Source organism: Acidimicrobiales bacterium (assembly GCA_035536915.1).
In the GTDB taxonomy this organism is placed as follows: domain Bacteria; phylum Actinomycetota; class Acidimicrobiia; order Acidimicrobiales; family JAHWLA01; genus JAHWLA01.
This window is the reverse complement of record DATLNE010000044.1, coordinates 1-56,160: the sequence shown is the minus strand read 5'-3', so window position 1 is coordinate 56,160 and position 56,160 is coordinate 1. Positions and strand designations below refer to the sequence as shown.

General features: G+C 70.0%; 61 protein-coding genes, 1 tRNA gene and 1 pseudogene. 41 read left to right on the top strand and 22 right to left on the bottom strand.

What is annotated here, in order from left to right; translation table 11 throughout:
- Positions 1-135 precede the first annotated feature (135 nt).
- From VM938_12490 to VM938_12480, 3 genes and pseudogenes are all read right to left on the bottom strand, one after another.
- Positions 136-333: pseudogene (locus VM938_12490) on the bottom strand (type II toxin-antitoxin system prevent-host-death family antitoxin).
- Positions 334-354: 21 nt separating this feature from the next.
- Positions 355-1,281: a hypothetical protein gene (locus VM938_12485; GenBank protein ID HVF75859.1), complete on the bottom strand. Its 927-nt coding sequence runs from the start codon at positions 1,279-1,281 to the stop codon at positions 355-357.
- A gap of 20 nt (positions 1,282-1,301) precedes the next feature.
- The gene (locus tag VM938_12480) at positions 1,302-3,131 is read right to left on the bottom strand and encodes a hypothetical protein (GenBank protein ID HVF75858.1); all 1,830 of its coding nucleotides are present in this window, start codon (positions 3,129-3,131) and stop codon (positions 1,302-1,304) included.
- Positions 3,132-3,358: 227 nt separating this feature from the next.
- Between VM938_12480 and VM938_12475 the strand changes: the two genes are divergently transcribed.
- The 10 genes from VM938_12475 to VM938_12430 all read left to right on the top strand — a co-directional run bounded on the left by VM938_12475 (position 3,359) and on the right by VM938_12430 (position 17,039).
- Positions 3,359-4,363, top strand: a complete 1,005-nt coding sequence (locus VM938_12475) for a MoxR family ATPase (GenBank protein HVF75857.1) — start codon at positions 3,359-3,361, stop codon at positions 4,361-4,363.
- A 94-nt stretch (positions 4,364-4,457) separates the two neighbouring features.
- Positions 4,458-5,720, top strand: coding sequence for a DUF58 domain-containing protein (locus tag VM938_12470; GenBank protein HVF75856.1), 1,263 nt, complete (start codon positions 4,458-4,460; stop codon positions 5,718-5,720).
- Positions 5,720-8,035 (top strand): transglutaminaseTgpA domain-containing protein, encoded by a 2,316-nt coding sequence (locus VM938_12465; protein ID HVF75855.1) that lies wholly within the window; start codon positions 5,720-5,722, stop codon positions 8,033-8,035. Before VM938_12470 ends, VM938_12465 begins: the two co-directional genes overlap by 1 nt.
- Positions 8,036-8,054: 19 nt before the next feature.
- A complete protein-coding gene (locus VM938_12460; GenBank protein HVF75854.1) occupies positions 8,055-9,074 on the top strand; it encodes a hypothetical protein in 1,020 nt (339 codons plus the stop codon).
- Complete coding sequence (locus tag VM938_12455; GenBank protein ID HVF75853.1) at positions 9,071-11,371, top strand: ABC transporter permease; 2,301 nt, start codon at positions 9,071-9,073, stop codon at positions 11,369-11,371. Before VM938_12460 ends, VM938_12455 begins: the two co-directional genes overlap by 4 nt.
- The gene (locus tag VM938_12450; GenBank protein ID HVF75852.1) at positions 11,371-14,550 is read left to right on the top strand and encodes an MFS transporter; all 3,180 of its coding nucleotides are present in this window, start codon (positions 11,371-11,373) and stop codon (positions 14,548-14,550) included. Before VM938_12455 ends, VM938_12450 begins: the two co-directional genes overlap by 1 nt.
- Positions 14,547-15,059: a hypothetical protein gene (locus tag VM938_12445; protein ID HVF75851.1), complete on the top strand. Its 513-nt coding sequence runs from the start codon at positions 14,547-14,549 to the stop codon at positions 15,057-15,059. Before VM938_12450 ends, VM938_12445 begins: the two co-directional genes overlap by 4 nt.
- The gene (locus VM938_12440; protein ID HVF75850.1) at positions 15,056-15,562 is read left to right on the top strand and encodes a hypothetical protein; all 507 of its coding nucleotides are present in this window, start codon (positions 15,056-15,058) and stop codon (positions 15,560-15,562) included. The genes VM938_12445 and VM938_12440 overlap by 4 nt, the downstream gene beginning before the upstream one ends.
- Complete coding sequence (locus VM938_12435) at positions 15,559-16,635, top strand: hypothetical protein (GenBank protein ID HVF75849.1); 1,077 nt, start codon at positions 15,559-15,561, stop codon at positions 16,633-16,635. The genes VM938_12440 and VM938_12435 overlap by 4 nt, the downstream gene beginning before the upstream one ends.
- A complete protein-coding gene (locus VM938_12430) occupies positions 16,632-17,039 on the top strand; it encodes a hypothetical protein (GenBank protein HVF75848.1) in 408 nt (135 codons plus the stop codon). The genes VM938_12435 and VM938_12430 overlap by 4 nt, the downstream gene beginning before the upstream one ends.
- 6 nt (positions 17,040-17,045) lie before the next feature.
- On the opposite strand, the gene VM938_12425 is transcribed toward VM938_12430, so the two are convergent.
- Together VM938_12425 and VM938_12420 are read right to left on the bottom strand one after the other, a co-directional pair.
- Positions 17,046-17,744 carry an ABC transporter permease gene (locus VM938_12425; protein HVF75847.1) on the bottom strand — a complete coding sequence of 233 codons (699 nt, stop codon included), beginning with the start codon at positions 17,742-17,744 and terminating at the stop codon, positions 17,046-17,048.
- Between the two features lie 2 nt (positions 17,745-17,746).
- Positions 17,747-18,643, bottom strand: coding sequence for an ABC transporter ATP-binding protein (locus VM938_12420; GenBank protein ID HVF75846.1), 897 nt, complete (start codon positions 18,641-18,643; stop codon positions 17,747-17,749).
- Positions 18,644-18,668: 25 nt separating this feature from the next.
- On the opposite strand from VM938_12420, the gene serS reads away from it, so the two are divergent.
- The 8 genes from serS to VM938_12380 are packed head-to-tail and all read left to right on the top strand — an operon-like array spanning position 18,669 to position 23,705.
- Positions 18,669-19,955 (top strand): serine--tRNA ligase, encoded by a 1,287-nt coding sequence (gene serS, locus VM938_12415; GenBank protein HVF75845.1) that lies wholly within the window; start codon positions 18,669-18,671, stop codon positions 19,953-19,955.
- Positions 19,952-20,398, top strand: a complete 447-nt coding sequence (locus tag VM938_12410; protein ID HVF75844.1) for a transcriptional repressor — start codon at positions 19,952-19,954, stop codon at positions 20,396-20,398. The genes serS and VM938_12410 overlap by 4 nt, the downstream gene beginning before the upstream one ends.
- Before the next feature lie 33 nt (positions 20,399-20,431).
- Positions 20,432-21,232 carry a metal ABC transporter substrate-binding protein gene (locus VM938_12405; protein HVF75843.1) on the top strand — a complete coding sequence of 267 codons (801 nt, stop codon included), beginning with the start codon at positions 20,432-20,434 and terminating at the stop codon, positions 21,230-21,232.
- The gene (locus VM938_12400) at positions 21,226-21,972 is read left to right on the top strand and encodes a metal ABC transporter ATP-binding protein (GenBank protein HVF75842.1); all 747 of its coding nucleotides are present in this window, start codon (positions 21,226-21,228) and stop codon (positions 21,970-21,972) included. Before VM938_12405 ends, VM938_12400 begins: the two co-directional genes overlap by 7 nt.
- Positions 21,969-22,793: a metal ABC transporter permease gene (locus VM938_12395; GenBank protein ID HVF75841.1), complete on the top strand. Its 825-nt coding sequence runs from the start codon at positions 21,969-21,971 to the stop codon at positions 22,791-22,793. Before VM938_12400 ends, VM938_12395 begins: the two co-directional genes overlap by 4 nt.
- 11 nt (positions 22,794-22,804) lie before the next feature.
- Complete coding sequence (locus tag VM938_12390; protein HVF75840.1) at positions 22,805-22,930, top strand: hypothetical protein; 126 nt, start codon at positions 22,805-22,807, stop codon at positions 22,928-22,930.
- Positions 22,931-22,977: 47 nt separating this feature from the next.
- A complete protein-coding gene (gene sdhC / locus VM938_12385) occupies positions 22,978-23,304 on the top strand; it encodes a succinate dehydrogenase, cytochrome b556 subunit (protein HVF75839.1) in 327 nt (108 codons plus the stop codon).
- The gene (locus VM938_12380) at positions 23,304-23,705 is read left to right on the top strand and encodes a succinate dehydrogenase hydrophobic membrane anchor subunit (protein HVF75838.1); all 402 of its coding nucleotides are present in this window, start codon (positions 23,304-23,306) and stop codon (positions 23,703-23,705) included. Before sdhC ends, VM938_12380 begins: the two co-directional genes overlap by 1 nt.
- Here VM938_12380 and VM938_12375 read toward each other — a convergent pair.
- From VM938_12375 to VM938_12350, 6 genes are all read right to left on the bottom strand, one after another.
- Complete coding sequence (locus VM938_12375; protein HVF75837.1) at positions 23,687-24,103, bottom strand: Fur family transcriptional regulator; 417 nt, start codon at positions 24,101-24,103, stop codon at positions 23,687-23,689. The genes VM938_12380 and VM938_12375 overlap by 19 nt on opposite strands.
- Positions 24,096-24,938 (bottom strand): hypothetical protein, encoded by an 843-nt coding sequence (locus tag VM938_12370; protein HVF75836.1) that lies wholly within the window; start codon positions 24,936-24,938, stop codon positions 24,096-24,098. The genes VM938_12375 and VM938_12370 overlap by 8 nt, the downstream gene beginning before the upstream one ends.
- A gap of 36 nt (positions 24,939-24,974) precedes the next feature.
- Complete coding sequence (locus VM938_12365) at positions 24,975-25,748, bottom strand: DUF72 domain-containing protein (protein ID HVF75835.1); 774 nt, start codon at positions 25,746-25,748, stop codon at positions 24,975-24,977.
- A 1-nt stretch (position 25,749) separates the two neighbouring features.
- Complete coding sequence (locus VM938_12360; protein ID HVF75834.1) at positions 25,750-26,316, bottom strand: hemerythrin domain-containing protein; 567 nt, start codon at positions 26,314-26,316, stop codon at positions 25,750-25,752.
- Positions 26,317-26,339: 23 nt separating this feature from the next.
- Positions 26,340-27,206 carry a deoxyribonuclease IV gene (locus tag VM938_12355; protein ID HVF75833.1) on the bottom strand — a complete coding sequence of 289 codons (867 nt, stop codon included), beginning with the start codon at positions 27,204-27,206 and terminating at the stop codon, positions 26,340-26,342.
- A gap of 72 nt (positions 27,207-27,278) precedes the next feature.
- Positions 27,279-27,494, bottom strand: a complete 216-nt coding sequence (locus VM938_12350; protein ID HVF75832.1) for a hypothetical protein — start codon at positions 27,492-27,494, stop codon at positions 27,279-27,281.
- A gap of 41 nt (positions 27,495-27,535) precedes the next feature.
- Here VM938_12350 and VM938_12345 point away from each other — a divergent pair, with 41 nt between their 5' ends.
- Positions 27,536-28,354 carry a YihY/virulence factor BrkB family protein gene (locus tag VM938_12345; GenBank protein ID HVF75831.1) on the top strand — a complete coding sequence of 273 codons (819 nt, stop codon included), beginning with the start codon at positions 27,536-27,538 and terminating at the stop codon, positions 28,352-28,354.
- Here VM938_12345 and VM938_12340 read toward each other — a convergent pair.
- The 3 genes from VM938_12340 to VM938_12330 all read right to left on the bottom strand — a co-directional run bounded on the left by VM938_12340 (position 28,273) and on the right by VM938_12330 (position 31,981).
- Positions 28,273-28,947, bottom strand: a complete 675-nt coding sequence (locus VM938_12340; GenBank protein HVF75830.1) for an HAD family hydrolase — start codon at positions 28,945-28,947, stop codon at positions 28,273-28,275. The two genes, VM938_12345 and VM938_12340, sit on opposite strands and share 82 nt — an antisense overlap.
- Positions 28,948-29,102: 155 nt before the next feature.
- Positions 29,103-30,716 carry an AMP-binding protein gene (locus VM938_12335; protein HVF75829.1) on the bottom strand — a complete coding sequence of 538 codons (1,614 nt, stop codon included), beginning with the start codon at positions 30,714-30,716 and terminating at the stop codon, positions 29,103-29,105.
- The gene (locus VM938_12330; GenBank protein ID HVF75828.1) at positions 30,713-31,981 is read right to left on the bottom strand and encodes an alkyl sulfatase dimerization domain-containing protein; all 1,269 of its coding nucleotides are present in this window, start codon (positions 31,979-31,981) and stop codon (positions 30,713-30,715) included. Before VM938_12330 ends, VM938_12335 begins: the two co-directional genes overlap by 4 nt.
- A gap of 42 nt (positions 31,982-32,023) precedes the next feature.
- On the opposite strand from VM938_12330, the gene VM938_12325 reads away from it, so the two are divergent.
- From VM938_12325 to VM938_12315, 3 genes are read left to right on the top strand one after another with little or no spacing between them, the layout of a single operon-like run.
- Positions 32,024-32,629 carry a TetR/AcrR family transcriptional regulator gene (locus VM938_12325; GenBank protein HVF75827.1) on the top strand — a complete coding sequence of 202 codons (606 nt, stop codon included), beginning with the start codon at positions 32,024-32,026 and terminating at the stop codon, positions 32,627-32,629.
- Positions 32,626-33,498: an LLM class F420-dependent oxidoreductase gene (locus VM938_12320; GenBank protein ID HVF75826.1), complete on the top strand. Its 873-nt coding sequence runs from the start codon at positions 32,626-32,628 to the stop codon at positions 33,496-33,498. The genes VM938_12325 and VM938_12320 overlap by 4 nt, the downstream gene beginning before the upstream one ends.
- On the top strand, positions 33,498-34,385 hold the full coding sequence (locus VM938_12315) for a haloalkane dehalogenase (protein ID HVF75825.1): 888 nt from the start codon (positions 33,498-33,500) through the stop codon (positions 34,383-34,385). The genes VM938_12320 and VM938_12315 overlap by 1 nt, the downstream gene beginning before the upstream one ends.
- Positions 34,386-34,396: 11 nt before the next feature.
- Here the strand turns inward: VM938_12315 and VM938_12310 are convergent, their stop codons facing one another.
- The 4 genes from VM938_12310 to VM938_12295 form a co-directional block, all read right to left on the bottom strand.
- The gene (locus VM938_12310; protein ID HVF75824.1) at positions 34,397-35,149 is read right to left on the bottom strand and encodes an SDR family oxidoreductase; all 753 of its coding nucleotides are present in this window, start codon (positions 35,147-35,149) and stop codon (positions 34,397-34,399) included.
- A 281-nt stretch (positions 35,150-35,430) separates the two neighbouring features.
- Positions 35,431-35,613 carry a hypothetical protein gene (locus VM938_12305; protein ID HVF75823.1) on the bottom strand — a complete coding sequence of 61 codons (183 nt, stop codon included), beginning with the start codon at positions 35,611-35,613 and terminating at the stop codon, positions 35,431-35,433.
- A gap of 287 nt (positions 35,614-35,900) precedes the next feature.
- Complete coding sequence (locus tag VM938_12300) at positions 35,901-37,823, bottom strand: sigma-70 family RNA polymerase sigma factor (GenBank protein HVF75822.1); 1,923 nt, start codon at positions 37,821-37,823, stop codon at positions 35,901-35,903.
- A 207-nt stretch (positions 37,824-38,030) separates the two neighbouring features.
- Positions 38,031-38,103 (bottom strand) — tRNA-Lys (locus tag VM938_12295).
- Between the two features lie 104 nt (positions 38,104-38,207).
- Here VM938_12295 and VM938_12290 point away from each other — a divergent pair.
- From VM938_12290 to VM938_12280, 3 genes are read left to right on the top strand one after another with little or no spacing between them, the layout of a single operon-like run.
- Positions 38,208-38,594 carry a TraR/DksA C4-type zinc finger protein gene (locus VM938_12290; GenBank protein HVF75821.1) on the top strand — a complete coding sequence of 129 codons (387 nt, stop codon included), beginning with the start codon at positions 38,208-38,210 and terminating at the stop codon, positions 38,592-38,594.
- Positions 38,595-40,040 (top strand): AarF/UbiB family protein, encoded by a 1,446-nt coding sequence (locus VM938_12285; protein HVF75820.1) that lies wholly within the window; start codon positions 38,595-38,597, stop codon positions 40,038-40,040.
- Positions 40,013-40,843 (top strand): alpha/beta hydrolase, encoded by an 831-nt coding sequence (locus VM938_12280; protein ID HVF75819.1) that lies wholly within the window; start codon positions 40,013-40,015, stop codon positions 40,841-40,843. Before VM938_12285 ends, VM938_12280 begins: the two co-directional genes overlap by 28 nt.
- Here the strand turns inward: VM938_12280 and VM938_12275 are convergent.
- Positions 40,767-41,282, bottom strand: coding sequence for a M48 family metallopeptidase (locus VM938_12275; GenBank protein HVF75818.1), 516 nt, complete (start codon positions 41,280-41,282; stop codon positions 40,767-40,769). The genes VM938_12280 and VM938_12275 overlap by 77 nt on opposite strands.
- Before the next feature lie 11 nt (positions 41,283-41,293).
- Positions 41,294-41,881, bottom strand: coding sequence for a histidine phosphatase family protein (locus tag VM938_12270; GenBank protein ID HVF75817.1), 588 nt, complete (start codon positions 41,879-41,881; stop codon positions 41,294-41,296).
- Between the two features lie 87 nt (positions 41,882-41,968).
- Here VM938_12270 and VM938_12265 point away from each other — a divergent pair, with 87 nt between their 5' ends.
- Together VM938_12265 and VM938_12260 are read left to right on the top strand one after the other, a co-directional pair.
- Positions 41,969-42,808, top strand: coding sequence for a MaoC/PaaZ C-terminal domain-containing protein (locus VM938_12265; protein ID HVF75816.1), 840 nt, complete (start codon positions 41,969-41,971; stop codon positions 42,806-42,808).
- 3 nt (positions 42,809-42,811) lie between these two features.
- A complete protein-coding gene (locus tag VM938_12260) occupies positions 42,812-43,834 on the top strand; it encodes a MoaD/ThiS family protein (protein ID HVF75815.1) in 1,023 nt (340 codons plus the stop codon).
- On the opposite strand, the gene VM938_12255 is transcribed toward VM938_12260, so the two are convergent.
- Both VM938_12255 and sodN read right to left on the bottom strand, forming a co-directional pair.
- Positions 43,831-44,550, bottom strand: a complete 720-nt coding sequence (locus VM938_12255) for a urate hydroxylase PuuD (GenBank protein ID HVF75814.1) — start codon at positions 44,548-44,550, stop codon at positions 43,831-43,833. The two genes, VM938_12260 and VM938_12255, sit on opposite strands and share 4 nt — an antisense overlap.
- A gap of 40 nt (positions 44,551-44,590) precedes the next feature.
- Positions 44,591-45,010 (bottom strand): superoxide dismutase, Ni, encoded by a 420-nt coding sequence (gene sodN, locus VM938_12250; protein ID HVF75813.1) that lies wholly within the window; start codon positions 45,008-45,010, stop codon positions 44,591-44,593.
- Here sodN and VM938_12245 point away from each other — a divergent pair.
- From VM938_12245 to VM938_12180, 14 genes are all read left to right on the top strand, one after another.
- Complete coding sequence (locus tag VM938_12245) at positions 44,942-45,298, top strand: S26 family signal peptidase (protein ID HVF75812.1); 357 nt, start codon at positions 44,942-44,944, stop codon at positions 45,296-45,298. The genes sodN and VM938_12245 overlap by 69 nt on opposite strands.
- Positions 45,299-45,313: 15 nt before the next feature.
- Complete coding sequence (locus tag VM938_12240; GenBank protein HVF75811.1) at positions 45,314-46,462, top strand: acyl-CoA dehydrogenase family protein; 1,149 nt, start codon at positions 45,314-45,316, stop codon at positions 46,460-46,462.
- 60 nt (positions 46,463-46,522) lie between these two features.
- Positions 46,523-47,062, top strand: coding sequence for a hypothetical protein (locus VM938_12235; protein ID HVF75810.1), 540 nt, complete (start codon positions 46,523-46,525; stop codon positions 47,060-47,062).
- 130 nt (positions 47,063-47,192) lie between these two features.
- Positions 47,193-47,549 (top strand): response regulator, encoded by a 357-nt coding sequence (locus VM938_12230; protein ID HVF75809.1) that lies wholly within the window; start codon positions 47,193-47,195, stop codon positions 47,547-47,549.
- Positions 47,549-48,247 carry an HD domain-containing phosphohydrolase gene (locus tag VM938_12225; GenBank protein ID HVF75808.1) on the top strand — a complete coding sequence of 233 codons (699 nt, stop codon included), beginning with the start codon at positions 47,549-47,551 and terminating at the stop codon, positions 48,245-48,247. Before VM938_12230 ends, VM938_12225 begins: the two co-directional genes overlap by 1 nt.
- A gap of 5 nt (positions 48,248-48,252) precedes the next feature.
- Complete coding sequence (locus VM938_12220) at positions 48,253-48,669, top strand: helix-turn-helix transcriptional regulator (protein ID HVF75807.1); 417 nt, start codon at positions 48,253-48,255, stop codon at positions 48,667-48,669.
- 17 nt (positions 48,670-48,686) lie between these two features.
- A complete protein-coding gene (locus VM938_12215) occupies positions 48,687-49,898 on the top strand; it encodes a glycosyltransferase (protein HVF75806.1) in 1,212 nt (403 codons plus the stop codon).
- Entirely contained in the window at positions 49,889-50,350 is a 462-nt protein-coding gene (locus tag VM938_12210; protein HVF75805.1) for a YbjN domain-containing protein, read from the top strand. Before VM938_12215 ends, VM938_12210 begins: the two co-directional genes overlap by 10 nt.
- 82 nt (positions 50,351-50,432) lie before the next feature.
- A complete protein-coding gene (locus tag VM938_12205) occupies positions 50,433-51,635 on the top strand; it encodes an MFS transporter (protein HVF75804.1) in 1,203 nt (400 codons plus the stop codon).
- A 108-nt stretch (positions 51,636-51,743) separates the two neighbouring features.
- Positions 51,744-52,832: a peptidoglycan DD-metalloendopeptidase family protein gene (locus VM938_12200; GenBank protein HVF75803.1), complete on the top strand. Its 1,089-nt coding sequence runs from the start codon at positions 51,744-51,746 to the stop codon at positions 52,830-52,832.
- An 11-nt stretch (positions 52,833-52,843) separates the two neighbouring features.
- Positions 52,844-54,073 (top strand): YibE/F family protein, encoded by a 1,230-nt coding sequence (locus VM938_12195; GenBank protein HVF75802.1) that lies wholly within the window; start codon positions 52,844-52,846, stop codon positions 54,071-54,073.
- Positions 54,074-54,083: 10 nt separating this feature from the next.
- On the top strand, positions 54,084-54,836 hold the full coding sequence (gene proC / locus VM938_12190) for a pyrroline-5-carboxylate reductase (GenBank protein HVF75801.1): 753 nt from the start codon (positions 54,084-54,086) through the stop codon (positions 54,834-54,836).
- Positions 54,837-54,946: 110 nt separating this feature from the next.
- Entirely contained in the window at positions 54,947-55,105 is a 159-nt protein-coding gene (locus tag VM938_12185; protein HVF75800.1) for a helix-turn-helix domain-containing protein, read from the top strand.
- A complete protein-coding gene (locus VM938_12180) occupies positions 55,102-55,914 on the top strand; it encodes an SAM-dependent chlorinase/fluorinase (protein HVF75799.1) in 813 nt (270 codons plus the stop codon). The genes VM938_12185 and VM938_12180 overlap by 4 nt, the downstream gene beginning before the upstream one ends.
- Positions 55,915-56,160 lie beyond the last annotated feature (246 nt).

The following is a 56,160-nucleotide window of genomic DNA, read 5'->3' as shown; positions in this document are numbered from 1 at the left end:
TCGGAACGGAGCGAATTTCCTGGCTATGGAACATGGTCTCAACTGCGGTACACGTCGGCACGACGGTCGATCCGGAGAACCGTCACGATCTTGGTGTTGTCGCGCCGGCGACGACCAACTCGCAGCGCTCCCGGTTCACGCCTGACGGCGAAGCGCCCGTAGCGCTTCGACGCCGCGGACGACGTCAGCGGCACTCACCGCTGCTTCCGCTTCCGCCAGTTCGCGAACCGCGTCCGCGAGGACCGAGAGCGTTTCCTCTAGCGCTTCGAGGTCTTCGGGACTGACGAGTACGGCGGCGGGCCGACCGTTCCTGGTGACGACCACACGCTCGCCCTTATACGCGGCGCCGACGTGTCAGGCGTCGAGGCGCAGCGCGGTACTGCGGCGGCGCATGAAGAAGGCGCCCGCCAGCCCCACCAACAGCAGTGGGAAGACCACCAGCCAGAAGATCGCCGTGGCCGCCGACACCGGCTTGGCCGCAGCGATTGCCCGTGCCTCGTCGGCCCGCCGGAGGATGTCGCCCGCCTGCGCCACGCTGGAGATGGGCCGCCCCAACCCGAACGGGTCGTCGAAGTTCGTCAACGGGTTGAGGTCGACCGGCGGCTGGATGAAGGGGGACGAGCCAATCCCCGGCAACGACGGTGCCGCCGGAGCGGGCACCGGGTCGCCGCTCGTGTCGATGACCGGCCGAACGCCGTCGTCGAGCGACTCGAAGGGTGTGAAGTCGGTCTCCATCACGTACGTGAACCCCAGTCGGTACCCCTCCTCGTTCGCCCCGTAGAAGTTCACGATGACCACGTCGTAGTCGTCTGCCCTGTCGAGATAGGCGTGTTCCGGCTGAGCGCCCGTGGCTCCCGTGGCGGCGTACTCGTCGTCCTCCCCCGTGGGCGGGGGCACGAAGGGCACGTCGTACACGTACATGTCCATGTCGTTGTTGGTCACTTCCCCGAGCAGCGGCGCCGGTGTCTGCGCACGCGTCAGCCACGACATCCTGATGCGCACGAAGTAGCTGGCAGTGGGGTCAGAGGTGGGCGGCTTGATTGTGAGCCGGACGACGTCGCAGTAGACCGACGCTGTACACGCATCGGGACGGTGCCCCAGGCCCGCCGGGTTGTTGCCGACGATCCTCGGATAGGAGACCTCGAAGCTCTCCCCTTCCCCGATCGTCACTGCCGTGTGCGACATCGCCTCCGACGGCGTAGGGGCGAGCACCACGCCCGGCACCAGGCCGGTGACGACGGCGAGCACGCCGCCGAGGGCCACGCTTCGCAGCTTCGGCATCTGCGTCCTCCTGCCGGTCGTCATGCGCCGGGGCTCGGGGGGTTGGGGTTGGTCAGGCCACCACCGTTGAAGCCGTTGCAGGGGTCGCTGCCAGACCGCTGGCTTGTGACGTTGCCGTCGGGCCACGTGCCGCTCAGGTAGCGCTTGCCGTTCTCGGTCATGCGCCAGCAGCCCGCTTGATCGTTGTTGGGGGAGTCCCCGGTCGGGTCCCACCATTGGGCTACGGCGTCCTTGGTGCACGTGTAGTCGCCCGGCTCGTAGAAGCAGGCGGGCACCTCACGGTTGCCGCTCGGCCCCTTAGGGATGGCCCGGTAGCCCTTGTCGACGGAGGTCGGCCCGAGGCGGGGGCCCGCCACCTGGATGCCGGTGAAGAGCTGGCGCAGGTCGTTGTAGAGCCCGAGGTCACAGCTGTAGCGCACGTCGTCTCTCGGCGCGGTGGGCTGCGCCTCGGCGAGCGCCTTGGCGCACAGGGTCTGCTCGAACAGCGGGGTGAAGGTGGTGTTCGACACGATCCAGGCGTTCCGCCAGAAGTCTTGCTGCTGGTAATGGCCTTCGCTGTTGCCGTCGAGGAAGAGGTCGCCGGCGGCCACGATCTCGGGCCGCCATTCGCCCGCGGACTTGCTGAGGTTGGTCTCCAACCCGCCCGGCCAGATCAGGGTGGTGACCCCGGCGTCTCGGAACTGGGTAGCGGCGTCGGCGGCGTACTGGGGTGTCGTGCTGTTGTCCTGCACGTATTGCGAGGTGGGGAAGAACAGGTGCGCCTTGAATGTCACGCCGCACGCCTCGAGCTGCTGCTTGACCAGGTCGGCGAAGAGCTGGAGGTCCGGCCGGTCCTTGTCTTTGCTGGACCACATGCCGTAGATCCGACCGTCGTCGTTGTTCTCCGGGTTGCCGCTGAAGCTCACCGGGCGGTCGACCGCCTTCTTGCAGACGTAGGTCGTGAACATGCGGGCCTGCTGCTCAAGCGACGGGTAGAAGCCCCAGACCAGCTTCGGGTACTTGGCGAAGAAGGCGGCCGGACGGCCCACAAAGGCGCCGAAGTTCAACACGCCCTTGCGAGCCATCGACTCCAGGTAGGCGTCGTTGTTCTCCACCCCATAGCTGAGGACGGCAAACGGCTTGACCTTCGAATAGTTGTCGGCGGCGTCGGCCTTGCGCGACGCAGCGGTCGGGTGCAGCCCCCCGGTGGCGAAGAAGGCGAAGAAGTGCACGTCGCGCTTGTAGGTCTGGTAGCGGGTGTTGAAATACTTCTGCCAGCCGCGCAGTACCCGCACCATGCAGTGCTCGCCCCCGGGGTCGGGCTCCTCCCACAGGTCGAAGAGCTTGCCGTCCGGGGTGCTCTCGGCTCCTTTGCTGCACTGGGTGTACGATGTAAAGCCCTCGAAGTAGACGAGGATGCGGATCTCTTCGCCGGTGACGCCCTGGTAGGTGGCGCCGAAGTTGTCGCCCTCGAAGTTCGACACACAGGGCGGCGCCAACGGGTCCTCGGTCTGCTTGGGCGGGTCGCCGACGCAGTTCTTGATACCGGTCGCCGTGCTGCGGTTCTTACGGCCGGGGGTGATCAGGTTATCCAGCATGGTCGTGGTGGTGGCGGCCAGCGATTCGAGGCTGGAACTGCCGGCGAGGCCGAGCGACGACAGGTTCCCCGACATGGCGGGCGGCGGAGTGTCGTCGTCAGGCGGGACCGGTGCGAACTCCAACGTCTGGCTGGGGTTGGCCTGCGGGAGGTTGAGCGACGAGGGGAGCACCCCGAGGACGATGAGTGCCGCGGCGATGACTGCCAGCAGCGGCGGATACTTGCGGGCCCACTCGGTGGGCCGTCCTCGGGTCGTTTCAGCTACCGCCGCCATGCAGCCTCCGTGGCACGAAATCTCGGACTCCCGTCCGATTCGTGCCCTATCGCTTGTATTCTCGACCGTCAGCCACGATCCCTGTCCGTGCGTCACCCAAAGGTGACAAGACCGTGTCACCCGTAGGGAGGACAAACGGAGCGCGGCGGCGAAGTCACTCAACGATATCGGCGGCGACAGGCAATTCGCGCCGTTTGAGCCCCCTTCTACAACGGGAGAAGCGCTCCATGGCTGTTGCCACCACCCGTCCGGTCCGGTCCTCAAGGAACCAACTGACGACCGAGCGCTTCAAGAAGCAGTTCGACCTGATCGCCGAGAACGTCGAGACGGTCATCAAGGGCAAGAGCGACGTCGTGCGCCTCGCCCTGGTGGCCATCCTCTGCGAGGGCCACATCCTGTTCGAGGACGTGCCCGGCACCGGCAAGTCGATGTTGGCCCGAGCGCTGGGGCAGTCGATGGAGGCGCTCACCACCCGCGTGCAGTGCACCCCCGACATGCTCCCCGGCGACATCACCGGCTCGTCGATCCTCGACCAGAAGCGGGGCCAGTTCGAGTTCCGGCCCGGCCCCATCTTCACCAACGTGCTGCTGGCCGACGAGATCAACCGGGCCACCCCCAAGACGCAGTCGGCCCTCCTCGAGGCCATGGCCGAACGCCGCGTGTCCGCCGACGGGACCACCTACGACCTGCCCCGGCCGTTCCTCGTGCTCGCCACCCAGAACCCCGTCGAGCAGGCCGGTACCTTCCCGCTTCCTGAGGCCCAGCTCGACCGGTTCCTGTTCAAGTTGTCGATGGGCTACATGGCCCGCGAGCACGAGTTCGAGGTCATGTTCGACAACTCGGTGCAGCTGTCGATCGAGGACCTCGGCTCCGTCGTCAGCACCGTCGACGTGCAGGCGATGATCAACTACGCCGCCACGCTGTCGGTGGCGCCCGAGGTGGGCTACTACATCGTCGACCTCGTGCAGGCGTCGCGCACCGACCCGGCCGTCGCCATGGGCGGCAGCCCCCGAGCCTCGATCTCCCTTCTACGGGCGGCGCGCGTCCTGGCCGCATCCGACGGCCGCGACGACGTCTACCCCGACGACGTGCGCACCGTCCTGCGCCCGGTGATGGCACACCGTCTCGTCCTGCATCCTGATGCCATGCTCCGCGGCGACACCGTGGAGGCCGCCTTGGAGCGGATCACCGGAGCAGTAAAGCCGCCGCTCTCCGCCCGTAACGGGCGCTGAGGGCAGAGCGGGAATGGCGGGTCCCACGCGGCGGAGGTCACCGAAGGCGTTGGCCCCTGGGTCGTCGTCGGCCTGGCGGACGCGTCTCGATGCGGTGGCCGAGAACTGGTCGCCGCGTGCCGTCAAGCGCCGCCTCGACGACCTGCAACGCCGGCTCGGCATCACCCGCGCCGGGCAGATGGCGCTCTTGGCTGCGGTCGGGCTCTGGATCGCCGCCCGGGTGGTGGCAGGCACCGCCATGTACCTCTTCGCCTACGGCGCCGCCCTTCTCGTCATCGTGAGCTACGCCATCGCGCCGCGACGCCTGCGCCTCACCGGCGAGCGCGAGGGCCTGTTCCCGCGGGCACAGGAAGGCGACCGCCTCGACGTGCGCGTGCGGCTCACTGCCACTCGCACCGTCAGCACCTTCATCCTCGAAGAGCGCGTGCCCGAGCGCCTCGGCAACCCGGTGCGGGTGCCCATCGCCAAGCTCTCGTCGGGGGCCGCGGTCGAGCACCGCTACGGCCTGCGCTGCGGTCGCCGCGGCGTCTACCAGGTAGGCCCGTTGGTGGCCATCGCCGGTGACCCCCTCGGGCTTTCGCAGCGCGAGACCGTGGTGGCCGAGCCCTTCGAGCTGCTCGTGCACCCCCGTGTCGAGCTGGTCAACGACCGCCCCCTCACCCGCCAGTTCGAGGACCCGCCCGTCCGGCCACCCGTGTCGAAGCCGTGGCCGTCGGGGCTGGAGTTCTACGGGATGCGCGAGTACACGCCCGGTGACGACCTTCGCCGCATCGTGTGGCGGGCGTCCGCCCGCACCGGCACGATCATGGTGCGCGAGGCCGAGCAGGGCATCACCGACAAGATCATGATGGTCCTCAACACCGATCGGGCCGCCCACAGCCGCGACGGCGAGGGGTACTCCGAGTCGTTCGAAGCTGGCATCCGCGTGGCCGCGTCCATCGGCGTCGGCCACCTGCGCGAGGGCTACGAAGTGCGCTGCGAGACCAGCGGTGGGCCGCTCACCCGGCCCCTGCGCGGCCCCGCCAGCCAGATGATGCTGCTCGACGGCTTGGCCCGCCTCGAGCACTCGCGCGACTCGCTCTCCAACGCGCTGATGCGCCTGCTCATCCGGCCGGCACGCGACGCCCACCACGTGATCATCACGCCGCGGCTGCATGCGACCGAGGCCACGCAGTTGCGCATGTTGGTGAACCGCGGCGTGTCCGTGCTCGTCGTCGCCTTGGTGTGGGACGAAGCCGACGCCGAGACCATCGGCACTGCCGCAGGCCTGGGTTGCGCGGTGGCCGGCGTCCACCCCGGCCAAGACCTGGCCACCGCCCTGTACGGCGCTCTCGGCGCCGGTGCCGGGAGCCGCTGATGTCGACCACGCTGCCCGAGCAGTCGGAACTCGTCCGTCTCGAAGGCGAGGTGCTCGAGAACCTGGCCGACGAGGAGGGCCGGGTCGAGGCCGACCTCGATGCGGCCGCCGACGCGGGCGACGACGGGGGGGCGCTCCCCGAGATCGAGGACCCGCCTGGTCCCGTCGGCCGCCTGGCCTTCGCCGTCGCCTGCCCCACCATCGCCTTGGCCGTCATGGTCGGTGCCGTGTTCACCGGGGTCGGCGCTCGCCTCTACGCCGCCGCAGGCGGACTGCTCGGCATCGGCCTGGCGGTGCTCGTTCGTCGCCAGCGCAGGCCGGTCGTGGCCAATCTCGCCATCGTCGGCGGCTTGTTCGCCATCGGCCTGTTGATGGTGGTGCCCGGCGGCATCGAGAACCTCACGCGCGTGCGGGCCCTCGTCTCCGAGGCGGCCAAGACGGCCGACGTGCTCCGGCCTCCCATCGGGTTGCGCACGGGGTGGCAGGCCATCATCGGGTGGCTGATGGGCATCGTCGGCTTCGCCGCCGCCTGGATCGCCCTGGTGCTGCGACGGCCCGCCCTGGCCCTGATGCTGCCGTTGCCGTTGGCCGCCATTCCCGCCATCAGCGTGCCCGACGACCAGCAGGTCGTGAGCGGCATCGTCGCCTTGGTCCTGTTCGCCATCGCCCTCGCCGTGTTGTCGAGCGCCCAGACCGCAGGGGAGGGCGACGAGCGCCCGTCACGGGCCTACGAGGTGCGCCGCGCCCTGCGGGCCATCCCGCTCATCGCTTTCATCACCGTGGCCCTCGTGGTGCTCTCGCAGACCGACTTCCTCTTCCCCGACCCCTACATCGACCCGACCGAAGAGCCCCAGCGGCCGCGCACCGTCCCCCTCTCCGAGGTCGAGGACCGTGCCCTGTTCACCGTCGAGTCGACCATCACCGGACCGTGGCGGATCGGCAACCTCGACGTGTACGACGGCAAAGACTGGCGCCTCCCGCCGTTTGCCGACAACCGCTTGGAAGACGTGCCCGAGAGCGGCGTCGTGGATCCCGACCTCGCCCCCGGCGTGCGGGCGCGCTTCACGGTGGCGGGCCTCGGCGGCGCCGTCGTTCCCACCCTGCCCAACAGCGTCGGCATCATCGCCGAGGGTCCTCGCCTGGCCTACGACAGCCGCAACGGCAACATCCGCGTTGCCGAGGGCCAAGTGCAGGCGGGCCTGTCGTACACGGTGACCGCCGCCGCCCTGCCCACCGTCGATGCGCTGCAGGCACAGGCACCGGTTCCCGACGAAGGCGAGATGGCGCAGTTCCTGGACATCCCCGACCCGCCTCCCGTGGTCGTCGACCTCCTCAACCAGGCGCCGCAAGGTTCGAAGTGGGAAACATTCGACTTTCTCCGCCGTTACGTGCTCGACAACGTCACTGCCGCCGGGCCGGGCGTGCCCAAGGAGATCACCCCCGAGCGGGTGCAGGACATGCTCACCGGTGCCAAGGAGGGCACGCCCTTCGAGATCGTGGCCACCCAGGCCATGCTCGGTCGCTGGGCGGGCATCCCCTCGCGCATCGGCTACGGCTTCGACGGCGGCGATCCGGTGGAGGGCAAGGAAGGCACCCTCCAGATCCGGCCCAAGCACGGCGCCAACTTCGTGGAGGTCTACTTTCCGGGCTACAAGTGGCTGCCGGTGATCGGCACACCGCGCACCGCCCGGCCCACGGTCGGCACCGAATCGCAGCAGCAGTTCGACCCATCGATCCTCCCGAGCGACGAGGTCTCGGTGCGCCTGTTCATGCCGGTGGTCGTCGAGGGCGAAAGCCAACTCGCAGACCGGGTGCGCTCGACCTTGCTTCTCGTGGTCCCCATGCTGCTTTTGCTGGCCTTAGCGTACGCCACCTTCCCGGCGTTGCAAAAGGCGTACCGCCGGTCGCGGCGGCGCTCGGCGGCGCGGGCTGCGGGCCCGCGAGCGCGTATCGCCTTGGCGTACGCGGAGTGGCGCGACCATGCCGCCGACTTCGGCTACGCCCACCGCAGCGACACGCCGCTGATGTTCCTCGACCGGTTCGTGGCCGACGACGAACACACCGAGCTGGCGTGGCTCGTCACCCGCGGCCTGTGGGGCGACCTGCAACACGAGCTCACCCCGGAGTTGGCCGAAGCGGCCGAAGAGCTGTCGCGCGCCTTGCGCCGCCGGCTGTCGCAGAGCCAGCCCGGCACGGCGCGGGCCGTGGCTGCCGTCTCGCGCATCTCCGTCCGGCGCCCGTATGCACCTGAGACCGACGTCCGCCAAGGAAGGGAGGAACGCCGTGCGCTGGCACCTGCATCGGCTCCCGCGTAGGACGGCAGCCCTGATGGCTTTGGCGATGGTCGCGGCCTGTGGGTCGCAGGGCGAGCCTGGCGTCAACGTCAAAGGCCTCGACGCCGACGTCGTCTTCGGGGTCAAGAACAAGGCAGGCACCCAGGCGCCCGGTGCCGCGCCGGACCAGCTCGCCCCCGACGAAGAGATCGCGCTCGTGGCCGAGGACACGGTGCAACCAGGCGGACCGCGCAGCTTCCGCCAAGAGGTGCAGCGCTCGGAGCCGTGCCCGGAGGCCAGCATCAACGCCTTTCCCAAAGAAGCCAGCACCGAGCAGGTGTCCGAACAGCCTGCGCCCGGGCGCTACCGGTGGCAGCGAGGCGGCACGACAAAGCTGGCGGCACTGCAAGGACAAGAGGTGCGGATCACGGGCTTCGAGGTGCGCGTCATCGAGAACGTCACCTTGACATCGGAATCGACGAACCCGGCCACCGACTACCCGGACAAGCGCAACTTCGTGTACCGCTACGACACGGTGCAGCCCTATGGCAAAGGCACTTTGCGCACGACATACCAAGTGAAGACGAATGCCGAGGCGCAACGCGAGGTGAAGCCGGTGACAGGCGATCCCCGCGTGCGCGCCGGCGACCCGGAACGTGGCTTGGCCATCGTCGGGGAGGTCTACAACACCCCCGACGGCGGGAGGGAGGAGCGAAGGTTCGTCCCGGCGCTGTTGATCCTCCCGCTTCCCATATCGCCGGGTGAGCAGTTCACATCGACGTCGGAGGTGTCCACCGTGGGCCTTCGTTCCGACATGACCCGCCAAGGCGCCGCTCGGTTCGACGGCACCATCAAGGCCAAGGAACGCATTGACGCCTGCGGCGACATCGTCGAGGGCTATCGCGTCGAGGGCAAGATGCAGCAGCCCGGGTTCACCACCGCCTACAACATCCTCGTGGCCACGCAGCTCGGCGCCATGATCATCGAGGAGCAGTACAAGTTCAGCGACGCGTTCGGTACCCACGACCTCCGCTTCGAGCTGGGCCAGCTCGTCCCGACTCCGTTAGCGAACCAAACGTGAACCTCGACAGCTTGCTCCCGCCGGGCAGTACGCGGCGCAACGCCGCCATCGGCGCCGCCGCCTTCGTCGCCGTACTCGTGTACACCCAGCTCCTGATGCCGGGGGCAGCCAGCGCAGGGCGGGGCACGCCCGTGGGGATCCTCTTCCGAGGCGTGGTCCTCGGCATGGTCAGTTCGTTGACGGCGGCGGGGATCATCCTCGTCTACCGCACGTTGCGCATCATCAACTTCGCCCAGACCGCAGTCGGTGCCGCGGGGGCGGTGCTCGTCTTCGAACTCATTCGCTACAGCTCGGTCCCGTTCCCCATCGCTTTCGCCCTCGGGTTGCTGCTCGGCGGGATCGTCGGCCTGCTGTTCGACCTCGCCTTCGGCCGTCGCTTCTTCAATGCCCCCCGGCTGGTGCTCACCGTGGTGACCATCGCGGCAGCCGCCTTCCTCGGCTCCAGCGCCGAGTTCGTGCGCCGTCTCCCGTTCTTCCCGCCGCTGGAGTCACGCTCGGTGGAAGAGACGTTCAACAGTGTTGCCCTCCTCGCCGACCTCCCGCTGCGGGGGTTCAGGTTCCACATCGGCGGCTTCTCCCAGCCCTTCGGGTTCGTGCACCTCTTCGCCATCGAGGTCGCCGTCGTCGCCCTGGTCGGCCTGTTCGTCTTCTTTCGCTTCACCAAGGCAGGCATCGCCCTGCGGGCCATGGCCGAGAACTCCGAGCGAGCGTCCTTGCTCGGCATCAACGTGGGCATGCTCTCCACCCTGGTGTGGGTCATCGCCGGCGTCCTCTCCGCGGCCAGCGTGACGACCACCGGCCTGCTGACCACGCCCGCGGCGGCCCAAGGCGTCGCACCTGCTGTCCTGCTGCCTGCCCTGGCCGCTGCCGTGGTGGGCCGTTTGCGCAGCTTCCCGATCACCGTCGCCGCTGCGGTGGGCATCGCCGTGCTGTCGGAAGCCACGGCGTGGTCGATCCGTGACGGGGGCGACTTTGTCAGCATCGGCCTGTTCGTGCTCGTGTGCGGCGCCTTGTTCGTGCAGCGTCGCCGCCGCGGTCGCAGCGAGTCCGGTGTGGAGGCCTCCTGGGAGGCGAGCAGGGAGCCTCGCGGCATCCCGCGCGAGCTCGCCGACATCGGCGTCGTGCGCTACACCCGTTGGGGGTTCATCGGCGTCGGCCTCCTTGCCGTTCTCGTGTTCCCCTTCACCGTGTCCGCAGGAGCGAGCCATACGGGCGGGTTGATCGCCCTCAACGGCATCGTCCTGCTCTCGCTGGTGGTGCTCACCGGCTGGGCGGGCCAGGTCAGCCTGGGCCAGTTCGGCTTCGTGGCCGTCGGTGCCATCGCGGGCGGGAGCTTCTCCCAGGCGGGCGTGCCGTTCTGGTTCGCAGCACCGCTCGGAGCCGCGGTGGCAGGAGCCTTCGCCGTGCTCATCGGGCTGCCCGCCCTGCGCATCCGCGGCTTGTTCCTCGGGATTACCACCTTCGCCTTCGCCGCCGCTGTCTATGCGGTGGTGTCGAGCCCTCGTTACTTCGGCGAGCTGCTCCCGCGCGACGTCGAGCGCCCGTCGTTGTTGTTCGTCGACTTCGACGACGAACGCAGCATGTACTTCCTCTCGGTGGCGTGCTTGGTGATCGCCATGGTCGCGGTGGCGAACATGCGCCGCAGCCGCGTGGGCCGCATCCTCATCGCCTCTCGCGAGAACGAAGCGAACCTCCAGTCGTTCGGTGTCAACGCCGTGCGTACCAAGTTGCTCGCCTTCGCGGTATCCGGGTCGTTGGCCGGCTTCGCCGGCGCGGTCATCATCCACCACCAGCGGGGGCTGAGCTCCGACTTCTTCTTTCCCGCCACCAGCGTCGAGCTCTTCGTGGTCGCCGTCATCGGCGGCATCGGCTCCATTGGCGGGGCGGTGATCGGCGCCACCTATGCCGAGGTGCTCGACCGCATCTTCGAGAACAACCAGATCTTCTTGTCGATCCTGGCGCTGCTGCCCTTGATCGTGCTCTACGCGGCGCCGGGAGGGTTGGTGTCCTTGTTCACGCAGGTGCGCGACTCGATGCTGCGCATCGTGGCCCAGCGCCGCCAGATCGTGGTGCCCAGCCTGTTCGCCGACTACGACCCCGAGGCCCTGGAGAAGCGCCTCGTCGTGCTGGCCGATCCCCTGGAAGGCGGCGGCCTGGCGGCGTTGGCGCCGGAGCAGCGGTTCGCCTTGGCGTCCGACCTGTACGAAGGGCGGGGTGCTCGGCTCGTCGACAAGGTGCAGGGCGCCAAGTCGACCGCCGAGGCGGCGGCCATCGGTGCTGCGGCGGAGGGAAGCTGATGGCAGCCAACGGGAACGGGAACGGGAACGGGAACGGGAACGGGAACGGGAACGGGAACGGGTCGACGGGTCGGCGCCGACGTCCGGCCGACGCGCCCACGACGACACAGCTCGACGACGGGCGCTTGGCGGCCGACGCCGAGCCCGAGCTCGACGAGGTGGCACTGCCCGCCGAGGTGGCTCCCGCCGGACTGTCGGGTGGGGCATCGGCGCTCGGCGCGCCGGTCGCACCTCCAGGCTCGGGCGGTGGGCTGCGCCGTGCCCTGCGTGAGGCGGGCAACTGGAAGGAGTTGCGCCGCACGCCCTACGGCTTGACGCCCGTCTTGATCATCGGGCTTATGACGTTCTTCCAGACGTTCGACACCAGGACCTTTTACCTGGCCCAGTTCGAGATCACCCGCGACCTCAACATCGAGTACGGCAACATCATCGGCATCATCGCCACGGTCGGGACGATCTCGATCATCGCGGGCCTGTTCATCGGCTACTGGGCCGACCGCCATCCCCGAGTGCCGCTGGTGGCCATCGGCTGCATCTTCTCCGGCCTGGCTGCCATGCTCACCGCGCGCGCTCGCAGTTCGTTCACCTTCGGCGCCCCGCGCGTCTTCGACGACGTGAGCGACACCGCCAGCCAAGTCCCCCGGTTCGCCTTGTTGGCCGACTACTACCCGTCGACGGTACGAGGCAAGGTGTTCGCCATCGTCGGCGGGTTGGCGCGAGTGGCCACCGTCTTGGCGCCGCTCATCGCCGGCGGCCTCATCGTGTGGCTGGGCTGGCGATGGACGTTCGCTTTCATCGGCTTCGGCATCGCCGTGACCGGGGTGCTGACCTTGGTGTTCCTTCGGGAGCCGGTGCGCGGCTACATGGAGCGCGTCGAGGCAGGAGCCGACGACGCCGTGGCCCGCACCGAAGACGAGCCCCAGTCGTTCGGCGAGGCATGGCGCTCGGTCATGGCCGTGCGCACCCTGCGGCGAACGCTGCTGGCCGACGTGTTCACCAACGTCTACGACGGTGTCTTCACCATCCTGTTCCCGGTGTTCCTGGCCGAGCACTACGGCCTGAGCGCCTTGGAGCGCGGGTTCATCCTCGCCCCTGGCGCGCTGCTCAGCGTCTTCGGCGCCTACATCGGTGGCGGGCTGGTCGACACCTTCATCCGTCGCAACCCGGGCCGGGTGCTCACCGCCCGGGGCCTGCTCGAAGTCATCTCCACCCTCGGCCTGCTGGCTGCGGCTTTCCAGCCTCCGCTGGTGATCCTGGTGGTGTTCTACGGGATCAACGCCTTCGGCCTGTCGTTGAGCGGCCCGGCGGCGAACTCGGTCTACAGCCAGGTCATCCCGCCCGCTGTGCGCACCCAGGGCTTGCAGATCTTCGGCTTGGCGGCCCTGCCGACCACCATCATCGCCCTGCCCGTCTTCGGCACCATCCGCTACGAGTACGGCTACGACTCCGTCTTCTTCGGCCTCATCCCCTTCGCCTTGATCGGCGCCGCTCTGGCCGCCAGTGCGGGTGGGTTCTTCGCCCTCGACCGGCGGGCTGCGCTTGCTGCATCGGTGGCGGCCGACGAGTGGCGCCGGGCCAAGGAGGCGGGAAGCACCAAGTTGCTGGTGTGCCGCAACGTCGAGGTCGAATACGACGGCGTGCAGGTGCTCTTCGACGTCGACTTCGACTTGGAGGAGGGCGAGATCCTCGCCCTCCTCGGCACCAACGGGGCGGGCAAGTCGACCCTTCTGCGCGCCATCAGCGGCACCCAGGAGGCATCCAATGGCGCCATCGTGTTCGACGGCCGCGACATCACCCACATGCCGCCCGACGAGATCGCCCACCGTGGCGTCATCTCCATGCCGGGCGGGCGCGGTGTCTTCCCCGGCCTGAGCGTGCGCGAGAACCTCGTGCTCGGCAATTGGATGACCGACGACGAGAACGTCGTCAAGGCCAGGGTCGCCGAGGTCTTCGAGATGTTCCCGGTGCTGGCTCGTCGTGCGGACGTGCTCGCCGGCGATCTCTCCGGCGGCGAGCAGCAGATGGTGTCGTTGGCGCAGGCGTTCCTGGCCGGGCCGCGCCTGCTGCTCATCGACGAGTTGTCGCTCGGGCTTTCGCCCGCCGTGGTGGGGGAGCTGTTGGAGATCGTGCGGGCCATCCACGCCCGGGGGACCACCATCGTGGTGGTCGAGCAATCGGTGAACGTGGCCCTCACGCTCGCGCAGCGGGCGGTGTTCATGGAGAAGGGCGAGGTGCGCTTCTTCGGCGAGACGGCCGAGTTGCTGCGGCGCCCCGACATCCTGCGAGCCGTCTACGTCAAGGGCACCGGCGCCCTTACCGACGGCCCGGCGTCGGCCATGCGCAGCGAGCGCGACCGCCGCGCCCTCGAGCTGGGCATCGCCGCCCCCGTTCTGGAAGTGCGCGACATCGTGAAGCGCTTCGGCGGCGTGACCGCCCTCGACGACGTCACCTTCGACCTCCGCGACGGCGAAGTGCTCGGCATCATCGGCCCCAACGGGTCAGGCAAGACCACCCTGTTCGACGTCATCAGCGGCTACCAGGCGCCCGACGGGGGCACCATCAGCTACGAAGGGGTCGACGTGACGACGTTGGGCCCGGAGGAACGGGCCAAACGCAAGCTCGTGCGGCGGTTTCAGGACGCCCGTCTCTTCCCCTCGCTCACCGTGTACGAGACGCTCCTCGTGGCCTTGGAGCAGCAGGTCGAGGTGCGCAACACCTTGATGAGCGCCGTGGGGATGCCGCATGCCCGGCGGGCGGAACGGCGCCTGCGAGCGCGCGCCGACCGCTTGGTCGAGCTGCTGGAGTTGGGCGCATACCGCGACAAGTTCGTGAAAGAACTGTCGACCGGCCTGCGCCGCGTCGTCGACCTGGCCTGCGTACTCGGAGCCGAGCCCCGAGTGCTGCTGCTCGACGAGCCTTCGACCGGAATCGCCCAAGCCGAGGCTGAGGGCTTGGGCCCGCTGCTACGGCGGGTGCGCTTCGAGACCGGTTGCTCGATCCTGGTGATCGAGCACGACATGCCGCTCATCTCGTCGATCTCCGACGAGTTGGTGGCTATGGCCCAGGGCCGCGTGTTGCGACGCGGCCTGCCCGACGACGTCCTCAACGACGAGGCCGTCATCGAGTCCTACCTCGGCACCAGCCAAGAAGCGGTGCGACGTTCAGGGAGCTTGGTATGAGACGGATCATCGGCGTGCTGGCGGCGGCAGCCCTGTTGTTGTCGGCCTGTGGCGACAAGAACAAGGTCGGCGACGAGTCGCTGCTCAACTTCAAGGACCAGACCCAGCAGCGCTTGGGGGCGACCACCACCACGGCGCCGACGGCGACCACTGCGCCGCCGACCACGGTGGCGGGCGGCAAGGCCGGCGTCGGCGCCACCACGACCGCGCCTGCGCGTGCGACCACCACCACGGCGGCCGTCACCTTCGACATCGCCATCAACAGCGACCAAGGGGGCAGCAGCCAGTTCGACCCGCCGTCGGCTCGCGTCTTCGTGGGCACCGTTGTCCGCTGGGTGAACAAGGACACCGTGAACCGGTCCGTCGAAGCTGACGGGGGGCGCTTCGCCTCGCCTCCCATTCCGCCCGGTGGCACATACACATACCGCGTCTCCACAGCGGGTCAGATCAACTACCACGACGGCACCCGTCCCTATGCGGTGGCGTCGTTGGAAGTGGTGAATCGGTGATCGCTCGGCGTTTCGCCGGGGCACTGCTGGCGGGCGCGCTGGCCTTGTCGGCGTGCGGCGGAGAAACCCAGCCTGCGGGCAAGGCAGGGGAGTCGATCGAGTCGATCGAGCCTTCGTTCCTTCCGCCCGAATTGCTGGGCCTTCGCATCGCCAAGGAAGACATGACCGAGGTCCTCACCGACGTCGACCGCAGCTATCTCGATGGGCTCGGCCTGTTCAGCATGCGGCGCGGCGACCTCCTCGAAGCGACCTTGCAGGTGAGCCGATTCGGTGACGACGCTCGTTACGGCGACGCCGACTTCCAAGCCCGGATGATCCAGCAGATCGGCAACGCCAAGGCCCGTGAAGCCAAGGTGGGGGACTTCGTCGTCCACTTGACTCGTGGCACCAAGCAGCAGATCTCGGTGTGGTTCGACGAGCGCTTCATGTTCGTGCTCGCCGTGCGCGACGACTTTGAACAACCGCGCGCCCTGCTCCGCTCGCTGTTGGGGACGAAGCCGTGAAGCGCCGCTGGTTGCTGGTCGCCGGCCTGGCCACCGTGGCGGCCATGCTGCCCGGGTGCGGCGAGAGCGAGGACGCCGCGGCCGAGGTTCGTGAGGCCATTCGACGCACCGAGAAGATGGCTCGTCGGTTCCAGTACACGGACCAGTCGGGGTCCCAAGGCGTGCTTGTGCAAGGTGTGGTCGAGGACGACTTCCGCTACCGGGCCCGCCTCAGCCTCAACCAGGAGCCGGTGATCGAGCAGGTCGTCAACGACGACGCCATCGCCGTCCGCGTCTTCAAGAAGGAGTTCGTCTCGCGATTGGTCGCCGGTGGGCCCGACACCGTTGCCGTCCCCACCGGCACAGGCAACGCCACAGTGACCGTGCCTGTCTCGGAAGCGCTCGGGCTTGGCCGTTGGATCGTCGACCGCCGCGGGGCTCCCACCATCGAGCCCAGTGACAAGGACACCGATCGGCTGGGCGTCGACCCCAGCTTCGACGCGCTGACGGCGCTGCGGTACGCGGAGCGGGCCATCGGCGAGGTGCCGTTCGTCCGGCGCTTCAACCCCGAGGCGCTCGACTACAAGCCGGCCGAGGACCCCTTCCCGCACCCGCCGGAGGGCTCCGGCATACAGCGGTTCGACTACCAGCGCCCCCCGCTCCCCCGGCGGGCCGACGCGGCGGCGGGCGGGAACGAGGCCGTCCCCGACCTCCGGCATTTCCGTCGTCTGTCCGTCTACGTGAAAGACGGGCTCATCGTGGAGATGTTCGAGGCGATCGACGTGGAGACGCGCCTCCGCGAGCTGGGGCGCATCTACGACGTCAACTTCGGCGACGTGGCGCCCGGCCAGGCCGCGGCTGTGGCCGTCGACGCCATCAATGCCCTGCGCCGCGGCCAAGGCAAAGAGCCCATGCGGGTTCGGTCGATGTCGCTGCGGCTCACCGACCTCGGCAAGGTCGAGAAGATCGAGCTGCCGCCGGACGCCCTGACCGCGGGGGTGCAGCTAGTGGCCGCTCGCGCCCGTGCCGAGTCCGTCGGCGGCGGAGGCGGCGGCGAGACGTCGACGACCACGACCTCTGCGCCGTCGGGGTGAAAGACCGCATCGGCATCGCCGTGCTCGCGGTGGTCGCCGTGGTGCTGGTCGGACTGGTGGCGGTGCGGGCGTGGCAGTTGTTCAGCCCGCCGACACGAGAGCGCACGGTGCAGGTCCGCCCCGGTGAGATGACCGCACAGGACGCCTTCTATCGGCGGCCCACCAAGGAGACGGTCGTCCGCGGCTACGTCTTTGCCGGCGGCGGCTTCCCGGCCCGTCTCTGCACCGGCCTGCGCACCGGCTCGCCCGCCGACTGTGTCGGGCCGTACCTCGTGCTGGAGAACCTCGACCCGTCCCGCGTGCCCGTGCGCGAAGCCAAAGGCGTGGTGTGGTCGACCGAGCCCATCGCCTTCCTCGGCACGGTCACCGCGGACCGCCTCACAGTGCGCGAGATCGTGGGTTGAGCGGCGCTACTCCCACTTGAAGGTGGCGGCCGCCGCGGCCGGTGCGAGCACGGCCCACACGGCCAGCACCAGCCACGCCCGCCCGGGCACGCCGCTGCCGAAGGCGCCGTGCACGGCGTCCGACAGGGCACCGGCAGGCAGCACCCGCGAGGCGGCCTGCAGCGGCCCGGGCAGCTTGTCGAGGGGCACCACCATGCCGCCCAGCAGCAACAGCACGAGGTAGAGCCCGTTGGCGGCCGCCAACGTCACCTCGGCCTTGAGCGAGCCTGCCATCAGCAGGCCCAGCCCGGCGAAGGCCACCGTGCCCAACAACAGCGCAGCCGCCGCCTGCAACGGCTCGCCGCCCGGCGCCCACCCCAACAGTCGGGCCACCCCCACCAGCACCGCCACCTGCACCACCTCCACCGCCAGCACCGCAGCGGTCTTGGCCGCCAGCAACGCAGGCCGCCCCAGCGGCGTCGTGCCCAGCCGCTTGAGCACCAGGTACTGCCGCTCGAACCCGGTGGCGATGCCCAGGCTCACCATGGCCGTGGACATGACCGCCAACGCCAGGATGCCCGGGGCCACGAAGTCGACGTCGACGTCGAGCACGTCGACCGAGGAGAAGAACACCAGCAGCACCACGGGGATCCCCAGCGCCAGCAGCACCGACTCGCCCCGCCGCAACGTCATCAACACCTCGGCCCGCGCCTGGGCCACCACCATGCTCACGACTGCCCGCCAGTCAGCCGCAGGAACACGTCCTCCAACGTGTGCCGCCCCACCCGCAGGTCGGCCAACGGCAGGTCGCGCTCGGCCAACCACGCCGTCAGCGCCGCCACCAACTGCGGCGACGACGTCCCCTCGACCCGGTACTCGCCCGGCTGCTCCTCCACCACGGCCACGCCCAACGCCGCCGAAAGCGCACCCACATCGAGCCCCGCCGGTGCCCCGAACCGCACGCCCTCGCCGCCGCGCATCAGCGAGTCGGGCGTGCCCTCGGCCACCACCCGGCCCCGGTCGACGATCACCACCCGGTCGGCCAGCTTCTCCGCCTCGTCCAGCTCGTGCGTCGTCAGCAGCACGCACACGCCCGCGTCGCGCAGCGACCGGATCACCGAGCGGATCAGCACCCGCCCGTGCGGGTCGACGCCCGCCGTGGGCTCGTCGAGGAACGCCACCGACGGTCGCCCCACCAACGCCAAAGCCAGCGACAACCGCTGCTGTTCGCCCCCCGACAACCGCCGCCACGGCGTGGTCGCCGCCCGGCCTTCCAGGCCCACCGTCGCCAGCAGTTCCTCGGCGGGCACAGGGTCGTCGTAGTACGCCGCGAACAGCCGCAGCGCGTCGCGGGCGTGCATCGACGGGTACACCCCGCCCTTCTGCAGCATCACCCCGATGCGGGGCAACAGTTCCCGCGACCCCGGCGCCATGCCCAACACCCGCACGGTCCCCGACGACGGCTTGCGGTAGCCCTCCAGCGCCTCCACGGTGGTCGTCTTGCCTGCGCCGTTGGGCCCCAGCAACGCCAGCACCTCCCCGGCCGAGGCGGTGAACGACACGCCGTCGACGGCCACCACGTCGCCGTAACGCACGACGAGCGACGACACATCGATGGCGGGCACGGCCGGACGCTACCGTTCTCGAACCATGCTCGATGTCCGCCGCCTTCGTACCGACCTGGAAGCGACCAAGGCGGCGCTGGCGCGCAAAGGGGTCGACGCCACCGTGCTCGACGTGGCCGCCGCCCTCGACGCCCGGGTGCGCGACCTGGCTACCAAACGCGACGACATGCGGGGCCGCATCAAGGCCCTCTCCAAGGAGGTCGGCCAAGCCCACCGCCACGGCGAGGAGGACAAGGCCGAAGCCCTCGCCACCGAGAGCCGCACCCTCGGCGAGGAGGAACGCACGCTGGCCGCCGAGGCCGAGGCGGCCGAAGCCCGCCTGCGCGAGATCCTGCTGACGACGGCCAACACGCCCTCGCCCGACGCTCCCGAGGGGCTCACGGCCGACGACAACGTGGTCGTGCGCACCGTCGGTTACGACACTGCCACCTACGCCGCCCACCAGCGGGTGCCCCACTGGGACATCGGCGCCGACCTCGGCATCCTCGACCTCGAACGGGGGGCGAAGCTCTCCGGCTCGATGTTCGTGATGTTCCGTAAGCAAGGCGCCACCTTGGCCCGCGCCTTGTGCCAACTGGCCCTCGACCGCAACGCCGATGCCTTCGAGGAGATCCGCCCGCCCACCCTGGTGCGCACCGAAACCATGGTGTCGACCGGCCACCTCCCCAAGTTCGAGGAGGAGGCGTACCACCTCGAACGCGACGACCTGTGGGCCATCCCCACCGCCGAGGTGCCGCTGACCTCGCTGGCCCGCGACGAGATCCTCGACGAGGCCGACCTGCCGATGCGGGTCATGGCCTACACGCCGTGCTTCCGCCGGGAAGCAGGCTCGGCGGGGCGCGACACCCGCGGCCTGTTGCGGGTCCACGAGTTCGACAAGGTGGAGATCCTCGCTCTGTGCACCGAGGCCCAAGCCCACGCGCTGCACGAGGAACTGGTGGACCGCGCCACAGGCACCCTCGCCGCCCTCGGCCTGGCCTACCGGGTCGTCGACCTGGCCGCGGGCGACCTGTCGTTCAGCGCCGCCCGCTGCTTCGACATCGAGATCTACGCCCCCGGCTGCGACCTGTGGCTGGAGGCCAGCTCGGTGTCGTGGTTCGGTGACTTCCAGGCCCGCCGGGCCAACCTGCGCTACCGCCCGCAGGCCGGCGGCGGCACCACCATGGCCCACACCCTCAACGGCTCAGCCCTCGCCGTGCCCCGGGTCTGGGCGGCGTTGGTGGAGACCCATCGCCGGCCCGACGGCACCGTGCGCATCCCCGACGCCCTGCGTCCGTACATGCGGGGCGCCGAGGTGATCGGGCCGTCGTGACGGCCGAGCTCGACGCCACCGCGGCGGCCCGCCTACGCGACAGCGACCAGCGTTACACCGAGAGCCGCCGCCGCATCGTCGGCATCCTGGCCGACGCGGGCCGGCCCCTGACCATCGCCGAGGTGCAGGCGGCGGGCCACGGCCTGCCGCAGAGCTCCGTCTACCGCAACATCGCGGTGCTCGAACAGGCGGGCGTGGTGCGCCGGGTGCTGGCCGCCGACGAGTTCGCCCGCTTCGAGCTCGACGAAGACCTCACCGAGCACCACCACCACCTGGTGTGCGTGTCGTGCGGCTCGGTGGCCGACTTCACCATGTCGCCCTCGCTGGAGCAGACCCTCGACCGAGCCATCGACAGCGTGGGCCACGAGACCGGCTTCACCGTGCAGAACCACCGCCTCGACCTGGTCGGCGTCTGCGCTCAGTGCGCGAGACTAAGCAACTAAGAATCATTCTCAACTCCGGGCTAGAGTGCGGACATGCGCCGGATCGTTCTCGCCGTGCTCGTCGTGTTCGCCGCCTGCGGTGACAACCGGGGCAACGACGACGGCCGGCCAACGGTGGTCGCCTCGTTCTTCCCCCTGGCCGAACTGGCCCGGGCCGTGGGCGGCGCCGACGTGGTCGTCCACGACCTCACCCCGCCGGGCGTCGAGAGCCACGACTACGAGCCCAGCACCCGCGACATCGATCGCATCGAGGATGCCGACGTGGTGCTCTACCTCGGGGGCGGCTTCCAGCCTGCCATCGAACGCACTGCAGGCCGGGCCCAGAAGGCCGTCGACCTCTTGGCCTCGGCGCGGGCCGACGGCGACCCCCACCTGTGGCTCGACCCCACCGCCATGGTGGCCTGGGTCGACGTGGTCGCTCGCGCCGTGGGCGTCGACCACGCGGGCGACTTCCGTCGAGCGTTGCGCGACCTCGACGACGAGTACCGCCGCCGCCTGGCGCCGTGCCGCAGTCGGGTCATCGTCACCACCCATGACGCCTTCGGCCACCTGGCCCGGCGCTACAACCTCGAACAGCAGCCGTTGACCGGCATCACGCCCGACGCCGAGCCCGACCCCAAGCGCCTGGCCGAACTGGCCGACCTGGTCCGTGCCCGGGGCGTCACCACCGTCTTCACCGAGGGCACCGACGACGCCAAGGCGGCCGAAGCCTTGGCCCGTGAAGCGGGCGTGCGTACCGCCGTGTTGTCGACCTTGGAGCAGCCCGTCGACGGCGGGTACATCGCCGGCATGCGCCGCAACCTCGACACCCTGACGCAGGCACTGCAGTGCTGAAGGCCGAGGGCATCTCGTTCTCTTACGGCACCGACGTAGTGCTCGACGACGTGACCTTCGCCGTCGACCCGGGCGAGTTCGTCGCCCTCGTCGGTCCCAACGGCTCGGGCAAGTCGACGCTGTTGCGCATCCTGCTCGGCCTCCTGCGCCCGACCCGAGGCGAGGTCACGCTGTTCGGTGAGGCGCCCGACCGCCTGCACGACCGGTGGCGCATCGGCTACGTGCCCCAGCGCCCCGCCCTGGCCCGCGAACTGCCCGCCTCGGTGGAAGAGGTGGTAGCCGCCGGGCGCCTGGCCCGCACCGGCTGGCGGCGCAGGCTGCGGGCGGCCGACCGCGAGGAGATCGACCACGCCATGCGAGCGGTCGCCCTCCACGACCTGCGCCACCGCCGCGTGCGCGAGCTGTCGGGAGGCCAGCAGCAGCGGGCCTTCATCGCCAAGGCGCTGGCCGCCCAGCCCGAACTGCTGGTGCTCGACGAGCCGGTGGCGGGCGTCGACCTGGAGTCGCAGCGCCGCTTCCGCGACTCCCTCGTGCACCTGGTGGCCGAGCACCAAGCCGCCGTGCTCCTCGTCTCCCACGAGCTGGGTGCGGTGGCCGAAGACCTCGACCGGGTCATCGTCCTGCGCCACGGCAAGGTGTTCTTCGACGGGCCGCCCGCCGACCTGCGGGCCACCGGCGTCAGCCTCGGCGTGCACGAGGAAGACCTGCCGCTGTGGCTGGAAGGCCTCGGCGACCGATGATCCCGCTGCCGTATCCGTTCGACCGCGAGTACATGCAGTTGGCCCTTCTGGCGGGCCTGGCCGTCGGCGCTTCGGCCCCACTCATCGGCGCCTTCCTGGTGCAGAAGCGCCTGGCCCTCATGGGCGACGGCATCGGCCACCTCGCCTTTGCAGGCGTCGCCGCGGGCCTCCTGCTCGGCACTGCGCCCATCGCCACCGCTCTCGTCGTCGCCGTGGCCGGCGCCCTGGCCATCGAGCGGCTGCGGGCGAGGGGCCAAGCTTCGGGTGACCTCGCCCTGGCCCTGTTCTTCTACTCCGGCATCGCCGCGGGCGTGGTGCTGGTGGGGGCGTCCGACAACTTCGACGCGGGCCTGCTCACCTACCTCTTCGGCTCCATCCTCACCGTCTCGCCCGCCGACGCGTGGACGGTGGTGGGCCTCGGCCTCGCCATCATCGCCGTGGTCGCAGTGATCGGACGCGCCCTGTTCGCCGTGGTGCTCGACGAGGAGTCGGCCCGGGTGGCGGGCCTGCCCGTCGACGCCCTCAACGCCGCCCTGGCCGCCTTGGCCGCCGTGGCCATCGTGGCCGCCATGCGGGTGGTGGGCGTCCTCCTCGTCGCTGCCCTCATGGTCCTGCCGGTGGCCACCGCCCAGTTGGTGGCCGGCTCGTTCCGCGGCACCATGCGGCTGGCGGCGGTCATCGGCGTCGTCTCGGTGGTGGTCGGATTGGCCGTCGCCCGCCACGGCGGGCTGCCCCCCGGAGGCACCGTCGTGCTCGTCGCCGCCGTCCTCTTCGCCGTCGTGTCGGTGCGGAGTTGGGATCGCGGCGCGCACCGGAGGTAGGGTGCCCGGCCGTGACCACGGCGCAAATCGTGTTCTCCATCGCCCTCGGCGCCATCACCCTCCTTGTCACCGGCTTCGCCCTCTACGTGCTGTCGAGCACGGTGTGGGCCGACCGGTGGATCCGGAGGGGCCGATGAGCCCTCGGGGGACGGTTTACAAAGGGAAGTCGGGACAGTGGGCCTTCGTGACCCACCGCATCACCGGCTTCCTCGTCTTCTTCTTCCTGCTGCTCCACATCATCGACGTGTCGTTGATCGCGCGGCCCCGGCTCTACGACGAGGTGCACCAGCTCTACGGCAACGTGGTGCTGCGGCTGTTCGAGGTGGGCCTGCTGTTCGGCCTCGTGTACCACTCGCTCAACGGCCTGCGCATCGTGCTGATCGACTTCTTCCCCGGCGTCATCCGTCGGGAGAAGGAAGTGCTGTGGGGCGTGGCCATCCTCTCGGTGGTGCTGACGATCCTCGGCGGCACCGTGATCATGTGGCCGTTCATCGAAGGACGCATCCTTTAGTGCCCACCGTCACAGAACGCCCCCGAGGCGGGCAGAAGCTGCAGCGACGGCCCCGTCAGAACTTCGAGACGTGGTCGTGGTTCTTCATGCGGATCTCGGGGCTCATCCTCATCTTCCTGTCGTTGCTCCACTTCGCCATCACCCACATCATCAACGACGTGGTCGAGACCGACGCCCACTTCGTGGCCCAGCGCTGGGACAACCCGATGTGGCGGATGTTCGACTGGGTGCTGCTGACCCTCGCCATGCTCCACGGCCTCAACGGCCTGCGCTGGATCATCGACGACTACGTGCGCTCGCCCGGTCGGCGGGCCACGGTGAAGGCGGTGCTCTACAGCGTGTCGGGCGCCCTGTTCGCCTACGGCACCTTCACCATCGTCGCCTACGCCGGCATCGACTGACACGCCGCGCAGCGGCCCAGCACGGCGAAGTGGTTGGGCCGCATGCGGAAGCCGTAGTCGGCCTGCAGCTTGCGGGCCACTGAGGCGAACAAGCGCTCCGGCACCTCGGTGACCTCCCCGCACGCCTCGCACACCAGGTGCTGGTGCGTCGCTTCGGTCAGGTGGTACACGGCCCGGCCGTGGCCCAGGTGCACGTGGTCGACCACCCCCAACTCCTCGAGGGCGTCGAGCGTGCGGTAGACGGTCGACAGGTGGGGCTCGCCCACGGCGGCGGCCAGGTCTTCGGCGGTGACGTGGTCGTCGGCCTCCAGCAGGGCGGTCACCAACTGGCGGCGCGCGCCGGTCACCCGTCCGCCCGCAGCACGGATGCGCTCGAGGATGCGCTCGGGGTCAGCCACCGAAGAAGGCGGGCAGCAGGCTCTCCTGGCCGAGCACGAAGAGCGTGCCGAGCACCAGGCTGGCGGCGCCGGTGACCACGGCGACGGCGACGTAGATGCGCCAGTGCCGTTCGGCGTGGAGGAACCCGAAGGTCGAGGCCAAGGCGATGGCGGTGTTGGTGGCTACCAGTCCGATCACGAAGGCGACCAGCATGGCCACCCCGCCCGCGGCGCCCGCCACGCCTGCCGCAGTGACGAACAGGACCACTTGGGTCGGCGTTTCGGCGCCGACGCCGTGGAGGGCGCCGATGCCCAGCGCCGTGCGGGTGCCGTAGCCGTCGAAGGGATCGGGGGGCAGGGTGCCGATGTGGCGATGGGCGTGACGGTGGGCGACCTGCACGGGGGCGCCGGCTGCCACCGGGCGGGGCTCGGAACCGTGGTGGTCGTCGTCGTGGGGGTGATCGTGTTCGACCACCAGGTGGCGGTCGCGCAGGCGCCTGATGCCGGAGAAGAGCAGCGTCCACCGGCTGCGCAGGCGGAAGTCGCGGCCGTGGCGGGCCAGCGACCAGAAGACGTAGACCCCGAGCACGACCAGGGTGGCGCCCACCACGCGGCCCATGGCGGCGTCGAGGCCTTCGGGCAAGCGGTCGCCCGCCACGATGGCGGCCACGCCGAGCACGAACACGACCGCCGCGTGGCCCAGGGCGTACAACGTGGCCAGCAGCATCGAGCGGCGACGGTCCGACTGGGCCGAGGTGAGGTCGGCGATGGCCGCCAAGTGGTCCCAGTCGACGCCGTGGCGCAGGCCGAACCCGAAGGCGGTGGCCAGCAGCCCAATATGGAAGCCTTCTTCCACCAGCGCTCCTTGTTGCGAATCACTCGCAGTATAGGATCAGCGCACGACCGAGATCTTCTCGCCCGGCACCCGGGTCGGCTCCAAGCCGTGCTTGGCGCACAAGGCGGCGAACACCCGGGCGTCGTAGACGGCGCACCCGCGGGGGTCGTTGTTGAAGAACACGAACACGTCGGCCTCGGGCGGAAACAGCTCGGCCAGCGTGCCCACCCACCGGTCGAGCCGGCCCTTGGTGTAGCAGGGCCGCGGCGTGCCGGTGCCGTCGTGGAAGCGCAGGTAGCCCCATTCGGCCGTCGTCCAGGCGGGGACCGTGCGCTTTGTGCTGTCGGCCATGCACCACGCGGCGCCGTGCGAGCGCAGCACATCGCACGTCTCGGCTGTGTGCCACGTCTCGTGCCGGAACTCGACGGCCAGCCGCCAGTCGGACGGGAACAGCGACAGCGCGGCGTCGAGCCGTTCGTTGTCGGCCTTCATCGTGGGCGGCAACTGCAGAAGCACCGGCCCCAGCTTCGAGCCCAGGCACGACGCCCGCTCCACGAAGCGCTGCACCGGCTCCTCGGGGTCCTTCAGCCGCTTGATGTGGGTGAGGAACCGGCTGGCCTTCACCACCATGACGAAGTCGTCGGGCGCGCGTTCCGCCCAGGCGGTGAACGTCGACGCCTCCGGCAAGCGGTAGAACGCGTTGTTCACCTCCTGGGTCTGGAACCGCTCGGCGTAGTACTCCAGCCAGTTGGCCTGCGGCAGGTCGCCCGGGTAGAAGGTGCCGCGCCAGTCGCGGTACTGCCAGCCCGACGTCCCGATCAGGACGGGCACGTCAGCGCCGGGTGAGCACCGAGGTGACGGCTCGCTTCCCAGTGGTGATCACCCGGTCGAGGATGGCCACGGGCAGCCCCACGATGATGTTGAGCGGCGGGGTGTCGGGGGCGAACGGATGGGGCCGGGTGGGGGCCGCTTCCTTGGCCTGGGCCAAGGCGTCGCCCATCTCCTCCAGCTCCTGCACGGTGAAGGCGTCGCGTGCCTTGGCGAAGAGCTCGTCCTCTTCCTCCTGCACGTGGTGGCGCACGTTCTCGATGAGCACGGTGAACTTGGCGTCGAAGCGCTCGTGGGTGGCGGGCGTCTTCTCCAGCTCCTTGAGCATCATCTTGGCGGCGTGGTGCTCTTCCAACGCTTCGAGGACGGTGAACTCGTCTTCCGGCAGCCGATCACGCAAGGCGGGGTAGAGGACTTGCTCCTCGATCACTGCATGTGTGGCCAGGTGCTCGATGACCAGTTCCGCCACTCGCGTCTTTTCCTCGACGTCGTCGGCGCCGACCTTCTCGAATCGTGCGAAGAGGGCCTCGACGTTGGCATGGTCCTGCTTCAAAAGGGTCAGCGCATTCATGGGTGCGTTCCTTCCCCTTCTGCCTATCGGTAAAGCGCCCGTCCTTCTTCGTGCAGCCGGCGGGCCACTTCCATGTCGGCTTGGTCGGCCCCGTCGCCGCCGAACCCCTCCATCTCCAACAGGGCGGGAAGCCCCTCGAAGGCGGGGTGGCCGAGGAAGGCTCGCAGCGGCGCTTCGCCCATGTCGCCGTCGCCGAGGTTGGCGTGGCGGTCGCGGTTGGAGCCGAACGGCACCTTGGAATCGTTGACGTGCAGGCACCGCAACCGCTCCACGCCGACCAACGTGTCGAGGGACTCGACCACGGCGTTCATTTCCTCGGCGTCGCCGAAGGCGATGCCCGACGCCCACAGGTGCTGGCTGTCGAGGCACACGCCGAGGCGTTCGTCGCCGTCGAGGGCGTCGACCACCCGCGCCAACTCGTCGAACGTGCGGCCTACCGTGCCCCCCGCCCCGGCCGCGTTCTCCAGCAGGATCCGCGGACAGCCCTCCACTTCGTCGAGGGCATCGCGCAGAGCGGTGGCGACGGCGGGGAGGCGGGCCTCGAAGCCCGCGCCCACGTGGCTGCCGATGTGGAGGACCAGCCCCTCGGAGCCGATGGCCGTGGCCACCTTGAGGTTCTCCACCAGGCAACTGCGGGAGCGCCCGTAGACCTGCGGGTCAGGCGCGGCCAGGTTGATCAGGTAGGTGGCGTGGCACAGCCACGCCTGTACCACCGGGCTGCGGCGCCGGCGTGCGGCAATGGCGGACAGAGCCTCGGTGTCGCGTGAGGTCGGCGCCCATCGGCGCGGGCTTTGGGTGAAGACCTGGATGACTTCCAGCCCACGCGCCTCACCGAGGGCCACCGCCGCCTCCAGGCCACCGGTCTGCTTGACGTGGGCGCCGAAGAGCACGACGCCGAGTCTGGCACTACTCGATTCGGCGTCGGCCGCCTGGAGCGGCGCCCTCGTCGTTGCGTTCGGCTGTCAGTAGGACCGCCGGCGGCGGATGATGCGACGGGACGAACTGATCGGCCGGAGCTGCGGCTCCTCCACGTACTCCTCTTCGAGAACCTCAGTGCCGCGGTCTCTGACGATGGGGCCGCGCTCGTAGTACACGCGCCGACGGGGACCGGCCACCCACGAGCCGGCAGCGACCACCAGCACCATGAGGACCACCAGGAGAATGAAGAAGGTGATCATGGTCGCGGTGTTCCCGGCCGGTTCGGGGCACAAACGACAGGGTGCGCGATCTCATCGACCGGCTGCGAGACGAAGACGTGGTGCTCTCGGCAGCAGGACTGGCCTTCTACGCCCTTGTCTCGGTGGCGCCGCTGGTGGTGCTGTCGTTGCGCCTTGCCGCGCTGGTCGTGGGCGACGACGCCGTGCGGCGCACCGGCGACGAGCTGGCCCGCTTGGCGCCCGAGAAGCTGGGGATCGACAAGATGTTCGGGGCAGTGGCCCAAGCGGGCACCGGCATCGGCTTCACCGCTGCGCTCACCGCACTGTGGCCTGCCTCGGCCTACGGGTCCGGACTGGTGCGGGCCTTTGACCGGCTGACCGGCGCCAAACGCCAGAACAAGGGCTTGCGCGGCCGCCTCCTGTCGTTGTCGCTGCTCGGCGTCCTGCCCGTCCTGGTGCTGGTGACCTTGGGCGTCATCGCCGTCGCCCCGCGCGTGCTGGGCGAAGGGACGGCTGCCGCCGTGGTGGGGTGGGTGCTCGGCGTGGTGATCGCCTTTGCCATGCTGACCGGACTGCACGCCCTCATCTACCGGGTGTTCGCCCCCCGGCCGCCCAAGGGCCGCGACCTGTTGCAAGGGGCAGTGCTGGCGTCGGTCGGCGTGACCGTGCTGTCGCTGGCCTACGCCGGGTACCTGCGCTTCGGCGCCGACTTCGGCAGCCGCTACGTGACCAGTGGCCTGGCCGCCGTGGTGCTGCTGGCCGTGTGGCTCTTCTTGGCCAACGGCCTCCTCCTGGTCGGCTACCGCGGCGTGGTGGAGCCGAGGAAGGGCGCCAAAGGCCCGTCCTCCAAGTCGTCGAGCAAGTCACGCGGGGTGCGGTAGACGGCGACGGCGCCCGCTTCCCGCAGCTCGGCCTCGCTGATGCCACCGGTGAGCACGCCGACGCACGGGAGGCCGCAGCGCTTGGCTGCCTCGACATCCCACACGGCGTCACCCACCACGACGGCGTGCTCGGCGTCGAGGCCCGCCTTGCCCATGGCCACTTCGAACACCTCGGGGTCGGGCTTGGCCTCGTCGACGTCGCCCGAGCTGGTGACCACGTCGAGCACGTCGTCGACGCCGAGGGCGTCGAGCAGGTCGCCCACGTCCTCCTCTTCCGACGACGACGCCAGCACCACCGCAGCACCGCTGTCGGCCACCGCCCGCAGCAGTTCCGGCGCGCCGGGAAAGGCACGGATCTCGGGCTTCATCGCCTCGAAGTGCTTGCGCCAGGAGTCCTTGAGGTCGTCGCGCCTTTCGCCTGTGAGCTCCTCCAGCAACAAGCCCGAGCCCATGCCGATGCGGCGGTGGATGTCGACCGTGGACACGTCGAGGTCGTGGTCGAGGAATGCCCGTCGCCACGCTGCGGTGTGGAGGTAGGTGGTGTCGACGAGGGTGCCGTCGATGTCGAAGATCACACCGCTGCGAGGAGCCATGCCAGCGCTCCTACCCATGTTTGCCCGCCCACACCGACGGGCACGGGTGGCCTCACAGACCTCCGGCTACGAAAGGGAGCGACATGTACATCGGCATCGGAACCCTCATCCTCGTCATCTTGCTGATCCTGCTTCTCACATAACGAGAAACCGGTTCAGCGCAGTTCTCTGCGCAGGACCTTGCCGGTGGTGTTCCGCGGCAGTTCGTCGAGGAACGCCACCTCCCGTGGGACCTTGTAACGAGCCAGGTGCTGCTTCACGTAGCCCTTGGCCTCTTCCTCGGTGAGGGCCGCCCCCGGCGCCGTCACCACGAAGGCCTTGAGGCGTTGCCCGAACTCGTCGTCGGGCACGCCCACCACGGCCACGTCGGCGACCGCGGGGTGGCGGGCCAACAGGTCCTCCACCTCTGTGGGGAACACGTTCTCGCCGCCGGAGACGATCATGTCGTCTTCCCGGCCGTCGACGAACAAGCGACCGCCTTCGTCGAAGTGGCCGACGTCGCCCACCGACAGCAGGCCGTCGAGCATGGGCTTGGTACCGCCGCCCGTGTAGCCCTCGAAGGGCAGTTCGTTGCCCACGAAGATGCGCCCTGTCTCACCCGTCGGCACGTCTCGGCCCTTGGCGTCGACCACCCGCACGGTGGTGCCGAGGGGCGGCTTGCCCGCGGTGCCGGGCGCGGCTCGCAGGTCTTCCGGCATGGCGATGCTGGCCCATGCCACCTCGGTCGAGCCGTAGAGGTTGTAGAGGTTGTCGCCGAAGCGGTCCATCCACTCGGTGGCCAGCTCCCCGGTGAGGGCCGAGCCGCTGGCGGCCACGATGCGCAGGCTAGAGGTGTCGTAGCGGTCGGTCACCTCCTTCGGGAGCGCCAGCATGCGCTGGAGCATGACGGGCACGACGACGAGCGTGGACGCCTTGTTCTCGGCGATGGCTCGCAGCGTGGCCTCGGGGTCGAAGCGCCGCTGCAACACGATGGTGGAGCCCAGGACGGTTCCCAACGTGAAGTGGGCCAGGCCCCACGAATGGAACAGGGGTGCGGCGATGACGGTGGTCTCGCGGCTGCGCAGGGGGATGCGGGAGATGATCGCCGCGGCGGCGCCGGGGCCCTTGGGCGGACGCCGGTTGGCCCCCTTGGGCGTGCCCGTGGTGCCCGAGGTGAGGATGACCACGCGGCCCGGCTTGGTCGGCGGCGTCAGCGAGGCGTCGCTGTGCTTGTCGGCCAACTCGGCGAGCGTCGGGTGCGGCGTGAGGCCGTCGTGCCAGGCCACGACCTGGGGCCGTTCGGCGGCGCAGCCCTCCACCAGGTCGGAGAAGTCGGCGTCGTAGACGACGGCGGTGGCGCCCTCGCGTTCCACGACCTCCGCCAGCTGCGGCCCGGCGAAGCCGGTGTTGAGGTAGAGGGCGTGGGCGCCGAGCTTGGAGACGGCGACGGTGGCCTCCACGAACCCTCGGCCGTTGCGGCACAGGATGCCGACGGGCGTGTCTTCTCGCACTCCCAGCTCACGCAGTCCCCGGGCCATGGCGTTGGTGCGGCGGTCGAGTTCGGCGAAGGTGAGCGAGCCCTCCTCGTCGATCAGCGCTGTCGCCGTGTCGAAGCGCACCGCTGCGGCGGTGTAGCCGCCCGCTGCGGTGGCCCCCCACTTCGCCATGGCCTTGCCCACGGCGAGCAGGCGGTCGGGGCGCTCCAACCCGATTATCCCTGCGCCCGAGAGCACGCGCATCACCTGCAGTTGGTGGCTTGCGTTGCCCAGCACGGCCTTGACGTCGATCACGGTGTTCCCCCTGCTCGTTGTCTGGACTGCGATGCAGCCCAGCGGAAGATGCCTTTCGCCATGGTGGACGTCTCGTCCTCCATGCGGCGTTCGTAGATGTCGCCCCGCACCCCGTGCACGGCAGCGTCGTCGGGCGCGGCGTGCGCTGCCAAGTCGGCCACGTGGCAGGCCAGGCGGAAGTCGCCTTGGTCGGCCAGTGTTGCGGCCCGTTCGGCCAGCCTGTGGGCGCCGCCCGCCAGGGCGGCGACCTCGGCTGCTAGCGCCGCGTCGGGGGCGGGCTTGAGCCGCGAGGGCTCCCCGTCGTACCAACCGCCGTACAGGCGCCACACGTTGCGCACCACGAACTCGGGCTCGTCGTAGACGGGCTGCAGGTACGGCCGGTCGGCCAGGTGGGCGGGCACCCGGACGGTGTGCACGACGTCGTCGAGGGTGGCGCCCTCGTTCATCATCGCCACCGTCTCGTCGTGCAGGTGCTCGAGCAGTTCTGCCGTCTCGCTCAGCGCCGTGCGGATGCGTTCGGCCCCGGCGATGGGCAGGCCGTGGCCGGGCAGCAGCAGCTCGGCGTCGAGGCCGGCCATCTCCCGCAGGGCGACGGCCCACTCCTTGGCGTAGCGCTGCACCTTCTGGGGGTTGCCTGCGTTGGGCGAGGCCCAGATGAACAGGTCCCCACAGCACAGCACGCGCTGGTCGGGCACCCAGGTCCACGTGTGGTCGTCGGTCTCGCCCCGGGCGTGGTGCAACTCGAAGCGCACTCCGCCGACGTCGAGGTCGTGGCGGTCGCGGTAGGTCTCGTCGGGATAGCGGTACTCCCGGGGCCAGCGCAGGTTGGGCAGGCCGAACTGCCGCTGGTTGACGATCTCGTTGTAGCCCGTGGTCAGCACGTAGCGGTCGAAGCGGTGCGGCAGCGCTTCGTGGGCCACGACGTGAGGCGGGCGCCAGCCGTTGGCCGCCGCCTCCTCCTCGAAGGCAGGTACGCCGAAGACGTGGTCGATGTGGCCGTGGGAGTAGACGGCGGTGTGCAGCGGGGCGGGCGTCCACGAGCGGATGGAGGAATGGACGACCTGGGCCAAGGGGAGGCTGCCGGTGTCGACGAGGACGAGGCCGTCGCCCGTGCGAAAGGCCGACACATTGGCGAAGGAGGGCAAGAAGGCGATGTCGTCGGCCATCGCTTCCAACTCGCCGATCGAGGTGACCGGGTGGTGGGAGGCGATGTCGGCTCGTCCGTCCCACAGCCGATCGACCAGGTCCAGCAGGCTGCCTCCCATGCTCGCTTTCTACTCCAGTCGTCGCCTCCTAGCATGCGGAGCGTGTCCGTGACCGACCCATCCATCGACGGTCGCACGGCGCGCGCCCAACGCACCCGGCGGGCCATCGTGGACGCCTTGCTGGCTCTCATCGAAGACGGCGACTTGGCGCCCACGGCGCCGCGCATCGCCGGGCGCGCCGGCGTGTCACTGCGTTCGATCTACCAGCATTTCGAAGACCTCGAAGCGCTGTTCGGGGCGGCGTCGACGCTCTACACAGAGCGGGTCTTGTCGATGGCCACACCCATCGACCCGAACGGCCCGCTCGTCCAGCGCCTGCAGCTGTTCACGCGGCAGCGGGGGCGCATCCTCGAGGCCATGACCCCGGTGCGGCGGGCTGCGCTGCTGCAAGAGCCGTTCTCCGTCCAGCTGCGCGAGAGCAGGCGGCGCATGGAGGCGTTGGGCCGGGCGGAGGTGGCCCGGGTGTTCGGCTCGGAGCTCGATGCCGTGCCCGGGGCCGACCGCCGCGAGGTGCACGCCGCGCTGGAGGCGGCGTCGGGCTGGTCGGCGTGGGAGCACCTGCGCACGACCGGGCTGTCGGTAGACGAAGTAGAACGAGTGATGCACCGCACGATGTGTGCGCTGCTGACGACAGGGAGCAGGCCGTGAAGTTCGGGATGATATTTGCCAACGCCGGGCCTGCTGCCCAGCCCGACCATGCGGCCGCCCTCGGGCAGATCGCCGAGGAGGCCGGGCTGGAGTCGTTGTGGACGGTGGAGCATGCCGTCGTCCCCGCCGGCTACGAGTCGCAGTACCCCTACTCCCGTGACGGGCGGATGCCCGGCGGCGAGGACACCCCCATCCCCGACCCGGTCGTCTGGCTGGCCTTCGTCGCCGCCCACACGACACGCATCACGTTGGGCACCGGCATCCTCATCCTCCCCCAGCGCAACCCCGTGGTGTTGGCCAAGGAGGCCGCCACCCTCGACGTCCTGTGCGGCGGCCGCCTGATCCTCGGGGTGGGCGTGGGGTGGCTCCGCGAGGAGTTCGACGCCCTCGGCGTGCCGTTCGAGGAGCGGGGGGCGCGCACCGACGAAGGCATCCAGGCCCTGCGGGCGTTGTGGACGCAGCAGGAGCCCACGTTCGAGGGACGTTTCTCGTCGTTCTCTCGGGCCAAGAGCTTCCCCAAGCCGGTGCGGCCCGGCGGCGTGCCGATCGCCGTGGGCGGCCACAGCGAAGCGGCGGCGCGGCGAGCGGGTCGCCTGGGCGACGGGTTCTTCCCGGCGGGCCGTGACCCCGAGAAGGTGCCGGGGCTCATCAAGGTCATGCGAGCGGCTGCCGAGGAAGCGGGGCGCGACCCCGACGCCATCGAGATCACGACCTCGATGGCCGGCTCCACCGACATCGACGCCATTCGTCGCCTGGAGGATCTCGGCGTGTCGCGGATCGTCGTCCCGCCCCTCGGCTTCGACGTGGAGACGCTGCGCACACAGGTGGCCCGCTTCGCCGACGAGGTCATCGCCAAAGCGGGCGGCTGATGGACGCGCTGCGCACGCCCGACGAGCGCTTCGTCGGGCTACCGGGCTACGACTTCTCGCCCCACTACGTGGAGGTCGGCGACGGCCTGCGGGTGCACTACGTGGATGAAGGCCCCTCGGATGCCGAGGTGGTGCTGCTGCTGCACGGCGAGCCCTCGTGGTCGTACCTGTACCGGAAGATGGTGGCCCCGCTGGTCGACGGCGGGTTCCGGGTGGTGGTGCCCGACCTGGTGGGCTTCGGCCGGTCCGACAAGCCCGCCGATCGGGCCGACTATTCGTACGAGCGGCACGTCGAGTGGCTGCGCTCGGCACTGTTCGACGGGCTCGGCATGTCGCGGATCACGTTGGTGGGCCAGGACTGGGGCGGGCTGCTGGGGCTGCGACTGGCGGCCGAGCATTCGGGCCGCTTCGACCGGGTGGTGGTGGCCAACACGGGGCTGCCGACGGGCGACCAGCCGCTGACCGATGCCTTCCGGGCCTGGCAGCAGTTCTCGCAGGAGGTGCCGGTGCTGCCGGTGGGGCGCATCGTGGCGGGCGGGTGCGTGTCGCCGGTGCCCGACGAGGTGGTGGCGGCCTACGACGCACCGTTCCCCGACGAGTCGTACAAGGAGGGGGCGCGGCAGTTCCCGGTCCTGGTGCCCACGACACCCGACGACCCTGCGGCGCCCGCCAACCGGGCGGCGTGGGAGGTGCTGGGGCAGTGGGAAAAGCCGTTCCTGTGCGCCTTCTCCGACGGCGACGCCATTACCCGGGGCGGCGAGCGGGTGTTCCTCGAACGGGTGCCGGGCACAGCGGGCCAGCCCCATACGACAATCGAAGGCGGCGGCCACTTCCTGCAGGAGGACAAGGGCGAAGAGCTCGCCCGGGTGGTGATCGACTGGGGGTAGTACCCCTTCGGTCAGGCGAGGATCGCTGTCATGCCGCCGTCGACGACGATCGATGCGCCGTGCACGTAGCGGGCGTCGTCGGACAGCAGGAAGCGGATGACGGCGGCGATGTCGGCAGGGTCGGCCACCCGGCTGAGGGGGATGCGTTCCTCCATGCGCTTGCGAGCCTCGGCGATGTTGAGGAGCGGGGCGAGCATGGGCGTGTCGACGGCGCCGGGGCACACGGCGTTCACTCTGATCCCGTCGAGGCCGAGGCGCTGGCAGAGGGAGCGGGTGAGGCCGAGCACTCCTGCCTTCGACGAGCAGTAGGCGGGCACCATGCCGTTGCCGATGATGGCCTCGACCGAGGCGATGCCCACCACCGCTGAGCCCGGGTTGGCGGCCTTGAGGGCGGGGAGAAGGGCCTGCACGGCGAAGGCCTGGCCCCGGAGGTTGACGTCGAGGACGGCGTCCCACGACTCCTCGTCGAGAAAGTCGACGGGCATGGGACCGGCTACGCCCGCCGCGTGCACCAGGCCGCCGACGCTGGGAAGTGCCGCTGTGGTGGCCTTGGCCGCCTCGTCGATGCTCGCTTTGTTCCGGACGTCGACCGTAAAGGCGACGGCTTCGACGTTGTAGTCGTCTCGGCAGCGGGCCGCGGTTTCCTCCGCCCCGGCGGCGTCGATGTCCCACGCCGCCACCGGCCGCCCTGTCTCGGCCACGGCAAAGCACGTCGCCCGGCCGATGCCCGAGCCCCCACCCGTCACCACCACGCCCGTCGTCACGCTGCGAACTCTAGGCGGGAAGGGTGCGTACTTCCCGGCCGGGGTGGCCCCGCCGCCACCCAGGCGATTCCTTCGGTCATCCGGACACCTTTGGCGGGTGCCAACACGTATAGCGCGACCTTTTTTTGACCCTGCCGTATTACAGGCATGAAGAAATTGGGGGGAATCACGAAAGGCGGTGCGAGGTGGGTAGTCGTCGTGTCGGTGCTCCTGTCATCGACGGTGTGGGCACCTCGCGCGGCTGCTGCCGTCGTCGTTTCCGGCGTGTGCGAAATGGACCTTCAGGTGACGTACGCGCCGCCGTTGAGGCCATCGATCCTCACATCGGCGACAACCGTGACGGTAAACGGCGGCGGCCCATGCACGGCCGTCGGCACGACGACAGGGACACACTGGGGCACGCTCTCTGCAGCTGGGACGGCGACACCGGTGACAGTGATGTCGACAACGGTAAGCACCTTCACGTGCGCAGGGGGCGTCGTCGTAGGTACAGGTCACTTCAATTTGTCGGCCCCTTCGTTCCCGAACAATGCCTCGGGACGAGCGGTCATCTCTCTGGCGGGCTCCGTTGGCACCGTGACCTTGCATTCCAACGACAACCGGGTCACCGCAACGGGCGACTTCGTGCAATCCCCGACAGATTCACTGTCGTGCCCGACGGCAGTGAACGGGTTGGCGACGACGACATGGGAAGGGGTGGTCGCCTTCGTTGCCACAGCTGACATCACCCCGCCTACAAGCGGCGCGCCGCTTACGGAGGACAGCTACGAGCCCAGGTGATGCCCTCGTCGACCGAGCAGTGCACGCCGGTCATGTAGCTGCCGCTGGCGATGATCCGGCCGTCGTCGAACGTGATCGCAGCGATGAGTCCCCTGTGCAGCAACGAGCCCCCCCCCCGACCGTTCCAGGTGGCCCCACCGTCGGTGGAAACGTACATCGGAGCCGTACTCGAAAAGGTGAGCCCGTAGGCGATGATCCGGTCCTCGTCTTCGATGAGGTTGCTGAAGAAGAAGTCGCCGGGAAATGTCACCTCGCTGAACGTGTAGCCGCCGTCGGTCGACCTGAACAACTTGGGATCGTTCCAGACGAAGACGGTGCCGGGTGCCGTACGGGAGGTGTGCACCTTGATGCTTCCTGTCAGACCTGTGACCTCTGCCCGCTTGGTACACCCCGTCGCGACACACGTGAATACGGCGCTGACCGGCGTGATGCCGTTGTCGACCGTGCCTCCCACCAGGATCTCACCGGTGTCGGCATAATCGGGGCCGATGGCGATGCCGCCCCGCCCCCGAGAAGGCGGCAGCACTGAAAACGGCTCCACCTTGTCGTTCTCGTCGTCGTAGACCCCAGGGGGCGGCCCGGCAATGAAAAGCTTGTCGTCGGTGGTGAAGTCGGGCGAGAGCGCGACGGCGCCACGGGCACCAACGATCGGAGCGAAACTCAGCCCGCCGTCTTCGGATCGCAGGACGAGCCCTTCTGTCGTCGTGGTATAGACCCGAGGGTCCGCCGGGTACGTAGGCGCCACGGTCAGGTCACCGCCGAGGAACGTGTGGTGTCGCTGGAGATGGTCGATCGAGTCGTCGGTGAGGCGGGCCCACGACCGCCCACCGTCGAGAGACCGGAAGATCGTCGCCTCGCTCGATGACCCCGACAGGGCCGACATCAAGATGGCTTGCCCGTCTTCCGACGCCGCCAGGTGGACGACCCCGGAGTTGTCGGGGGACGTGGTGCCGTCGTTCGGAAACGTCGGGGCGTCTATCCCGGGAGGGAGCGGTGCCAACGGCGCGACCCCTGGTGGCCCCACCCTCGGAGGCGTCGTCGTTGCCGCACCCCCGCCGGAGGGCATCCCTCCTCCGAATGCTGCGGTGGAATCCGTCCACGGGGACGACTCCGCCGAAGCGAGGTCGGTCGTCAGTGTCGACGACCCGCCAAAGCTGGGGAGCCCGCCGCCGACGAGGAACATGGCGATGGCGGTGATGACGGCGGCCATGGCCTCGCCGAAGCGGGCGCCGGCGCCGGTCATGGCGGGCAGCGTCGGCTCCAACTGCGAGCCCCACCGGAACAAGCGCTCGCGCAGCGTCACCAGGTAACGGGGGAGCGGCAGCACGCCGAACACGCCGCCACGTTCGAGCGACACGCGCAGCTTCTGACGGGCACGGGCGAGCACCGAGCGGACCGAGGCGATGCTCGTTGCCTCCTCTGCTGCCAACTCGGCCAACGACATGCCGTAGCTGGCCTGGCGCAACAACAACTGGCGCTCGCGCACGCTCAATTCGGCAATGGCGCTGCGCAAGGCGTGTACCAACTCCTGGCTCACCACATGGTCAGCCGGGTCTTCGACCGTTACCCCCCACGGCTCCGGCGGATCGGCCATGAGGGAGACGCGCTCGCGCCCCCGCAATTCGTCGATCGAGCGCCGTCGGGCAACCGTCTTCAGCCACGGCGCGACCGGCATTCCTTCGTCCAACCGCCGGTTGCATTTGAGGGCGCTCACGAACGTGTCCTGCACGAGGTCCTCGGCTCGGGACACGTCGCCGATCATGCGCACGCACGCCTGGCGCAACGCCTCACGGTGCGCCCACACCTCGGCGAAGTCGGTAACCGGGGCAGCAACGCCTTCCGGCGCTGCCGGGATGTCGAGCGAAAGATTGTCTGATCTTGCTCGGATCGCCATGGTTCTCCGATTGCGCTGGCTCCACCCGGTCAGGAGTCCGCCGCAACACCCCCTTAGCTATGGAGTGTATTCGATGTTGGGCGTCCCGTCTCCTTTTCATGCCACCCAAACGGGTGACACCCGTCCTCCGTCACCGAACGAAGCAGCAAGAAACAGGAAATTCCCCACCAACCGCGCCGGCGCATTGGAGAAATGGCACGCAGAGTGTGGGCCGCCAGGGTCTCGAACCCTGCACCTTGGGATTAAAAGTCCCCTGCTCTACCCGATGAGCTAGCGGCCCGCGACCCGGCAGCCTACCGGCGCCGCCCGGTTACCTCCCGGGGATCGGGGGAAGGCTGGACGCGCCCCCGTGACCGAGCACCGAAGTTTCCTAAGATGACGTTCATGGACGCCGACGAGGCCCGCACCCGACTCGCTGAAGAGCGCGAACGCCTGGACGCGCTGCGCCAAGGCTTCGCTGACCTCAACGCCGAGTCGCAGGAAGAGAGCCTGGCCGAGCTGTCGTCCCTCGACCAGCACCCGGCCGACGTCGGCACCGAGACCTTCGAGCGCGAGAAGGACCTCGCCATCCTCGAGAACGTCGAAGCCGAGCTGGCCGACATCGAACACGCCATCCGCCGCCTCGACGAGGGCACCTACGGCACCTGCGAGGCCTGCAGCAAGCCCATCGACGACGCCCGCCTGGAGGCGATGCCCGCCGCCCGCTTCTGCGTGGAGGACCAGGCGGTCGCCGAACGCGAGGCCCGCGCCTCCAACAACGCAGGCGAGTAGATGCGCAAGCGGGTGCCGCTCGGCATCGCTGCCGGCGCCGTGGCGGCAGCAGGCGGGGCGACCGCAGCGGTGCTGCGCAACCCCGACCGTCGCAATCGCCTCGATCGCCAGGCTCGGGTCTGGCGCCTGACCGCCCGCCGGTCCGCCCACTTTGCCCTCCTGCGCCTCAAGGGCCGCAACGCCAGCCAGGCCGAGCGCGCCAAGTTGGAAGAGCAGTTCGCCATCAAGACGGCCGAAGACGTCGCCCAGGTCCTCGGCGGCATGAAGGGCGCCATCATGAAGGCCGGGCAGATGCTGTCGTTCATTGCCGACGGCCTCCCGCCCGAAGCCCAGGCTGCCCTCGCCACCCTTCAGGCCGATGTCCCCCCGATGGCCCCGAGCCTGGCCGAGCAGGTCATCTGCGACGAGTTGGGCGCCGACCCCAACCACCTGTTCCTCGACTGGGATCCCATCCCCGTGGCCGCCGCCTCCATCGGCCAGGTGCACCGCGCCGTCATGCCCGACGGCCGCATCGTGGCCGTGAAGGTGCAGTACCCCGGCGTCGACACCGCCATCAAGAGCGACCTCGACAACGCCGAGCTGCTCTACGGCCTGTTCGCCCAGTTCGCCCTCAAGAACCTCGACGTGCACGCCCTGGTCGACGAGCTGCGCGACCGCATGAGCGACGAGCTCGACTACCGCCTGGAAGCCCGCTGCCAGGCCGAGTTCGCCGCCCGCTACGAGGGCCATCCCTTCGTCCGCATCCCCAAGGTCATCCCCGAGCGCAGCGCCCGCCGCGTGCTCACCAGCGAGTGGGTCGACGGCTACCGCTGGGCCGACTTCCTGGCCACAGCCAGCCAGGCCAAGCGCGACCACGCGGGCGAGGTGCTCATGCGCTTCGCCCAGGGCTCCATCCGCCGCTTCGGCGTGTTCAACGGCGACCCCCACCCCGGCAACTACCGCTTCCACGACGACGGCTCGGTCACGTTCCTCGACTTCGGCCTGGTCAAACGGTGGGCGCCCGGCGAGTTCGACGTGCTGACGCCCGTGCTCGACGCCATCCTGGCCAACGACGCCTCCGCCGCGGTGGCCGCCGCCGTCGAGGCCAACTTCCTCCCCGCCGACCACGGCTCCGACCCCGACTTCGTCTTCGAGTTCATCCGAGGCCCGTACGAGCCGTTCATGGTCGACCGCTTCACCTACACCCGCGACTGGACGGCCAAGGCGCTGCAGACGGTCATCGACATCCAGGGCCGCTACGGCAAGGTCATCCAACAGCTGAACATGCCGACCTCCTACGTCATCCTCGACCGCGTGGTGTGGGGGGTGAGCGCCCTCCTCGGCCGCTTGCACGCCACCAACAACTGGCGGGGCATCCTGCGCGAGTACGCCCACGGCACGCCGCCGTGCACCGAGCTCGGCCGGGTGGAGGCCACATGGTGGGAAACCCACGCAACCACGCCGTAACGAACTACCTCCGCAACTACGTCGTCTCGCCCCGCTACACCAGCAGGCGGCTCACGCTGCGCACGGCTGACGGCGTTGCCCTTGCCGCCTACCTGCTGCCCGGCCCACCGGAGGCCACCACCACGTTCGTGGTCGTGCACGGCTTCGCCAACTGGTCGCGCAACCCCCGCATCCACGCCTTCGCCACCCGCCTCAGCCGCGCGTCCCATGTCGTCGTCCCTGACCTGCGCGGCCACGGCCGCTCGCAGGGGCGCTGCACCCTCGGCCGCGACGAGCCGCTCGACGTGGCCGCCGCCGTTGCTGCAGCCCCCACGCCGACCGTCGTCACCGTTGGCGTGTCGCTCGGTGCCGCCGCCGTGCTCGTGCACGCCGCTCGCAACCCCGTGGCAGGCGTCGTCGCCGTGAGCGCTCCCGCCTGGTGGGAGGCCGCAGGCGGTACGGGCGCCCAACGGGTAGGGCAGTGGGTTAACTCCGCCACTCGTCGCCGCCTCCTGGCCCGGGCCGTGCGCACCCGGGTGGCCGACGACTGCACCGGCCGCGTCGACCCCGTCGATGCCGTGGCCGACATCGGCTCACCCACCCTGTTCGTACACGACCCCGACGACCACTACTTCGACGGCAGCCACGCCACTGCGCTCTACGAGCGGGCGCGACCGCCCAAAGACCTGTGGTGGCGGCCCGGCCAAGGCCACGGCACCGACCTGCTCACCGACGAGCTGGCCGACCTCATCCTTCGAGGCCCTTGGCCATCAAGTAGCCCAGCGCCCGCTCCGCCTTCGGGTACCGGTTCACCAACGCCTTGAACTCGGCGTTGTGGCTGGGCACGACCAGGTGCGCCAACTCGTGCACCAACACGTAGTCGAGGACCCACAACGGGAACTCGGACAGCCGGTCGGAGATGCGCACCGACCGGTCGACCGGCGTGCACGACCCCCAACGTGACGCCTGGTTCGACACCCAGCGGATGGACTCGGGCTGCGGCAGGCGGTAGCGGGTGGCCAAGGCGGCGGCCCGTTCGGCCAGGTCGACCTCCGACGACGACGCTTTGCGCTGGAACCGACGCACCATCTCGTCGACCCACTTGGCTTCGTCGGCCTTCGACATGGTGGCCGGGATCGACACCCGGATCACCCCGTCGACCTCGCGCGCCGAGATGGTCTTGCGCCGCTTGCGGCTGCGCACGACCTCGACCAGCGGCCCCTCGAAGCTCAATGCCTGTTGCATCTCCGACGAACGTGCCACAGCCGCATCAGCTACAGGGCGATGCCCGCGGGGGCGTCGTCGACCAGCACCAGCTCGCCCGGCGCCAGCCCGGTCTCCAGCCACCGCCCGCACAGGTTCCCCATGCGCGGCGTGGTGCAGCCGAGGTGGCCCTGCACCAGGTGGATCACGCCGCCATGGGTCACGACCAGCAGCGTCCCGTCCAACACGGACAAGCGCTCCAGCACGGCCATGACCCGAGCGAGGATGTCGGAATGGGCCTCGCCGTTGGGCGGGCTCTCGAAGGCCCCGGCCCGCCACGCGGCCAGCGCCCCCGGCCACCCCTGTTCGATCTCGGCCGTCGTCAGCCCCGACCAGTCGCCGATGTTGCGCTCGCGCAGGTCGGGCTCCACGTCGAGCACGTCGAGGCCCAACCGCTCGGCGATGATCGCCGCCGTCTGGCGGGCCCGAAGGAGGTCCGACGAGACCACGGCGGTGAGCCCGGACCCGGCCAAGCGGTCGGCGGCGGCCCGAGCCTGCTCCTCGCCCAACGACGACAGGGGCGGGTCGGCCCAGCCCTGCCAACGCCCCTCGGCGTTCCACGTGGACTGGCCGTGACGGAACAGGAGCAGTCGAGCCATTGCCGGGCACAGTAGAGCGCGCGCCTTGGCCGTCCGGCCAAGTGGACGGGTAGCCTCCGCCCGTCACGACTGGGGAGGAGCCGAACGATGCTCGACAAGTTGGGCACCAGCTACGACAGCCGCACCGCCGTCATCGACCCCGAGCGGGCCAAGGCGTACGCGGCGGCCACCAACGACGACAACCCCGCCTACGAATCGGGCAAGTACGCCCCGCCGGTCTTCGGTGTCGTGCCCACGTGGGAAGCGCTGGCCGTGGGCATGGCCGAGCTGCTCACGCCCGACATGTTCCTGATGCTCGTGCACGGCGAGCAGGACATGCACTTCCACCAGCCGCTCGTCCCCGGCCGCTCGCTCACGAGCACCCCGACGGCCCACAGTGTGCGGGTCGGCAGCTCCGGCACCCGCATCACAGCGCATCTGAACTCGGCCGACGCCGACTCCGGCGATCAGGTCATGGAGATCTACAACACGGTCTTCATCCGCGGCTTCACCGACAGCGACAGCGGCGGCCCCGACAAGCCCGACCACACGTACCCCGGCGACGCCCGCGGCCGCCTGGTCGGCGAGTTCACCACCTCCGTCGACGACGACCAGACCTTCCGCTACCGCGACGCCTCGGGCGACACCAACCCCATCCACGTCGACGACGACTTCGCCAAGAGCGTGGGCCTGCCCGGCATCATCAACCACGGCCTCTGCACCATGGCCATGACCAGCCAAGCGGTCATCAAGACGGTGGCCGACGGCGACCCCGCCCGCCTGCGCCGCCTGGCCGTGCGCTTCTCCAAGAACGTCTTCCCGGGCAACGACGTGACAACCACGATCTACGACGCAGGCCAGGAGAACGGCCGCCGCATCTACGCCTTCGAGGCGCACAGTGCGGGCGCTTTGGTCATCTCCAACGGCCGAGCCGAGATCGATCTGTAGCCCTTGGCGGTCCTTCGGCTGTTCGCCGCCGCCCGGGAAGCGGCGGGCACCGCACGCGACGAGGTGCCCGGGGCGACGGTCGGGGACGTCTTGGCCGAGGCGCGCGCCCGCTACGGCGAGCACTTCACGGCCGTGTTGGCTGGCAGTCGCGTCTGGCTCAACGGCGAGCCCGCAGCCGACGCCGACGCCGTGGGCGACGGCGACGAAGTGGCGGTGCTTCCCCCGGTCTCGGGCGGCGCCGGCCCCGCCCGGAAGTTGCCGGCGAAACGTGCCGGAAAACGGCGCGATTCCTCCGCAACTTCGGCGGCGGCGGCGAACGACGTCCCTGACGGCCCCCACGTGCGCCTCGGCTTGGCGTGGGCGGCCGTCACGACCGTCGCCCTCACCGCAGGCCCTGTCCCGCTGGCGTTGTGGCTGGCGCCCACCGCGGGCGTGGCCGCCGCGCAAGTGGCTCGGACCAGTCGCAAGAAGCCCCAACGCCCCGACATCGCGGCGGCCACGGCCGGTGCTGCGCTGGTGGTCGTCGGCAGTGTCGGCGGCCCCCTCGGCACGGCTGCAGGCCTGGTGGCCGCCGCCGCGGTTGCCTTCGCCCGCACGGGCAAGCACGTGGTGCCGCTGCGCACCCTGACGGTCTCCGCCCCCGTCGGGGTGGCCGCCGCCGCTCCGGTGGTGCTGCGCACCGACGGGTTCGCCCACGCCTTCGTGCTGCTCGCCCTGCTGTGGGCCTACGACTCGGGCAACTACGTGGTGGGTACCGGCGCAGGCAACCGCTGGGAGGGACCGGTGGCCGGCATCGCGTCGATCTTCGCCGTCAGCCTGGCCGTGGCCGTGGTGTTCGCCCCTCCGTTCGAAGGGGCGTGGCCGTGGGTGTTCGCCGCGCTGGTCGCCGTCACCGCTCCGGTGGGCGAGCGCATTGCTACCCGGCTGCTCGGGGACCGGGACGCCCACGTCCCGGTCCTCCGACGCATCGATTCACTGCTGGTGGCGGGGCCGCTGTTCGCCGCCGCGAGCCTTGTCGTCCTCTAGAAGAGGACTTCCCACAGCACCATCAGGATCGCCCAGAAGACGAAGCCCACGATGATGGTGTTGCGGTGGTCGTCGATGTGCTTGGCGATGCCTGCACCGGCCGCCGGCGCCTTCAGGGCGATGCCCTCGAAGACGATCACGAGCAGCAGCGTCACCAGCCAGTAAATGGCCCGGTCGCCGCCTTCCGTGGCGTCGAACCGCGGCGCGAAGTGCGACGTGGCGCCCATGAAGAAGAGCATCGGGATCGAGAACAAGGTGTTGGTCCGCGATGCGCATGCCGCCTTACGAGCCGCTGTGGCCGCGTTGGGCAGCGCTTCGCCGCCGCCGGCCGTGGCTTCGGCGTTGGCGATGAAGATCTTCTGGTTGGGCCAGATGACCAGCCACACGTTGAGGAACATGACCAGCGCCAGCAGGATGCCGGTGGAGATGCTGATGCCTTGCGCCGACTTGTAGAAGTCGCCGTCGTTGAGCCGGTCTTGGAAGGCCAGGATCGACAGGCCGGTGAGCAGGGTGAGCAGCGCGCCCCAGCGGAACCACCACAGCGCCCGGGGGACCAGCTTGCGCACCGACTCGGTGCGCGGCCCCGCCTCGAAGGTTGCGAACGACGGGGTCTGGACGAAGTTGAAGTAGTAGAGGAGCCCGATCCAGGTCACGCCTGCCAGGTAATGACCCCACCGGGAGAGCATCTCCCCGCCGGTCTGGGTGAAGATCTCCATGCAATCCTCCTGTGGTTCATGCGAATCTGCGCCGAACCTATCAGGCGGCCTGCGTCTCCTTGAAGATGCGGTCGACTTCCCCGATGGCCTCCAACAGGGCCTCGGCGACGGCAACGTCGGTCGTCTGCTTCGCCTCGCCGGCGAGCTTGGTGGCCCGCCAGAACAGGTCGTGCAGGCCGGCGTGCGCCTCGAGGTGCTCGGGCGTGAAGTAGTCGGTCCACAGCACCCAGAGGTGGTGCTTCACCAGGTCGGCCCGCTCCTCCTTGATGAGGACGGCCCGTTGCCTGAACACGGCGTCGTCGGACTCGTTGTGCTTCTCCATGCAGTTGCGCACGGACTCCGCTTCGATGCGGGCCTGGGCCGGGTCGTACACCCCGCAAGGCAGGTCGCAGTGGGCGAACGCCTCGGCGGGCGGGCGGACGCGATCGGCAAGGCGGAGCAATGCGGGGAGAATCGGCATGTGCCCCGTCATACCCGCTGGCTCGTCCGAGGGCACAGCATGGCGCCGACGCTCCTGCCCGGCGACCGCTTGCTGCTCGTCCCGCCGTGGTGGCTGCAGGCCGGCCACATCGTGGTGGTGCACGACGGCACCCGGCCCTTGGTGAAGCGGGTGGCGTCGCTCACCCGCTCGACCGTGACGGTCGTCGGCGACAACAGCGGCCCCGTGGGACCGCTGCCCCGCAGCGCCGTGCTGGGGCGGGCGGTGTACCGCTACGGGCCGGCCGGCCGAGCCGAACGAATTCGCTAGCCCTACAGTCCGACCATGGCATCGCACCCGTTGTTCACCGACGACCACGAGGAGCTGCGCCGGTCGTTGCGGGGGTTCGTGGAGAAGGAGCTGGCCCCTCACGCGGAGGAGTGGGAGGACGCGGGCAACTTCCCCGACTGGGTGTTCACACGCATGGGCGAGCTGGGCTTCCTCGGCCTGCACTTCGACCCGGCCGACGGCGGCCAAGGCGGCGACTACCTCACCATGCTCGTCCTGTCGGAGGAGATGGCGCGCTGCGGCTCGGGCGGCGTGAGCATGGCGGTCAGCGTGCAGTGCGAATACGTCACGCCGCCGATCGCCAAGTTCGGCACCGAGGCGCAGAAGGAGCGCTACCTCCGCCCCGCCGTGCGGGGCGAGCGCATCGGCGCGTTGGGGATCACCGAGCCCGATGCGGGCAGCGACGTGGCGGGCATCATCACCCGAGCCGTGCGCGACGGCGACGAGTACGTGGTCAACGGGCGTAAGACCTACATCACCAACGGCATCCGGGCCGACTTCCTGCTGCTGGTGGCCAAGACCGACCCCACCCAGCGCCACACGGGCATCTCGTTGTTCCTCGTCGACACCGACACGCCCGGGTTCCACGTGGAGAAGCGGCTGGCCAAGGTCGGCATGCACTCCTCCGACACCGCCGAACTGCGCTTCGAGGACATGCGGGTGCCCGCCGAGAACCTGCTGGGCGACGAGGGCAAGGGCTTCCACCACATCATGTGGGAGCTGCAAGGCGAACGGCTGTCGGCCGCGGCGGGCGCGTGCGCGGGAGCGCAGCTGTGCATCGACCGCACCATCGAGTACGTGCGCGAACGCCAGGCCTTCGGGCAGCGCATCGTCGACTTCCAGGCGGTGCGCCACCACTTGGCGCATGCCCAGATGATGGTCGACGCGGCCCGAGCGCTGACCTACGAGACGGCGTGGAAGGTGCACCTGGGCGGGTACCCGGTGCGGGAGATCACCGAGGCCAAGCTGCTGGCCACCCGCACCCATTTCGAGGTGGCCGACATGTGCCTGCAATTGCACGGCGGGCTCGGCTACATGATGGAGCACTGGGTGCAGCGCGCCTGGCGCGACTCGCGGCTGGCCCGCATCGGCGCCGGGGCCGACGAGGTCATGCTCGACTACATCGCCAAGGGCATGTCGTTGTAAGACCAACCTCCGGCTTGTCGACAAGGGTACGGGCCGGTAAGACGGGTACGATTCCGCGGAATGGCGATCTCCCGTATCGACGACATCCTGAGTCCCGACTACGTCGAGGGGCTGGAGAGCCTGCCCCTGGCGGATGTGCGAGCCCGGCGCGACGAATGCCAAGAGGCGGCCGACGAGCTGTCGTACCTGCGGCGCATGGTGCAGGGACGGCTCGACATCGTGCACGCCGACCTCAACCGACGGGCGGGCGGCGAGCCCGGCGACTTGCACGACCTGGTCGAGCAGCTCAAGCGGGGCGAGATCATCGGCGAGGGCACGCGGGCCTCGGGCTTCGGCCGCCTGCCGTCCAACCTCACGCCTGCCGAGACCGACGGCTGGATGGCCGCCGAGCTCGACACGGTGATGGGCGCCGCCCAGGTGAGCACGCTGCCCGAGCTCGACGAGGCCGAGGTGCGGGCCATCGCCGACAAGCTCACCGAGTTGGAGCGGCGGGTGTCGGAGCAGCGCGGCGAGCTGCACAACCGGGCCAACACACTGCAGGAGGAGATCGTCCGCCGCTACAAGTCGGGCGAAGCCACCGTCGACTCCCTCCTCAAATGAAGCGCTCACGGGTCCTGTCAGGCCGGGCACCCACCCCACCCGGGCGTTCGCCCGGCCGGGGCCCCTCCCGACCTGCCACCCGCTCGCTGGCGCTTAGCGGAATCGGCCTTCGGCCGATGCTGGAGCGATCGTGAGTGGGCGGTTGGTGCTGGTGGTCGACGACGACGAGATGATCCGTCGCCTGGTTCGCACCGTGCTCGAAGCCGACGACTGGACGGTCATCGAGGCCCGCGACGGTGCCGAGGCCTTTCGGCAACTCAGCACTTCCTCCCCGTCCGTCGTCGTGCTCGACGTGATGATGCCGGGCATGGACGGCGTCGAGGTGTGCCGCAAGATCGACCACAGCACCGTCAAGGTCGTCATGCTCACCGCCCGCGACGACCCGGTCCTGGAAGAAGCGTGCCGAGAGGCGGGCGCGGATGCCTTCCTCACCAAGCCGTTCTCCTCCATCACCCTCCTCGACTTGATCGAGGAGTTGGCGGCGTAATGAGCGATGCGTATCCGGTCCTCAACGAAGCGGACATGGAACGCCAGCTCCACGTCTTCGCCAAGGACGCGGTCAGCGCCTACCGCCGGGAGAAGTCCCGCGCCCGGGAGCTCAGCGAGGCGCTGGAGACACTCAAGCGGGCCTACCTCGAGACCATCCGATCCATGGCCTTCGTGGTCGAGGCCAAGGACGCCTACACGGGCCAGCACCTGGAGCGCTGCCGGGTCTACGGCGTCGCCCTCCTCCAAGAGCTGGGCATCGCCGAGCAGTACCCCGACGCCCAGTACGGCTTCCTCCTCCACGACGCGGGCAAGGTCGGCGTGCCCGAGCGCATCCTCTCCAAGCCCGGCCCCCTCACCGCGGCCGAGTGGCGGGTCATGCGCACCCACCCGATCATCGGCTACCAGATGATCGCCTCCATCCCCTTCCTCAAGAACGCCGCCGAGCTGGTGCGCTCGCACCACGAGATGTACGACGGCTCCGGCTACCCGGAGGGACTCAAAGGCGAAGAGATCCCCCTGCCCGCCCGGGCTTTCGCCGTGGTCGACGCCTTCGACGCCATGACCACCGACCGCCCCTACCGGGCGGCCCTGTCGATCGAGCACGCCCAGGCGGAATTGACCCGCATGGCGGGCACCCAGTTCGATCCCGATGTCGTGGCCGCATTCGTCCCGTTGTGCGCGCGCTTGGTGGCGTAGCGGCGATGCCCAACATCGACCCCATGCAGCAGCTGCCCGACCGCTGGCACGACCTCGGCGAGTTCATCCGCGAGCAGCGCAACGGTGCCCGCCTGTCGCTGCGCAAGCTGTCGGAGGCGGCGGGCATCTCCAACCCCTACCTCAGCCAGATCGAGCGCGGCCTGCGCAAGCCGTCGGCCGAGATCCTCCAGCAGATCGCCAAGGCCCTGCGCATCTCCGCCGAGACCCTCTACGTGCGGGCGGGCATCCTCGAAGAGCGCGACGCCGATGACGACCTGGAAGGCGACATCCTGCGCGACCGCTTCCTCACCGAGGACCAGAAGCAGATGCTGATCCAGGTCTACCGGGCCTTCGTGCACGAGAACAACGACCGGCCTGTGACCCCCAAAGTGGACGAAGGGGAAGAGACACCCGCTGAGTAGGGTTGTTCCCCGTCGGTATGCGAACGCTCGCGGTCCTCTCCATGCACACGTCGCCGTTGGCGCAGCCGGGCTCCGGCGACGGCGGCGGGATGAACGTCTACGTGCGGGAGCTGGCCGCCGCGCTGGCCCGAGCGGGCGTCGAGTGCGACGTCTACACCCGGGCTGAGGACAGCCGCCGTGCGGCCGTGGTCGACGTCGAACCCGGCCTTCGGGTGCACCACATCCCGGCAGGCCCACTGGCGCCGGTCGAGAAGGAAGCGCTGCCCGACCTCGTCCCCGAGTTCACCGAGGGCGTGCTCACCCGCATGCGCGGCGGCTATCCGGCCGAGGCCATCCACGCCAACTACTGGCTGTCGGGCGAAGCGGGCCACGCCATCAAGCACGAGCTCGACCTGCCGCTGGTGTCCACCTTCCACACGCTGGCCCGGGTCAAGGCCGAGGGCGACTCCGAACCCGAGCGGCGCGCCGCCGCCGAAGCCCGCATCATCGGCTGTTCCGACGCCGTGCTCGCCTCGTGCAGCGTGGAGGCCGACCAGATCACCGCCTACTACGGCGCCGACCCAGCCCGCATCGAGATCGTGGCGCCCGGCGTCGACCACGCCTTCTTCTCGCCCGGCTACCGCCCCCAGGCCCGCCGGGCGCTGGGCATCGGCCCCGACGGCCCCATGCTCCTGTTCGTCGGCCGCATCCAGCCGCTCAAGGGCCTCGACGTGGCCGTGCGCACGGTGGCCCTCTCCCGCCCCGACGCCTTTCTCGTGGTGGTCGGCGGCCCGTCTGGCCCCAACGGGCAGGCCGAGATCGAGCGCATCCGTGCGCTGGCGCACGACCTCGGCGTGGCCGAGCGGGTGCGGTGGCTCCCGCCCCAGCCCCACGAGCTGCTCTCGACCTTCTACCGGGCCGCCGACGTCTGCCTGGTGCCCAGCCGCTCCGAGTCGTTCGGCCTGGTCGCCCTGGAGGCCGCCGCCTGCGGCACCCCTGTGGTGGCCGCCGCCGTGGGCGGCCTCACCACCTTGGTGGAGGACGGCCGCACCGGCTTCCTCGTAGAAGGCCGCGACCCCGCCGCCTTCGCTGCCTGCGTCGGCCAGTTGCTCGACCAGCCCCTGTCGGCCGCCGAAATGGGCGCAGCGGCGGCCGAGCGGGCCCGGCAGTACACGTGGTCGGTGGCCGCCTCGGGCCTGCGCCGGCTCTACGGCGAGCTCACCGCCCGCGCCCTCGTCGAGTGCCCGTAGGTCCCGCCACCGACGACGAATTGCGCGCCTTCGAGGCCCTGCTCGACGCCTGGGCGCAACGCGAGCTCGGCACCAACCCGGTGGTGGCCGCCGTCGACCGAGACGTGGAACTGCGCCGCTGGTACGTGCGCCTGCGGGGCGAGGAGAAGACAACGTCGACGGTGTGGCTGACGCTGGGCCAGCGCACGCTGCACTACGAGTCGTACTTCATGCCCGCCCCCGAGGAGAACGTCGAGCAGGTCTACGAGTACCTGCTGCGGGTCAACACCCGCCTGTTCGCCATGCGCTTCGCGGTGGGCGAGGAGGACGCCGTCTACCTGGTCGGCCAGATGCCTCTGTCCGCCGTCGACGAGGACGAGCTCGACCGCATCCTGGGCGCCGCCTACGCCTACAGCGAGCAGTACTTCCGGCCCGCAATGCGGATCGGCTTCGCTAGCCGATTCAAGGGTTGATCACGCTCTTGGCCGCTTGTACCGTGAGCAACGCCGTGGGGCCCGAGGGGCGGACCGGCGACATTCGTTCGGGGAAGTGCGAATGACGTCGCGAGGTTCCTCGGGCTCCGGCGCGTCCGGGGTCACCCTCGCGCTCGTCCTGTGCATCACGCTCACCGGGATCATGGGCAACGTCCTGCTCACCGCGGTGGTGCCCGACATCGTGCGCGACTTCCGCGAGCCGTTGTCGCGGGCGGGACTCCTGATGGCCGTCACCACCGCCCCCGGCATCCTGCTGGCGCCGGTCATCGGCTTGCTGGCCGACCGCCACGGCCGGCGCAACGTCGTAGTTCCCTGCCTGGCCCTGTTCGGCGTGGCGGGCGGGCTGGCCTCGTGGGCGCCGTCGTACGACGCCCTGCTGGTGCTGCGCTTCTTCCAAGGCGTCGGCTCTGCGGGCCTCATCAACCTGGCTATCGCCCTCATCGGCGACACCTGGTCGGGCACCGAACGCGCCCGCATGATCGGGCGCAACGCCGCGGGCCTCACCATCGCCATCGTCGTGCTCCCGCCCTTCGGGGGCTGGCTGGGCCAGGTGTGGGGGTGGCGGGCGACGTTCGCGCCGTACTGGCTGGGGGTGGTCGCCGCTGCTGTGGTGTGGGTGCGGCTGCCCGGCAGCGTGCGCCGCGAGGGGTCGCTCCGCGACCACCTGGCGGCCGCCGCCCCGGCGCTGCGCAGCCGGGCCGTGTCGGGGCCTGTGGTGCTGGGGGCTGTCGCCTTCGCTCTCATCTTCGGGGTGTTCCTCACGGTGGTGCCGCTGTACCTCGACCGGTCCTTCGATCTTGGCCCCGGCGCCCGCGGCATGTTGCTGGCCGTGCCCGGCGTGTCGTCCACCGTCACCGCCTTGAACCTGGCCCGCCTGCGGTCGAAGTTCCGCACCTCGACGTTGCTCTCGGGCGCCTTCGCGGGCTTCGCCCTCGGCTTCGTGGTCATGGGCGCGGTGTCGTCGCTCGTGGCCTTGGCCGTCGGTGCCCTGCTGTACGGCGCGGCCGAGGGGGTGGCCATCGGCACCCTGCAGGACGCCGTGTCGGAAGCCGCCCCGGCGGCCAGCCGCGGCGCCATTGTGGCCGTGTGGGTGGGGGTGGCCCGCCTGGGCCAGACGGCCGGCCCGATGGCCGCCGCAGCGGGGGTTGACGGCCCCGGCGTGACCCCCACGCTCCTCGCCGCAGGCGCCCTCGCCGCCGCCCTCTCGGTGGCCGCCACGTGGTGGCTGGCGGAGGGAAAGCTTGCCCCTCGGGCGAATACCTAGCTAGCTTCTTCCTTGGCCCTCGTGGCCCACAGGCGGCGCGAAGTCTGCTGTCAACGACGTATGCCGAAGACCTCCAGACCCACCATCGTGGCGCTTGTCCTTGCGCTTGTGCTTGGCATCCTTGCCTCGCCTGCCTCTGGGGACACGACGTCTGACCTGCGCCGAAAGCGCGAGGCTGCGCGCGCCAAGAAGGCCGAGATCGCCAAGAAGATCAACGCCCTCGAGGCCTCCGACGATGAGCTCGACAAGGCCGTCTCGGCCCTCAACGAGCAGGTGCGGGGCCAGCAGGCGGCCGCCGATGCCGCCCGCCAGGCCGTGCAGGCCGCCGTCGACTCCGTGAGCAAGGCCGACGCCGAGCTGGCCGCCACCGAGAAGCAGATCAACGACCTCAAGCAGGCGGTGATCAACCGGGCCGTGGCCGCTTATGTGCGCCCCCAGGACGACACCTTCACCGGCGTCATCGGCGCCAAGGACCTCAACGAGGCCAGCCGCCGCAGCTCGCTGCTGGCCGAGGTGGCCAACCGCAACAGCGACGCCATCGACAAGCTGCGGGCGGCACGAGAAGACTTCGCCCTCAAGCAGCAGGCCGCCCAGAAGGCCCGTGACCTGGCCGCCGAACGGCGCAAGGCCGTGCTCGGCCGGCTGTCCGAACTGCAGCAGGCGCAGTCCGAGAAGCAGCGCCTGAGCGACGCCCTGGAATCCCGCCTGGCCGAGTACCAGCGGGAGGCCGACGAGGTGGCCCGCACCGAGTCCGGCCTGGCCTCGCTGATCCAGCAGCGCCAGCGGGCCTCTCGCAGCGACGCCGGGGCGAGCGACGGCCGCGTGTCGGGCGCCGGGCTCATCTGGCCGGTCAACGGCCCGGTGACCTCGGGCTACGGCTACCGCTGGGGCCGCATGCACCAGGGCATCGACATCGGGGCAGGCACCGGGGTGCCCATCCGGGCGGCCAAGGCGGGCGAGGTCATCTTCGCCGGCTCCATGAGCGGCTACGGCAACACCGTCATCGTCGATCACGGCGGCGGCTTCACCACCCTCTACGCCCACCAGAGCCGCATCGGCTCCAGCGAGGGCCAGTCGGTGAGCCAGGGCCAGGTCATCGGCTACGTGGGCTCCACCGGGCGTTCCACCGGCCCCCACCTCCACTTCGAGACCCGGGTCAACGGCAGCGCGCGCAACCCGCGCAACTACCTGCCGTAGCCTCCCCGGGCATGTCCGGGGACCACACCCACGGCCACGGGCCGCGGGAGCCGCTGAACCGGCTGCTGCTGTTCGCCGTGGTGCCCTTCGCTATCGCCACCCTTGTCGGCCTTGTGCTGCTGTGGCCCGGCAAGGTGGCTCGCAACGAGGTCTTCGGCCAGCGCGTCGAGCTGCACAACGGCACCGTCACCGACCTGTCGGTGCGGCCGTGCCTGGGCGCCGAGGACGGTCCCGCCCGCTGCGTGACGATCACCGTGAAGTTGGCCGAGGGCCCGGAGAAGGGCCAACGGGTCGACGTGGAGATCGGCGAGGGGCCGGGGGCGCCCACCGTCGACGACGGCGATCCCGTGGTGCTCGGCCGCAACGCGGATCCCACCGGCACGGTCACCTACTACTTCGCCGACTTCCAGCGGAAGGCGCCGCTGCTGGTGCTGGCGCTGATCTTCGCCGTCGTCGTCGTGCTGCTGGGGCGATGGCGGGGGCTCGCCGCCTTGGGCGCCTTGGCCGTCAGCCTGCTGGTGATCGTGAAGTTCGTGCTGCCGGCCCTGTTGGAAGGGTCGAGCCCGTTGGCCGTGGCCGTGGTGGGCTCGGCCGCCATCATGTTCCTGGCCCTGTACCTGACCCACGGGGTCAACGCCCAGACCACCACGGCCGTGCTGGGCACCCTCACCAGCCTGGCCGTGACCGGCGTGCTGGGGTCGGTCTTCGTGGCTGCATCACGGTTCACCGGCTTGGCGTCGGAGGAGGCGGGCTTCCTCCAGTCGGCCGCGGGCCAGGTCGACCTGCAGGGGCTGTTGCTGGCGGGCATCGTCATCGGCTCGCTCGGCGTGCTCGACGACGTGACGGTGACCCAGGCGTCGGCCGTGTGGCAACTGCACCGGGCCAACCCGGCCCTGCCCGCGCGCGACCTGTACCGCTCGGGGCTGCACATCGGCCGTGACCACATCGCCTCGACCGTCAACACCTTGGTGCTCGCCTACGCCGGGGCATCGCTGCCGTTGTTGCTCCTGTTCACGCTGGCCCAGCAGCCCGCGGGCGCAGTGCTGACCGGGGAGGTGGTGGCCGCCGAAGTGGTGCGGACCTTGGTCGGGTCCATCGGACTGGTGGCGTCGGTGCCCATCACCACCGCCCTGGCGGCCGTGGTGGTGGCCCGCACACGGCCCGAGGCGGTGGAGCCCGCGGCGCCCTCGTGGGCCCCGCCCGCAGCGGAGCGGGAGTTCTGGGCCGACGAGCCCGAATAGCGTGCCCGCCATGACGGCACGGCTGATGGTGATGGGCGGCGGGCGCATGGGCGAGGCGCTGGTGTCGGGCTTGGCCGCCGCGGGCTGGGACGACATCGTCGTCGTAGAGAAGCTGGCGGCCCGCCGCGACGAGTTGGGCAAGGCGGGCATCAATGCGGTGCCCGAGCCGATCGACTGCGACGGCGTGGTCATCGCGGTGAAGCCCGGCGACGTGGAGGCGGCATGCCGGTCGGTCGGGTCGGTGAACCGGGCGTTGTCGATCGCCGCGGGCGTGCCGCTGGCCAAGCTGGAGGCGTGGTTGCCGTGCCCGGTGGTGCGGGCCATGCCCAACACGCCCGCGTTGGTGGGCGCGGGCGCCTCGGCCATCGCAGGCGGTCCTGGCGCCGACCTCGACTGGGCCGAGGAGATCCTCGCAGCGGTGGGCACGGTGGTGCGGGTACCCGAGCCCATGCTCGACGCCGTCACCGGCCTGTCGGGGTCGGGCCCGGCCTACGTGTTCCTGGTGGCCGAGGCGCTCATCGAAGGCGGCGTAGTGGCAGGCCTGCCCCGCGACACCGCGGTGGCACTGGCGTCGCAGACGTTGTTGGGCGCGGCCCGGCTGCTGGTCGAGTCCGACGACGGCCCCGAGGCGCTGCGGGCTGCGGTCACCTCGCCAGGCGGCACCACCGCGGCCGGGCTGCGGGCGCTGGAGTCGCGGGCCGTGCGTTCGGCGTTCATCGAGGCGGTGCAGGCGGCCACGGCTCGCTCGCGCGAGCTGGGATAGTCCCGCCAGCCCCACTTCCCTCTTTGGCCACAGTGGCGTACAGTCCTCTCAGGCGGAGAGGGGTGATTCCACTGTCGCAAAGTCAGTACGCCAAGGGTCGGTTCCTGACCGTGGCCGAGGTGGCTTCCATGCTGCGCGTGTCGAACATGACGGTCTACCGGTTGATCTCAGCCGGCGACCTCCCGGCCGTGCGCGTGGGCAAGTCGTATCGCCTACGGGAAGAGGACATCGACAAGTACCTCGGTGACCGCTACACGGAGGCGGGCTGAGCCGCCACCACGACACCGTCTCGTTCCTGTCCGACTACGGGCTGGTAGACGAGTTCGTCGGGGTCGTGAAGTCGGTCATTCGCACGATCGCGCCCCACGCCACGGTGCTCGACGTCACCCACGACCTGCCGCCGCACGACGTGCGGGCCGGGTCGTTGGCCCTCGTGCGCAGCGTGCAGTACCTGGCGCCCGGCGTGGTGCTGGCCGTGGTCGACCCCGGCGTGGGCACCGAGCGGCGCGCCGTGGCGGTCGAGGTGGCCGACGGCGAGGCCGTCTTCGTCGGTCCCGACAACGGGCTGCTGGCCTCGGCCGTGTCGATGGTGGGCGGCGCTACCCGAGCGGTCGAGCTCACCAACCCCGAGTACCACCTGCCTGCGCCCGGGCCGACGTTCGCGGGCCGCGACATCTTCGGACCGGTGGCCGCCCACCTGTGCAACGGGGTGGACCTGACCGAGCTGGGGCCGCTGGTCGACCCCATCACCCTGCGCCCCGGCGTCCTGCCCATCCCCCGGGAGGAGAACGGCGTGGTGCACGCCGAGGTGCTGTGGGTCGACCGCTTCGGCAACCTCCAGCTCAACGTGGCGCCCGAGGAGATCGACCGGTTGGGCGAGCGGGTGGCGCTGCGGTGGGGGGCCGACCAGGTGCGCACGGCCCGGCGGGCGGTGGCCTACGGCGACCTCAAGCCCGGCGAGGTGGGGCTGGTGGTCGATTCCTACGGGCTGGTGTCGATCGCCCTCGACCGGCTCTCGGCGTCGGACCAGCTGCGCATCCGGCCTGGCGACGGCGTGTCGCTGGCCGAGCCTGCCTAGGTCCGGTCAGGAGCCGAGCCGACAGGCGAGGCGACCAATGAGCACAGGCATGTCTCGGCGGCCGCAGGCCGCCGAGAACGAAGCTACGGCGGTGGCGGGTGACCTGTCGGCACAACTCTCAGCGAGCCATGAAGACGAACTGCACGAAGGCCGCTCCCACGATGAGGAGCAGCAGGATCCCCAAGGCGATCGTGGTCCCAAGGCGCACCCCCCGACCGTAGCGAAGTGGGGGGGGGTGGGGGGGGG

Coding starts and splice junctions, on each gene's coding strand:
- VM938_12485 (HVF75859.1), bottom strand. CDS start 1,281: ATGCCGAAGCTGCGAAGCGTGGCCCTCGGCGGCGTGCTCGCCGTCGTC.
- VM938_12480 (HVF75858.1), bottom strand. CDS start 3,131: ATGGCGGCGGTAGCTGAAACGACCCGAGGACGGCCCACCGAGTGGGCC.
- VM938_12475 (HVF75857.1), top strand. CDS start 3,359: ATGGCTGTTGCCACCACCCGTCCGGTCCGGTCCTCAAGGAACCAACTG.
- VM938_12465 (HVF75855.1), top strand. CDS start 5,720: ATGTCGACCACGCTGCCCGAGCAGTCGGAACTCGTCCGTCTCGAAGGC.
- VM938_12450 (HVF75852.1), top strand. CDS start 11,371: ATGGCAGCCAACGGGAACGGGAACGGGAACGGGAACGGGAACGGGAAC.
- VM938_12445 (HVF75851.1), top strand. CDS start 14,547: ATGAGACGGATCATCGGCGTGCTGGCGGCGGCAGCCCTGTTGTTGTCG.
- VM938_12425 (HVF75847.1), bottom strand. CDS start 17,744: ATGGTGGTGGCCCAGGCGCGGGCCGAGGTGTTGATGACGTTGCGGCGG.
- serS (HVF75845.1), top strand. CDS start 18,669: ATGCTCGATGTCCGCCGCCTTCGTACCGACCTGGAAGCGACCAAGGCG.
- VM938_12405 (HVF75843.1), top strand. CDS start 20,432: ATGCGCCGGATCGTTCTCGCCGTGCTCGTCGTGTTCGCCGCCTGCGGT.
- VM938_12395 (HVF75841.1), top strand. CDS start 21,969: ATGATCCCGCTGCCGTATCCGTTCGACCGCGAGTACATGCAGTTGGCC.
- VM938_12360 (HVF75834.1), bottom strand. CDS start 26,316: ATGAATGCGCTGACCCTTTTGAAGCAGGACCATGCCAACGTCGAGGCC.
- VM938_12350 (HVF75832.1), bottom strand. CDS start 27,494: ATGATCACCTTCTTCATTCTCCTGGTGGTCCTCATGGTGCTGGTGGTC.
- VM938_12340 (HVF75830.1), bottom strand. CDS start 28,947: ATGGCTCCTCGCAGCGGTGTGATCTTCGACATCGACGGCACCCTCGTC.
- VM938_12330 (HVF75828.1), bottom strand. CDS start 31,981: ATGGGAGGCAGCCTGCTGGACCTGGTCGATCGGCTGTGGGACGGACGA.
- VM938_12315 (HVF75825.1), top strand. CDS start 33,498: ATGGACGCGCTGCGCACGCCCGACGAGCGCTTCGTCGGGCTACCGGGC.
- VM938_12300 (HVF75822.1), bottom strand. CDS start 37,823: ATGGCGATCCGAGCAAGATCAGACAATCTTTCGCTCGACATCCCGGCA.
- VM938_12290 (HVF75821.1), top strand. CDS start 38,208: ATGGACGCCGACGAGGCCCGCACCCGACTCGCTGAAGAGCGCGAACGC.
- VM938_12285 (HVF75820.1), top strand. CDS start 38,595: ATGCGCAAGCGGGTGCCGCTCGGCATCGCTGCCGGCGCCGTGGCGGCA.
- VM938_12270 (HVF75817.1), bottom strand. CDS start 41,881: ATGGCTCGACTGCTCCTGTTCCGTCACGGCCAGTCCACGTGGAACGCC.
- VM938_12265 (HVF75816.1), top strand. CDS start 41,969: ATGCTCGACAAGTTGGGCACCAGCTACGACAGCCGCACCGCCGTCATC.
- VM938_12255 (HVF75814.1), bottom strand. CDS start 44,550: ATGGAGATCTTCACCCAGACCGGCGGGGAGATGCTCTCCCGGTGGGGT.
- sodN (HVF75813.1), bottom strand. CDS start 45,010: ATGCCGATTCTCCCCGCATTGCTCCGCCTTGCCGATCGCGTCCGCCCG.
- VM938_12240 (HVF75811.1), top strand. CDS start 45,314: ATGGCATCGCACCCGTTGTTCACCGACGACCACGAGGAGCTGCGCCGG.
- VM938_12235 (HVF75810.1), top strand. CDS start 46,523: ATGGCGATCTCCCGTATCGACGACATCCTGAGTCCCGACTACGTCGAG.
- VM938_12225 (HVF75808.1), top strand. CDS start 47,549: ATGAGCGATGCGTATCCGGTCCTCAACGAAGCGGACATGGAACGCCAG.
- VM938_12220 (HVF75807.1), top strand. CDS start 48,253: ATGCCCAACATCGACCCCATGCAGCAGCTGCCCGACCGCTGGCACGAC.
- VM938_12215 (HVF75806.1), top strand. CDS start 48,687: ATGCGAACGCTCGCGGTCCTCTCCATGCACACGTCGCCGTTGGCGCAG.
- VM938_12205 (HVF75804.1), top strand. CDS start 50,433: ATGACGTCGCGAGGTTCCTCGGGCTCCGGCGCGTCCGGGGTCACCCTC.
- VM938_12195 (HVF75802.1), top strand. CDS start 52,844: ATGTCCGGGGACCACACCCACGGCCACGGGCCGCGGGAGCCGCTGAAC.
- proC (HVF75801.1), top strand. CDS start 54,084: ATGACGGCACGGCTGATGGTGATGGGCGGCGGGCGCATGGGCGAGGCG.